Origin of the sequence: Synechococcus sp. HJ21-Hayes (assembly GCF_024345835.1) — a bacterium.
GTDB lineage: Bacteria > Cyanobacteriota > Cyanobacteriia > PCC-6307 > Cyanobiaceae > Vulcanococcus.
This window is the reverse complement of record NZ_JAGQBW010000021.1, coordinates 1-45,842: the sequence shown is the minus strand read 5'-3', so window position 1 is coordinate 45,842 and position 45,842 is coordinate 1. Positions and strand designations below refer to the sequence as shown.

54 protein-coding genes and 1 tRNA gene are annotated in these 45,842 nt (G+C 62.1%); 20 read left to right on the top strand and 35 right to left on the bottom strand.

All coding sequences use genetic code 11. The annotated features are described in order from the left end of the window. Window positions 1-546 precede the first annotated feature (546 nt). The gene (locus KBZ14_RS15870) at window positions 547-2,580 is read left to right on the top strand and encodes an autotransporter family protein (protein ID WP_255118954.1); all 2,034 of its coding nucleotides are present in this window, start codon (window positions 547-549) and stop codon (window positions 2,578-2,580) included. A gap of 199 nt (window positions 2,581-2,779) precedes the next feature. Here the strand turns inward: KBZ14_RS15870 and KBZ14_RS13970 are convergent, their stop codons facing one another. The 3 genes from KBZ14_RS13970 to KBZ14_RS13960 all read right to left on the bottom strand — a co-directional run bounded on the left by KBZ14_RS13970 (window position 2,780) and on the right by KBZ14_RS13960 (window position 5,118). Continuing rightward, window positions 2,780-3,598: a hypothetical protein gene (locus tag KBZ14_RS13970; RefSeq protein ID WP_255118953.1), complete on the bottom strand. Its 819-nt coding sequence runs from the start codon at window positions 3,596-3,598 to the stop codon at window positions 2,780-2,782. A gap of 19 nt (window positions 3,599-3,617) precedes the next feature. After that, window positions 3,618-4,025 carry a hypothetical protein gene (locus KBZ14_RS13965; protein ID WP_255118952.1) on the bottom strand — a complete coding sequence of 136 codons (408 nt, stop codon included), beginning with the start codon at window positions 4,023-4,025 and terminating at the stop codon, window positions 3,618-3,620. A 484-nt stretch (window positions 4,026-4,509) separates the two neighbouring features. Then, window positions 4,510-5,118: a hypothetical protein gene (locus tag KBZ14_RS13960; RefSeq protein WP_255118951.1), complete on the bottom strand. Its 609-nt coding sequence runs from the start codon at window positions 5,116-5,118 to the stop codon at window positions 4,510-4,512. A gap of 194 nt (window positions 5,119-5,312) precedes the next feature. Here KBZ14_RS13960 and KBZ14_RS13955 point away from each other — a divergent pair, with 194 nt between their 5' ends. Continuing rightward, complete coding sequence (locus tag KBZ14_RS13955; protein ID WP_255118950.1) at window positions 5,313-5,492, top strand: hypothetical protein; 180 nt, start codon at window positions 5,313-5,315, stop codon at window positions 5,490-5,492. 367 nt (window positions 5,493-5,859) lie between these two features. On the opposite strand, the gene KBZ14_RS13950 is transcribed toward KBZ14_RS13955, so the two are convergent. The 3 genes from KBZ14_RS13950 to KBZ14_RS13940 form a co-directional block, all read right to left on the bottom strand. Continuing rightward, window positions 5,860-6,717, bottom strand: a complete 858-nt coding sequence (locus tag KBZ14_RS13950) for a hypothetical protein (RefSeq protein ID WP_255118949.1) — start codon at window positions 6,715-6,717, stop codon at window positions 5,860-5,862. Window positions 6,718-8,181: 1,464 nt separating this feature from the next. After that, on the bottom strand, window positions 8,182-9,162 hold the full coding sequence (locus KBZ14_RS13945) for a tyrosine-type recombinase/integrase (RefSeq protein ID WP_255118948.1): 981 nt from the start codon (window positions 9,160-9,162) through the stop codon (window positions 8,182-8,184). Window positions 9,163-9,589: 427 nt separating this feature from the next. Beyond that, a complete protein-coding gene (locus KBZ14_RS13940) occupies window positions 9,590-9,751 on the bottom strand; it encodes a hypothetical protein (protein ID WP_255118947.1) in 162 nt (53 codons plus the stop codon). A 132-nt stretch (window positions 9,752-9,883) separates the two neighbouring features. On the opposite strand from KBZ14_RS13940, the gene KBZ14_RS13935 reads away from it, so the two are divergent. The 3 genes from KBZ14_RS13935 to KBZ14_RS13925 all read left to right on the top strand — a co-directional run bounded on the left by KBZ14_RS13935 (window position 9,884) and on the right by KBZ14_RS13925 (window position 10,852). Further along, a tRNA-Ser gene (locus tag KBZ14_RS13935) sits at window positions 9,884-9,968 on the top strand. Between the two features lie 171 nt (window positions 9,969-10,139). Further along, complete coding sequence (locus KBZ14_RS13930; RefSeq protein ID WP_255118946.1) at window positions 10,140-10,334, top strand: hypothetical protein; 195 nt, start codon at window positions 10,140-10,142, stop codon at window positions 10,332-10,334. 68 nt (window positions 10,335-10,402) lie between these two features. Continuing rightward, entirely contained in the window at window positions 10,403-10,852 is a 450-nt protein-coding gene (locus KBZ14_RS13925; protein ID WP_255118945.1) for a hypothetical protein, read from the top strand. 216 nt (window positions 10,853-11,068) lie between these two features. On the opposite strand, the gene ppk2 is transcribed toward KBZ14_RS13925, so the two are convergent. The 5 genes from ppk2 to KBZ14_RS13900 are packed head-to-tail and all read right to left on the bottom strand — an operon-like array spanning window position 11,069 to window position 13,809. Further along, window positions 11,069-11,953, bottom strand: coding sequence for a polyphosphate kinase 2 (gene ppk2, locus KBZ14_RS13920; RefSeq protein WP_255118944.1), 885 nt, complete (start codon window positions 11,951-11,953; stop codon window positions 11,069-11,071). Window positions 11,954-11,983: 30 nt separating this feature from the next. Next, window positions 11,984-12,376, bottom strand: coding sequence for a hypothetical protein (locus KBZ14_RS13915; protein ID WP_255118943.1), 393 nt, complete (start codon window positions 12,374-12,376; stop codon window positions 11,984-11,986). After that, on the bottom strand, window positions 12,373-12,612 hold the full coding sequence (locus KBZ14_RS13910; RefSeq protein WP_255118942.1) for a hypothetical protein: 240 nt from the start codon (window positions 12,610-12,612) through the stop codon (window positions 12,373-12,375). The genes KBZ14_RS13915 and KBZ14_RS13910 overlap by 4 nt, the downstream gene beginning before the upstream one ends. A 45-nt stretch (window positions 12,613-12,657) precedes the next feature. Next, window positions 12,658-13,254 carry a DUF4335 domain-containing protein gene (locus tag KBZ14_RS13905; RefSeq protein WP_255118941.1) on the bottom strand — a complete coding sequence of 199 codons (597 nt, stop codon included), beginning with the start codon at window positions 13,252-13,254 and terminating at the stop codon, window positions 12,658-12,660. Window positions 13,255-13,272: 18 nt separating this feature from the next. Then, window positions 13,273-13,809 carry a DUF3038 domain-containing protein gene (locus KBZ14_RS13900; protein ID WP_255118940.1) on the bottom strand — a complete coding sequence of 179 codons (537 nt, stop codon included), beginning with the start codon at window positions 13,807-13,809 and terminating at the stop codon, window positions 13,273-13,275. Window positions 13,810-13,848: 39 nt separating this feature from the next. Here KBZ14_RS13900 and KBZ14_RS13895 point away from each other — a divergent pair, with 39 nt between their 5' ends. Then, window positions 13,849-14,373, top strand: a complete 525-nt coding sequence (locus KBZ14_RS13895) for an adenine phosphoribosyltransferase (RefSeq protein ID WP_255118939.1) — start codon at window positions 13,849-13,851, stop codon at window positions 14,371-14,373. 7 nt (window positions 14,374-14,380) lie between these two features. Here KBZ14_RS13895 and KBZ14_RS13890 read toward each other — a convergent pair whose 3' ends face one another. From KBZ14_RS13890 to dapB, 5 genes are all read right to left on the bottom strand, one after another. Further along, entirely contained in the window at window positions 14,381-14,596 is a 216-nt protein-coding gene (locus tag KBZ14_RS13890; protein ID WP_255118938.1) for a DUF2949 domain-containing protein, read from the bottom strand. Window positions 14,597-14,619: 23 nt separating this feature from the next. After that, window positions 14,620-15,774 (bottom strand): FAD-dependent monooxygenase, encoded by a 1,155-nt coding sequence (locus KBZ14_RS13885; protein ID WP_255118937.1) that lies wholly within the window; start codon window positions 15,772-15,774, stop codon window positions 14,620-14,622. A 97-nt stretch (window positions 15,775-15,871) separates the two neighbouring features. Continuing rightward, the gene (locus tag KBZ14_RS13880; RefSeq protein WP_255118936.1) at window positions 15,872-16,126 is read right to left on the bottom strand and encodes a high light inducible protein; all 255 of its coding nucleotides are present in this window, start codon (window positions 16,124-16,126) and stop codon (window positions 15,872-15,874) included. 82 nt (window positions 16,127-16,208) lie between these two features. Further along, window positions 16,209-16,856, bottom strand: a complete 648-nt coding sequence (locus KBZ14_RS13875; protein WP_255118935.1) for a DUF8619 family protein — start codon at window positions 16,854-16,856, stop codon at window positions 16,209-16,211. A gap of 64 nt (window positions 16,857-16,920) precedes the next feature. Further along, a complete protein-coding gene (gene dapB / locus KBZ14_RS13870; protein WP_255118934.1) occupies window positions 16,921-17,781 on the bottom strand; it encodes a 4-hydroxy-tetrahydrodipicolinate reductase in 861 nt (286 codons plus the stop codon). Window positions 17,782-17,907: 126 nt separating this feature from the next. Between dapB and KBZ14_RS13865 the strand changes: the two genes are divergently transcribed. Further along, a complete protein-coding gene (locus KBZ14_RS13865) occupies window positions 17,908-21,909 on the top strand; it encodes a magnesium chelatase subunit H (protein ID WP_255118933.1) in 4,002 nt (1,333 codons plus the stop codon). Here KBZ14_RS13865 and folP read toward each other — a convergent pair. From folP to KBZ14_RS13850, 3 genes are read right to left on the bottom strand one after another with little or no spacing between them, the layout of a single operon-like run. Next, window positions 21,906-22,784, bottom strand: a complete 879-nt coding sequence (folP, locus tag KBZ14_RS13860) for a dihydropteroate synthase (RefSeq protein ID WP_255118932.1) — start codon at window positions 22,782-22,784, stop codon at window positions 21,906-21,908. The two genes, KBZ14_RS13865 and folP, sit on opposite strands and share 4 nt — an antisense overlap. Beyond that, window positions 22,784-23,524, bottom strand: a complete 741-nt coding sequence (gene tpiA / locus KBZ14_RS13855) for a triose-phosphate isomerase (protein WP_255118931.1) — start codon at window positions 23,522-23,524, stop codon at window positions 22,784-22,786. The genes folP and tpiA overlap by 1 nt, the downstream gene beginning before the upstream one ends. Window positions 23,525-23,571: 47 nt before the next feature. Continuing rightward, entirely contained in the window at window positions 23,572-23,766 is a 195-nt protein-coding gene (locus tag KBZ14_RS13850; RefSeq protein WP_255118957.1) for an RNA-binding S4 domain-containing protein, read from the bottom strand. A gap of 44 nt (window positions 23,767-23,810) precedes the next feature. On the opposite strand from KBZ14_RS13850, the gene KBZ14_RS13845 reads away from it, so the two are divergent. Genes KBZ14_RS13845 through KBZ14_RS13835 form a run of 3 tightly spaced genes read left to right on the top strand, consistent with a single transcriptional unit; the run spans window position 23,811 to window position 26,180 of the window. Next, on the top strand, window positions 23,811-25,547 hold the full coding sequence (locus KBZ14_RS13845) for an ABC transporter ATP-binding protein (protein ID WP_255118930.1): 1,737 nt from the start codon (window positions 23,811-23,813) through the stop codon (window positions 25,545-25,547). A gap of 37 nt (window positions 25,548-25,584) precedes the next feature. Then, window positions 25,585-25,926 (top strand): hypothetical protein, encoded by a 342-nt coding sequence (locus KBZ14_RS13840; RefSeq protein WP_255118929.1) that lies wholly within the window; start codon window positions 25,585-25,587, stop codon window positions 25,924-25,926. Window positions 25,927-25,952: 26 nt separating this feature from the next. Beyond that, window positions 25,953-26,180, top strand: coding sequence for a DUF6447 family protein (locus KBZ14_RS13835; RefSeq protein WP_255118928.1), 228 nt, complete (start codon window positions 25,953-25,955; stop codon window positions 26,178-26,180). 11 nt (window positions 26,181-26,191) lie between these two features. Here the strand turns inward: KBZ14_RS13835 and cysK are convergent, their stop codons facing one another. After that, window positions 26,192-27,172 carry a cysteine synthase A gene (gene cysK / locus KBZ14_RS13830; protein WP_255118927.1) on the bottom strand — a complete coding sequence of 327 codons (981 nt, stop codon included), beginning with the start codon at window positions 27,170-27,172 and terminating at the stop codon, window positions 26,192-26,194. 100 nt (window positions 27,173-27,272) lie between these two features. Between cysK and KBZ14_RS13825 the strand changes: the two genes are divergently transcribed. Then, on the top strand, window positions 27,273-27,776 hold the full coding sequence (locus KBZ14_RS13825) for an HdeD family acid-resistance protein (RefSeq protein WP_255118926.1): 504 nt from the start codon (window positions 27,273-27,275) through the stop codon (window positions 27,774-27,776). A 2-nt stretch (window positions 27,777-27,778) separates the two neighbouring features. Here KBZ14_RS13825 and KBZ14_RS13820 read toward each other — a convergent pair whose 3' ends face one another. Next, the gene (locus tag KBZ14_RS13820) at window positions 27,779-28,057 is read right to left on the bottom strand and encodes a hypothetical protein (RefSeq protein ID WP_255118925.1); all 279 of its coding nucleotides are present in this window, start codon (window positions 28,055-28,057) and stop codon (window positions 27,779-27,781) included. Window positions 28,058-28,116: 59 nt separating this feature from the next. Here KBZ14_RS13820 and KBZ14_RS13815 point away from each other — a divergent pair, with 59 nt between their 5' ends. Next, window positions 28,117-29,346: an FAD-dependent oxidoreductase gene (locus KBZ14_RS13815; RefSeq protein WP_255118924.1), complete on the top strand. Its 1,230-nt coding sequence runs from the start codon at window positions 28,117-28,119 to the stop codon at window positions 29,344-29,346. On the opposite strand, the gene KBZ14_RS13810 is transcribed toward KBZ14_RS13815, so the two are convergent. The 8 genes from KBZ14_RS13810 to KBZ14_RS13775 all read right to left on the bottom strand — a co-directional run bounded on the left by KBZ14_RS13810 (window position 29,329) and on the right by KBZ14_RS13775 (window position 35,548). Beyond that, window positions 29,329-29,502: a hypothetical protein gene (locus KBZ14_RS13810; protein ID WP_255118923.1), complete on the bottom strand. Its 174-nt coding sequence runs from the start codon at window positions 29,500-29,502 to the stop codon at window positions 29,329-29,331. The two genes, KBZ14_RS13815 and KBZ14_RS13810, sit on opposite strands and share 18 nt — an antisense overlap. A 48-nt stretch (window positions 29,503-29,550) precedes the next feature. Beyond that, window positions 29,551-29,715, bottom strand: coding sequence for a hypothetical protein (locus tag KBZ14_RS13805; RefSeq protein WP_255118922.1), 165 nt, complete (start codon window positions 29,713-29,715; stop codon window positions 29,551-29,553). A 224-nt stretch (window positions 29,716-29,939) separates the two neighbouring features. Next, window positions 29,940-32,108 (bottom strand): glutamine synthetase III family protein, encoded by a 2,169-nt coding sequence (locus tag KBZ14_RS13800; RefSeq protein ID WP_255118921.1) that lies wholly within the window; start codon window positions 32,106-32,108, stop codon window positions 29,940-29,942. 81 nt (window positions 32,109-32,189) lie between these two features. Continuing rightward, a complete protein-coding gene (locus KBZ14_RS13795) occupies window positions 32,190-32,402 on the bottom strand; it encodes a hypothetical protein (RefSeq protein WP_255118920.1) in 213 nt (70 codons plus the stop codon). A 165-nt stretch (window positions 32,403-32,567) separates the two neighbouring features. Beyond that, window positions 32,568-32,849, bottom strand: a complete 282-nt coding sequence (locus tag KBZ14_RS13790) for a hypothetical protein (RefSeq protein WP_255118919.1) — start codon at window positions 32,847-32,849, stop codon at window positions 32,568-32,570. 71 nt (window positions 32,850-32,920) lie between these two features. Continuing rightward, the gene (locus tag KBZ14_RS13785) at window positions 32,921-33,664 is read right to left on the bottom strand and encodes a pirin family protein (protein WP_255118918.1); all 744 of its coding nucleotides are present in this window, start codon (window positions 33,662-33,664) and stop codon (window positions 32,921-32,923) included. Next, complete coding sequence (locus tag KBZ14_RS13780; protein WP_255118917.1) at window positions 33,661-34,188, bottom strand: NADPH-dependent FMN reductase; 528 nt, start codon at window positions 34,186-34,188, stop codon at window positions 33,661-33,663. Before KBZ14_RS13780 ends, KBZ14_RS13785 begins: the two co-directional genes overlap by 4 nt. A gap of 124 nt (window positions 34,189-34,312) precedes the next feature. Then, entirely contained in the window at window positions 34,313-35,548 is a 1,236-nt protein-coding gene (locus KBZ14_RS13775) for an NAD(P)/FAD-dependent oxidoreductase (RefSeq protein ID WP_255118916.1), read from the bottom strand. 171 nt (window positions 35,549-35,719) lie between these two features. Between KBZ14_RS13775 and KBZ14_RS15770 the strand changes: the two genes are divergently transcribed. The 5 genes from KBZ14_RS15770 to KBZ14_RS13745 all read left to right on the top strand — a co-directional run bounded on the left by KBZ14_RS15770 (window position 35,720) and on the right by KBZ14_RS13745 (window position 39,206). Beyond that, entirely contained in the window at window positions 35,720-36,433 is a 714-nt protein-coding gene (locus KBZ14_RS15770) for a rubrerythrin family protein (protein WP_261349139.1), read from the top strand. Between the two features lie 73 nt (window positions 36,434-36,506). Continuing rightward, window positions 36,507-36,680: a hypothetical protein gene (locus tag KBZ14_RS13760; RefSeq protein ID WP_255118915.1), complete on the top strand. Its 174-nt coding sequence runs from the start codon at window positions 36,507-36,509 to the stop codon at window positions 36,678-36,680. An 82-nt stretch (window positions 36,681-36,762) separates the two neighbouring features. Further along, the gene (locus KBZ14_RS13755; protein WP_255118914.1) at window positions 36,763-37,242 is read left to right on the top strand and encodes a hypothetical protein; all 480 of its coding nucleotides are present in this window, start codon (window positions 36,763-36,765) and stop codon (window positions 37,240-37,242) included. Window positions 37,243-37,330: 88 nt separating this feature from the next. Beyond that, window positions 37,331-38,050, top strand: coding sequence for a response regulator transcription factor (locus tag KBZ14_RS13750; protein ID WP_255118913.1), 720 nt, complete (start codon window positions 37,331-37,333; stop codon window positions 38,048-38,050). A gap of 4 nt (window positions 38,051-38,054) precedes the next feature. Further along, window positions 38,055-39,206, top strand: coding sequence for a sensor histidine kinase (locus tag KBZ14_RS13745; protein WP_255118912.1), 1,152 nt, complete (start codon window positions 38,055-38,057; stop codon window positions 39,204-39,206). On the opposite strand, the gene ptrA is transcribed toward KBZ14_RS13745, so the two are convergent. The 6 genes from ptrA to KBZ14_RS13715 form a co-directional block, all read right to left on the bottom strand. Further along, on the bottom strand, window positions 39,203-39,823 hold the full coding sequence (gene ptrA / locus KBZ14_RS13740; protein ID WP_255118911.1) for a Crp/Fnr family transcriptional regulator PtrA: 621 nt from the start codon (window positions 39,821-39,823) through the stop codon (window positions 39,203-39,205). The genes KBZ14_RS13745 and ptrA overlap by 4 nt on opposite strands. Window positions 39,824-39,913: 90 nt before the next feature. Continuing rightward, window positions 39,914-40,591 carry a hypothetical protein gene (locus tag KBZ14_RS13735; protein WP_255118910.1) on the bottom strand — a complete coding sequence of 226 codons (678 nt, stop codon included), beginning with the start codon at window positions 40,589-40,591 and terminating at the stop codon, window positions 39,914-39,916. Beyond that, window positions 40,566-40,910, bottom strand: coding sequence for an ExbD/TolR family protein (locus tag KBZ14_RS13730; RefSeq protein WP_255118909.1), 345 nt, complete (start codon window positions 40,908-40,910; stop codon window positions 40,566-40,568). Before KBZ14_RS13730 ends, KBZ14_RS13735 begins: the two co-directional genes overlap by 26 nt. Further along, window positions 40,907-41,269, bottom strand: coding sequence for a hypothetical protein (locus KBZ14_RS13725; protein WP_255118908.1), 363 nt, complete (start codon window positions 41,267-41,269; stop codon window positions 40,907-40,909). The genes KBZ14_RS13730 and KBZ14_RS13725 overlap by 4 nt, the downstream gene beginning before the upstream one ends. Then, on the bottom strand, window positions 41,266-41,760 hold the full coding sequence (locus KBZ14_RS13720) for a MotA/TolQ/ExbB proton channel family protein (protein ID WP_255118907.1): 495 nt from the start codon (window positions 41,758-41,760) through the stop codon (window positions 41,266-41,268). The genes KBZ14_RS13725 and KBZ14_RS13720 overlap by 4 nt, the downstream gene beginning before the upstream one ends. 91 nt (window positions 41,761-41,851) lie before the next feature. After that, a complete protein-coding gene (locus KBZ14_RS13715) occupies window positions 41,852-42,745 on the bottom strand; it encodes a CHAD domain-containing protein (RefSeq protein WP_255118906.1) in 894 nt (297 codons plus the stop codon). Window positions 42,746-42,874: 129 nt separating this feature from the next. Here KBZ14_RS13715 and KBZ14_RS13710 point away from each other — a divergent pair, with 129 nt between their 5' ends. The 3 genes from KBZ14_RS13710 to KBZ14_RS13700 all read left to right on the top strand — a co-directional run. Then, the gene (locus KBZ14_RS13710; RefSeq protein WP_255118905.1) at window positions 42,875-43,093 is read left to right on the top strand and encodes a hypothetical protein; all 219 of its coding nucleotides are present in this window, start codon (window positions 42,875-42,877) and stop codon (window positions 43,091-43,093) included. A 554-nt stretch (window positions 43,094-43,647) separates the two neighbouring features. After that, a complete protein-coding gene (gene corA, locus KBZ14_RS13705; RefSeq protein ID WP_399219661.1) occupies window positions 43,648-44,517 on the top strand; it encodes a magnesium/cobalt transporter CorA in 870 nt (289 codons plus the stop codon). Further along, a partial coding sequence (locus KBZ14_RS13700; RefSeq protein WP_315856153.1) for a polyphosphate kinase occupies window positions 44,480-45,842 on the top strand: 1,363 nt, incomplete at its 3' end. The genes corA and KBZ14_RS13700, both read left to right, overlap by 38 nt.

Below are 45,842 nucleotides of genomic sequence, written 5' to 3'. Positions count from 1 at the left end.
GCGCCTGGCCGGTTTCGACTCGATCCGCGAGGGCCTGCAAGCGGTGATGCATGACATCAAGGCACTGCTGGCGATGGCGCGACGACAACCAGAGCTCAACCCGTGACCACACTTTGAATCAGCCCTGGCGGGCATGGGGGTAATTGCAGCTAACCGGCGATGATTATGGGTATTCGGAGATTTGGGTCACAGAATATGAACGCCCCATAAAAGACCTGCTCAAGGCCAAGGATGGGACACTGGCTCTGGAATGGCACCAACTAGATTGCTTGCGAACTGCAGACCACTCCTTCGTCATCAAGATGTGGATCGCGATTAACGAAACGGGTTGCCTGATCAATACGCCCGCGAGATACCGCTGATCCTCGAACCAAAAGCAGCAGAATGCCTATAGATGTTTGCGGGGTCAAGCGGGTGGCCGCTAGGGGCAGTTGAACCACTGATGCTGGCTCAGGCCAACGAAACAACAATAGGGTCAGTTCGAAGAGTGGCTTAGTAGACCACGCATATTCTGAACGGCAAAATTAGCGGGATTGAGAAAGCTTCGTGTACCAGGGGAAAAAAGTCCACACAAGCAGAAACAAGACAAGCAAAATCCAGGTTCTCGGCAAGGCAATCAAATCAGCCGCGTTGTGCGGCCTTGTGATTTCAATCCCAAAATTGGCACTTGCGGATACAACAATAATTAACAACTCTGTCACCGGGACTCAGGGGCCGACGACCCCTCCACTGAACGGTGACGACACATTAACCATTACGAGCTCTGGATCGGTAAGCACGAGCGGGACAAGCGCGAACGGGATTAACGCCACCAATGGCAACAACAGAATTACCAACATTGGATCGATAAACACTTCAGGGAACAACTCGATTGGGGCAAATGCCCAAGGCAATTCCAACATCATCATTAACTCAGGCTTGATTAGCACAAGCGGCTCTATAGCCCCAGGCACAACAGGGTCGGACGGAATCAATGCTATAGGCTCCTTCAATACAATCCTCAACCAGGGAACGATCAGAACAAACGGCGAACAAAGCTACGGGATCTCCTCATTAGGCAGTTTCAATATCATCAACAATTCCGGGGTCATCAGCACCTATGGGAGAAACAGCGCGGGTATAGGCGGCGAAGGCAACTCAAACACGATTGCAAATACAGGTACGATAAGCACCTACGGCTTCGCCTCAGATGGTATCTCACTTGCTGGACCGTCCAACGCGAACACCATTAATAACTCTGGAACAATCACAACCACGGGAGACTCCGCGGCAGGCATCTTTGTGACAGGAGTTTCGAATACGGTTGCAAACTCGGGTTCGATCTCCTCATCCGGCAACTTAGCTGCTGGCGTCGCTGTCGTCGGCAGTTCAAATACCGTGACGACTTCAGGCAGCATTGTTAGCAAGCAGTCATACGCAGTGCTCTTCAATGGCTCTGGAAATACGCTGAATGTGGTCAATGGCTTCTTAGGCGGCAGAATCAATATGGGTACCGGAGGGACTGTCAATATCTCGCCGAGCGCAAACTTTTCACAGCTGCTGACATTTGAAGGCAGCGTGAGCAGCATTAACAGTTCCGGTTCTGTGCCTGTCTTCATCAATAGGGCCGCACAACAGGCAGCTACATACGATCCCACTATCTTCGCGAGCTCATCGGATGCTCTGGCTGACGTAACGAACACCGTTTCGTCATTGATTCCGGGGCGCTTCAATGGTATAGACGGCAAGCATCCCTTGTGGGCCAGAGGCTTTGGGATGACGTCGTCTTACTCAGGCACTACCGACACACTTGAACGGCACCATATTCTCTCTGGTATTGCGATGGGATACGACGCCAAACGCAGCAAAGATCTGACACTTGGCCTACTCGGTGGATACAGTCAAACGAATCTGACTGCTGACGGCATCACAATACAATCTTACAACAACAGCAGTGATGGCGGATTCCTGGGATTGTACGGTCAAAAACGCTGGGGAGATACATCGGTTGATTTTGCTCTCTATGGAGGTGTTCAGAGTTTTCAGCAGCAGAGATTTGTCAATGACAACCTCGCTTATCTCGGAAACTCCAGCACCAATTCCACCTATCAAGGCTGGTGGTTCGCACCAGAGGCAGGAATCACAGTCAACGCAGGTGACATTCAAGGCTGGAGCGTTCTGCCCACCGCTCGGCTGCGTTACGCCCAACAATGGATGGGAGCCTATACAGAATCTGGTGGGGGGTCTGCCAATGCAACGGTGAATGGACGGAATGTTGCCATCGGCCAAAGCTTTGTTGGTGTCGGCACCCGGAGAACGCTGAAAACAACGCTTGGCAAAAACACCAAGATGGTTCTCGAGGGTCAGGTTGGCTACATGTATCGAGGAGTCGTTGGTGACGATACCGTTGGAGTCACGTTGATTGGGCAGTCACTGTCCGTACCAACAGAGGCAGTAAGCCGTAATGCCATTGCAGTATCAGCAGGTGTCACGATTGACCTGTCTAATGCAGTTGCCTTGAAAATCAGAGGAGACGCAGCAGCTGGCAACGGTATTAATTATGTCGGTGGTGGCTGGGCTGGGCTTAGTGTGAAGTTTTAAGCATCCAGCAGTCGTTAGTACGTCACACATGTAGGTGTGAGAACTTGACGCCCCAACGCCAGCAGTTCATCCCGAGGAGTTGAGGCCACCGAAGGATCCTATGTCCATATCGTCACTAGCAGGTCTTCGACGCCGACCCGTAGCCCCTTTCGGTCGGAGCACAGACCCGTCAGTACTTTATTCTGACATTAAACCTAAGCTATGGACAATTGTTGACTCTTACCGATCTGGCATATGACCTGATCGCATCAACAACATCTCCATCTCCTTTCCTGAGCATAGGTCTATTGAGCTCACACATCTCTATGACGCGAATTTTCAGTGTTTGAAGCTGGACATCCTTCGCGCTTTCAATCGCAGCTTCTGATCCTTTCTCCAGGTATTCATCGTACACCTGCTCTGCAATAGAAGTAGGACTTGCCTTTGACAAGACTCGCCCAAAGCCAGTCCCCCTGACAACTGCTGCCGGATTCTTTAGGCTATCTCGAGTCTTTAATGTTGCGTTGACAGTAGCTTCAAGCCTGTCAAAACCTGTTGAGACTTTAGCACTTGCTTTGAATAGCGCTACAAACTCTCTCTGCTCGTTATTCATCCTTTCTTCGATCGACTTCTTTTCTCCCTCTTCGGTTTGCTCGTCAACCTTAGGGTTTCTGATGGCTTCAGGCGCCGAGAACGGAGTGAGATTGGAACTCCGCCGCATATAGGGCGTTAAACTGCCGTAGTCCAATCGACACAAGGCTAAAGAGGGCACATTCCTCCTAATTAACTCAATAGCTTCTTGTGACCATCGAGGTATATTTGCAATGCACTGCGCTTTCCACCTTGGATGACTGTGGTACATCTGGTTACATTTCTCTGGCGCTGTTCTGATGTCCTCTGAAAGTTGAGCAATCTGCTTTTGGGCAACCGTGCAGTAGGCATTTACTCCTTCATTGTATTCGTTACCACTTGCTGCTCCTGGATGCAGGATGGCAAATGGCAAGAGTGCAATTCGCGACAGCAGCAATAGCACTTTCATTGACTTCTGAATACAGTATTTAATGGAATATGGAATCCAGAATCACGTGAATTAATGGCTCACGAGATCTGTCTTTTGTCGAGTCATCAGCCCCCTTGCTATCCTTAGTGTCTGGTTCTGAAAAGCCTCCGCCAAGCCCACCACTTGAGATTCCCTTGCGACATACAACTGACAGAGCTTCGTTTTCTGCTGATTCAGGGGCATACTCCTTGTAGACATCCTCACCGGAAATCCTGAGCATCCACTCTTTACAATCAGCCGATGCTTTCGCTGATTCTTCGTCAATTCGTATTTTAAATGATCGATACCGACCTGAATCCTCAAGGGGCAGGATTAATATCGTCTTTCCATTGTGTTTGCGTTCAAGTTCGCACCATCCAGAGTCGCTGCAGGTGTAGACAGCAAGTGCTGCTGGTGCAGAAGCCATGAGTAAGGATGCAAATGCTAAGGCTATGCCTAAAGGCTTCATTACCGTGTCCCGTGAAGAGCTGTATCCCCAACGTATTCATCGAGTTCTGCATCAGTGGGCTGGCTTAATAGGCTGTAATCTACTAAATAATGTCAGTTTATTGATTTGGGTTTTGAGGCTGCATGTCTGCCTGAAAGACGCTTGCAAGTGAGGTATTCTTGCTTCGTATACGGGGATCTTGGTTGACTTCACTGGCTAGCCGGTTTATCCCTAAGTCTCAGGAGCTGCTGACCAACTTGATCTGCTGGCTACGGTGATCCTCCAGCTCTCCCTCAGCCGTCGCGTCAGCCGGTGCTGCTGAGGTCTAGCTTGCAAAGACCTCAGCGTCGCCATGCCGCGAAGGCTGATAGTAGCCACCCCGAGAGCCCAGGATTATCCAATCACCGTGAAGGTCTGGGCAGCCCTTCAGACTAGAAGGCAAGGAGCACTAATGACCTACTGATTAATTCGGCTGACTAAGAGTAGAACAGCTTGTGTACTTCTTGTCCAAGTCAGAAACGAGTTCGAGTGGTTGGCATCCTATGTAGCCACCCCATGCAGAATCCGTAATAGGCAATTGGCCTAGGGCGCAGCACTCCTTCTTTGAAACGCCAGCAAGAGTTGCGAAAACTCGGCCCATGGTCGGGCAGACATCAGAACAGAAATATTTAAGTTGAACCTCCTTATTGGTTTTCGCATGGATGGCAACGGTGAATGGAAGCCCCACTACCCATGCATTGCGCAAGCCTGTTCTTTCAACGCATTTGAGCATCAAGTCCCTGATGACCTGCTTAAGCGAATCGTCTTCACTGCGCAGCGGCGTTTGGACTTCCTGTTCGAGGCACTTTCGAACATTGACAATGTCCATCCCATCATCCTCGAGAACACGCTCTGCTTTTGTGCCATTAAGGGGCTTCTGACTTAATAAACCCAAAGGGGAGAAAATCCTGCCGGGGAAAGGAAGAACGGATTGCAATGGAATGTGAGACGTGACATTGAAAGCAGCTACGACTGTAGCTCTCATGGCAATAGCCTGTATGCCAAAAAGTGGCCAGAAGCGTGAGTACTTCATCGTTTCTCCCTGTCACCTTTTGCATCCTAAGTGTGTCTCATGAGATCATTGTCAAGTGCGCTAGATAAACGGCGGATCAGCTGTTGGCCGCCGAGTGAGGTTTGGTGGCTGGTGGTGGGGGCATCTGGTCTTATGGACTGGGCCCATCGTTAACATCTGAGGCGGGGTACTGCCCCTGAAAGGGGCTCCTACCCATGAGCAAGCGCCACACGCAAAGCCCTGAGTTCAAGGCCAGAGTCGCCATGGACGCGATCAGTGACCGCAAGACGATCCAGGAAATCGCCGCGGACAACAGCATTCAGCAGATCCTGATCCAATTTGCCAGACAACTTGAGGCCTCTTCATCCCCACGAACACTTCGAATAGGGGACTAGAGAACATGAGCAATCCCTTGCTACAGCAAGCCCGCCAAAGCAGATGTCAGAAGCCTGATTAGACTTCCCTTTTGGCAGAGCGTGGCTGCCTGATGAGGATAATGGAAAGCAATGACGTACTCCAGATTGGTTCAGCCATGGTTACTTGGATGAAGCAGATGCAAAGCGAGGAAAAAGTCTCAACTCAGTACCCATTCGTCAATCATCGCTTGAGCATCAGACCTATTTGACAATCCAAGCAGGAATTCAATACGCGCCTTTGCAGTAATCGCAATCAGGCCTGGACTCCAATGGCGGATGTGAGGAACATAGTCGTGACGAGCTTGGTGATTTCTCATAACTGATTGTTGACTTGGTGGACTGGTCCTCAAATGGTTTGAAAATACGGCGATTCGTGAGCGAGGTCCGATATGAAGCTCAGAGTCGGCCCGATGGAGGCGAGCAGCTGGCGAGCTTCTGTGTGAGTTCCAACGGCAGACCAATTAATCGATTGAGCAAGCAGTACGAACTGATCGAGCATTTCATCAGTACTGAGTTGGTAAGTGTCCACAGCTGGTTCAAGCTGTCCTAGTTGCTGTTGAAGTGGGTATTGGTCAGTGTTGTGTTGCCTTTTCCCAGCTCGATGGTCAGCTGACCATCGGGGGTACTGCTGCTTCAATACCTCAAGCTCCCTCGTGTTGTAACGATCATTCGTCTCGTTGTAGTGCTGCCTAGCTTCAATCCTGCCGCGGTAGTCCATCTGGGATAGTAGGTACAGAGAGCCAACACCATATCCCTTTAGATAGCGAAGATAGAAGTCATGCTCTTGCTTGTACAACTCCTCGCTTGGTCCATCGAAGTCTGGGTTGTAATCTCCAAGAGGAAGCTCACCAGCCACAAACTCACCTGCAGCTATTAGCTTTGTTGTCATAGATGGCTTGAAGCCACATTCCTGCAGCAGATATCGGAGCTGCTTCTTGAAAGCTTTACGCTGCCAGTCCTCCATCTCAACCTGGAAGACACCGATGACGAATCTCAGTCCTGCCCTTGAAAACTGAGTCTGAATAGCATTTGATTGATGAAATAGCTCATTCAGATCGGAGACGGTTTCACGGCTGATAGCACCAATGATCTGCTTGGCCAGCTCGGTGTATCGGCCGTCAAGACCGCCATCCTCACGCCTTGGATTTAGTTGTTCTACTAGGTTCATTTGGGATAAGTTTTCCACGTGGAAAATCCACACCACCTACTGGTCGCTGGTCCTGGTAGATGGTGAAGTGTTTATGTAAGTTGTTGTCCACAAGCAACGCAGACCAGAGGACCAGTGCTAGCTCCTGTCTTGGAGTGCACTTCTACTCACCCCCTACACAGCTGATGCTGTATATCTATTCAACTTGGATGGTGCAAAGAGAAACTTCCACGCACAGCGTGGCTCCGCCTGTAACTCAGCCCCTTTGAAACACAACTCTCGACCCTCAGCCGTGTCGAGGGGACGACGGATGCATCGAAGAGCTACTGCCACCATCGCTGGTGACCGGTTCAAATGAACTGACTACAGTTGGTAGATTCCTCTTTGAACCATCAAAGTTGATTTCAGTATCCCGTCGTAACGCAGTCATGCGTCAGTTCGGGCTTCAACTTTGGAGTGGGTCATTCGCCGGTTCTCCAACCGTCAAATGCGAGCGTTGATTCAGCTGCTGCCAAGGGTGCCTGATGTCCTTGGTGCTTGGGTTCAATGAAACCGTCTGACGAGCTACTCCCAAATGGGCATTCGCAGCCAGACCTTTCTTTAACCACGTTTCCAGGCGTGGAGTTTTAACGTCTTTTCTTTGACGAAGCAGCAGAGCCCCAAGTGGAGCCGGTCAACCCGACGAGCACTGTTCCCAGTGTGTACAAGACTCTTGGGGGGCCTATTCCCCCGTTATAGTCGGTTGTCACCCAGAACCACTGCCACAGCAAGGGTTGGAGCTGTTCTCGCCGTTATAGTGAGCCATCGGTCACAGCCTCTGCCACAGCAGGGATTTGAGCTTTCCCCCCTGTAATAGTCCGTCATCGATCAGAACCACTGCAAGAACTAGGGTATTGAGCTAGGAGATGGAGCGGCTGATTGACAGCATCCAGCACCAAAGACCTCGCGTGGCGTACCGATCCAAAAGACGCACACTTTCACGTCAGCAGCCGCCAGTTGTCCCTCAGTGGTTCAATTTCTGAGAGCCTTTGCCAATCACTGACGTCTATTTGTTAGAGGCCCCAGGGAGCCACTGCAAGAGGTTCTAATGACGTTTCGAATAGAAGAGGGCTGGACGGCGCATTAAGGGCCCTAGAGAGCCTCCTGGGCGGCAATGGTGAGCATCTGCTGCTTGAGGCGAGCCCTGAAAGCAATAACCGCTCGTAACGCTATTCAAAGAACAGATCTAGCGCTGTCAACTCGAATGCAGGCAGGACTAGAGCTATTCCTCGGGCATTCTGCGGTGATGAGTCTTTCTAACTATGGTCTCAACCGATCTGACCAAGAACAGCTCCGCGGGAATTCTTAAGCACGTAGGGGCTGTCGGCAGCTAGAATTGGAGTCAGAGCTGTGGGTCAGAGGGTCAAGAAGTCAGTTAGGTGTGAGTAGTCATTGAGATACGGGAAGGGGACGTGGCCAACGGTCGCGATGAGCCGGTAGAGGGATAGTTGCATGAAAGATAGGCCATTACGAGAAACTACTTTATTGGGGCCTTGATCCGTACACAAGTGACCGAACTTCCTTGGACACGACATCAACCCACTTGATCAGAACCTCATCTGGGTAGTCACCATAGTGATCGCTGATAGTAGAAACATCTTTCTTCTTGTGCCCATCAATCTCGTCCGAAACATCAGATGGCATCCCCACCTTGCGGGAGAGACTTTTGAAGGTATGACGGCAGCTATGGACCACAAGCTGCTTGTCGTCAAACAAATTTCTGATCTGAGGCCTTAGACGCTGCTCCCATGCACCAGGCGACGCGACGGGAATCAGATCCTTCATATGGCCTAGCAGGTGCAAGGGGATTGGGACCCTGCGGTAACTAGATTTGGTCTTTGGTTTCCAATCAGGTGTTCTGCCAATCACCAGCATCTGGCCCTGAATATCACCTTGTCGTCGGTTCAACAGCTCCCCGATCCGCAGTCCAGTAGTGCAGAGCAACTCAAAAACCCAAGCGTGTTCCGTCTCAGTGAGCAGCAATGGCAACTGAATCTTCAAGTCAAACGGCAGATAGCGGTCCTGTTCCTTGGTGCTGGCGGAAAAGCGGACACTGCGGAACGGGTTGGTAGCAAGCGTCAGACTGTCTTCCTCAATCCCAGTTTGGATGAGCGATTGGAGAATGCCTAACTGAGTAGAGACAGTCTTATCACTTAAACCTTTGGTTCTAAGCTGCTCCATCAATGACCGAATTTGCTCCTTCGTGATGGTGTCGGGCAATTCATTTACCTCAATGACACGGCTCACCGCTTGCCTGGCTGCCTTGAACCAGGACTGGGAAAGTGATTCTCCTCGCCGTCTGGCGATGGCCTCAGCGTGAAGGTTGACCAACTCCGGCCAGTTGAGACTGAGGGGCCGCTTTGCATCAAGGGCTGCCCAGGTCTCCTCGAAGAGCGGAGAGGCGTCATCTGGATGGTCCAGCCGCTCACCAGTCAGGTTTTCGGTCCATTCGACGGAGGTCAAGCCCTGAGGGCAATCCCATACGAGTGGAAGCATTGCCCGTATCGAGGCCCTGCGGCGCTGGGTATCGGCGTTTGTCTGCTGGATCCGTAGCTGCAGTTCCTGCTCCAGAGCCTTGTAAGCCTCTGGCCAGCGTTGGAGGGCGATCGAATGGTCGGTGGTACCCAGGCTCCGGAGAAGACGCGTACAGCCAGCTATAGGCCTCAGCGACGGCTTGACGGTCAGACGGGCGTACCAATTCGGACCACTGTTTTGGAGTCGGACCGGGCCCGCCAAACGACGACCCATGCTGAGCACAAACCAAGGGGCTCAGAAGGATAAGTCACTTCATAAGTCATGTTGGAGGGTCTAAAAACCCAAGACAGGCTTTGCTTTCTGGGTTGCATGAACAAGTGCCTGATGCCGCTGGCCAAACCGGAGAACTGAAGCTTCAGCTGGCCGACAACAGATCGAGGGCAATCGCCACCTGCTCCAGTAGTTCGCAACAGCGGTCGTACTGGCGGTCGGGGGCGACGCTCACGGGCAGCGTCTCGATCATGTCGGCCAACTCTCGGGTGCGAACGGCCAGCAGGTTGGCGGAGAGGACGGGCATGGATCCGGCGGCCCACCAGGCCGCAGCGTTCTACCCGAAGCATGGCCACAGGTCTCACGAGTCTCAGTCGCAAGCCTCTCCAGGCTTCAATCCCCGTGGAAGAATGAGTGTGCCCCTATGGGGTCAACCCCTGGAGGGGTGGTCGAGTGGTTGATGGCTCTGGTCTTGAAAACCAGCGAGGTGAAAGCCTCCGTGGGTTCGAATCCCACCCCCTCCGTTTTCCAACCGTTAGCTCTTGCAGCCGCGCCGGCGAGATCAGGAAAGCTGCAGATTTGCCCGCTTGTGCGGCTGCAGCAGCAAGCCAGCCAAAACAAACCCAAAACGGCCATAACCGCCACACCCCGCCGGCCATGCTGGCGATTGGATGGGCAGGTCACCAATCCCGTGCATGGCCTACGAACCCGGAACCAGCGAGTGCCGCATACTGATCGACTGCAAGGCACAGATTGAGCTGATGCTGCTCAACCTCGCCAAGCTGGAGAACACCGACCATATCCGCCAGCAGCTGGTGGCCGTTCACAACCAGCTCGAGGGGCTCCACGATCTACGCCGCGCCAAGCGCCAGGGCCTGATGGCCGTGTAGGCACGCCCACAGCAGTACCCGGCGGGCCCAAACATTGCTCTAATCGGGGAGCCCCCTTCAACCCTCCGATGGCAGCGCCCCGGTGCCGACCGCTGGCCATCGCTGCAGCAGCCGTGGGAATCGCCGCCGCAGGTGGGCTGCCTGCCCTGCTGGCTTCTTCGGGCCAGGCCCAGGCCCCGGCCACCCTACTCACGGTGCGCGAACCCATCGAAGCGGCCGATCAACGGCTACAGCAGCAGGGCTGGCGTCCGATCAGCACCCCCCCGGCCGAGAGCTTTGATCGCGAACTCTCCGGCAACGGGCTGATCAGCTTGCGGGCCTGCTCCGGCACCGGGATGGGCTACTGCCGTTACGACTACCGTCGCGGCGATCACCAGCTGGAGGTGATCACCGTTCCCAGCAGCGATGGCGACGGCCAGGTGGTGCGCTGGAGCCTGGGATCTGGCGGTGGACCCTGGGGCCTCTGCCAGATCGCACCCCTCGCGCCCTTGCTACCCTGCTCGGCCACGCCCAACTGAGGCACCTGACCGCCACCTCGCCTGGGGAAGGGCCCTTAGCCTGGGCAGTGCAAGAGACCATCGGCCATGTTGTTTGACAACGACAACCGCCCCGCCTGGCTGAACTGGCTGTTCCTGGCCATCTTCCTGTGGAGCTCCTGGCAGCTGGCCGGGATGTGGTTCTCCCAGATGCACGGTGGCTGAACCAGCAAGCCGGTGGATGAATCAGCCGCCTGATCAGGGATAACAGTTCGGCACAAAGAACTGCTCATTGATCGGTGGGCGCTCGTAGCCCTTGCCACTCTTGCGCGGTGGCAGCTTCAGGGCCGGTGGCGTCATATCCCGGTAGGGGATCTTGCTGAGCAGATGCCGGATGCAGTTGAGCCGCGCCCGCCGCTTGTCGTCCGCCAGCACGGTAAACCAGGGGGCCTCGGGGATATTGGTGTGGGCAAACATCTCATCCTTGGCACGGGAGAAGTCCACCCAGCGATCCCGGGATTCCAGGTCCATCGGGCTGAGCTTCCAACGGCGCGTGGGGTCGTCGATGCGGGCCTGAAAGCGGGCCTCCTGTTCCTCATCACTCACGGAAAACCAGTATTTGAGCAACACAATTCCAGAGCGCACCAGCATGCGCTCAAACTCCGGACACGACTGCTGAAATTCCCGCAACTCCGCAGCGGTGCAAAAGCCCATCACCCGCTCCACGCCGGCGCGGTTGTACCAGCTGCGATCGAAGATCACGATCTCGCCAGCACTGGGGAAATGCTCCACGTAGCGCTGGAAATACCACTGGCTGCGCTGCTGATCTGAGGGCGTGCCCAGGGCCACCACCCGGCAGCCGCGGGGGTTAAGCGGCTCGGTGATGCGCTTGATCGTGCCACCCTTGCCAGCAGCATCGCGCCCTTCAAACAGCACCATCAGGCGGAACCCCTCCGCCTTCGTCCAGTACTGCATCTTCACCAGCTCTTCCTGCAGCCGCGAAAGCTCCTGTTCGTAGCGCTTGCGATCGAACTTGCTCTTGGCGAATGACTCGCCGGTGCTCAGGTCATCCAGCTGGGCGGAGGGGGCATAGCGATCAGTGCTGTCCGCCGCAGGCGGCCCCTGCTTCTGCTTCTTGCCCATGCCCGCACCCCCCGCCTGGCTACCGGCAAGTTAGGAACGCTGCTTCTTGCTGGTCTGATCGCGCCCAGGAGCCACCAGGACCCTCACCAGCCGCATCAGGCCGGCCACCAGCAACACGAGAGCCAACAGCGCCAACCCCACCAGCAGGAGCACCCCCAGCAGCTGCAGCACCCCCATCAACAGCCGCGAGAGCCCCGCAATCAAGTTGCCGATGGCGGTGCTCACCAACAGCAAACTGTCGAGATCAATCAACTCCGGGAGCTGGAGCAGGAGCACCAACAAGCCGGTCCCCGCCGCGAGCAACAACAGGCCACCCAGCACCTGTCGGAGCCGCGAAGGCGCCCGGCGCTTACGAAACACCGTGCGCGTGGCACCGGCTGCGCGGCCCGATCGCACCAGCTGCAGGCGCCGGGAGCGGGTCATGGTTCCAGCGTGTAGCCGGCGCAGCGCATCCAGCGCTCGAATTCGATCAGCACCAGTTCATTGGGGCAGTCCACCAGGCTGAGATCGCCAACGGTGCAATCCCCCTGGCCGCCATGGTGCAGCGAGAGATGGAAGGTGTCGCCGCTGAGGCCGCACACCTCGGGATCACTGCGCACCAGTACATCCAGAGAGGCCCCCAGCCGGGTCACGCGACGTCGCAGTTCAGACCAGGTCATCGGCGCCAGCACCAGAACACAAGTGTGCTGAGCATGGCAGCCGCGTCAACCGGGTTTTGCCGGAGTGGCCACAGGGGCGGGCGAAGCAGGCGGCGCCTTGGGCAACGGCACCATCCAGGCCGCCACGCCAGCGAGCAGCAACGCGGCTACACCCACCAGCGGTGCCGCCAGCCGACGGCGCAGGGGTTCCCGGTTGAGCACCTCGCGCCGGCGCAGAGGCTGGAGTTGGGGTAGGTCGAAGGGCACCAGCACCCGGGCGTCGTTGCGCAGGAGGTCGAGGCAGCGCACCAGATCTGCCAGCTCGGCGTCATCCAGCTGAAGGGTGAGCGGCTCGGTATTGGGCTGGCTGCTGCGCAGCATTAACTGATGGCCCTGGTCATGGGGGGCGATCAGCACGGGGGAAGCCTCATCCCCAAACGGGCGTGCCACGCCACTGAGCAGATACCGGGCGTAGGGCATCACCACCTGCAGCAGGGCCTGAAGGTGCTCGCGCTTGCCCTCGAGTTCGGTGTGGCCTGCCAGGGCCAGGGTGAAGCCGGTGAGGATGCCGAGGCTCTGGTCTCCCTGGCCGGCAGACACGTCGGGCAGTCCCTCCAGCTCAAGGCGGCAGCTGGTTTGTTCGTAGCGGGTGGTGAGTTTCATGGCAGTGGCTACGGGGGATCAGGCTGCCGCGTCTTGAAGGCTGGCCTTGAGGCGCTCGAAGCCACCGGGGCCGGCGCTGAAGGCGAGGGCCTGCACCAGTTGGCGGCTGAGGGCGCGGCCTTCCACGGGATCAAGCAGGCGCTGGACGCCGCCACGCCGCAGGTTGAAGCGCTCCTTGATCAATTCCGCCAGGCGGCTGCGGAACAAGCCCCAGCGCTGCTCGGTAATCTCCGGGGGCTCAGCGCTGGAGAGAAGGCTGCGCAGCATGGGGTAGAGGCGATCGGCCAGGGCGTTGAGGATCCGAATCAAGGCATCGGTTTCCTGCTCCACCAGGGCCCCTCGGCGGGTGGTGCGGCGCAGGGGGTTGTAGCAGCGCCGCTTCCACAGCTCCACGCGATTGGGGAACAGGCTGGTGTAGCCCATCTCTTCGCTCAGCCACACCATCGCCTCGCCACCGTTGAGATCGAGGGCTTCGGTGCAGAGCAGCAGTAAGTCGAGACGCTCAAGGCCTCGCCGGGAAAGCGGGGAGGGGCGCTGCTCTGGGGCTTGGGTCATGGCTGCGATACTGCCAGCTGTGGCGCCTCTTCGTCGACCATGGCCGCGATCGATCTGCGCGGGATGGTGCGGGACATCCCCGACTTCCCCAAACCTGGCATCCTCTTTCGGGATATCACGCCGCTGATGCGCCACGCCGCAGCCTGGCAGGAAGTGATGCGGCAGCTGGGCGACGTGTGTGATCGGCTGCAGCCCGATCTGATCGTGGGGATTGAGTCGCGGGGCTTCATCGTGGGCACGGCCCTGGCCACGGCCCAGCAGATCGGCTTCAGCCCGGTACGCAAACCCGGCAAGCTGCCCGGCAACGTGATCGGCGTGGATTACAGCCTGGAATACGGCACAGATCGCCTGGAGATCATTCCCGATGGCTTTGAGCACAAGCCCCGGGTGCTGATCGTGGACGACCTACTGGCCACCGGCGGCACCGCCGGCGCCTGCGCGGAACTGGTCACACGCGTGGGAGGAAGCCTTTGCGGTTTTGCCTTTGTGGTGGAGCTGGCCGACCTGGGCGGCCAAGCCAAACTCCCGGCCGACGTGCCGGTGGACTCGCTGATCGTCTACTGAGGCCACATCACAGATCGGTGCTAGTCAGCCACACCAGCACCTGATCCAGCTGCTCCAGGCTGATCAACCCGAAACGCCACAGCACCACGGGCAAGGGGGCCTGCTCCAGCTGGGCCTGCTTGAGGCCCAGGCCGAGGGCACTATCACTCATGGCCAACTCCTGGCGTAGGTAGCGCAGCAGCGCTGGGCTGGGGGGTGGCTGGGGTGAGGTGCTGATCACCATGGAGGCATGCTGCCCGCGGTGGGTCAGGCCCGCAAGGAGCCACCGGGGCCATCGGTCATGGCCGCCAGGCTGAGGCGCCGCAACCAGGGCAGCCGGCCCAACAGCGTCAGCGCCAACCGCCGCACTGGCAGCAGCCACCGATTGCGGTTGGAGAACAGGCGCACCAACGCGTCGGTGGCCAGCAGGATCAGCAGCAAATCGGGCCAGCGGCGCCAGGCGTAGGCCGCCGGCAGCCGCGATGGCCTGAGGCGCCCTGCGGCGGCACGTCCAGCCAGGCTGTGCAGCACCGCCACGTCACGCCAGCAAAGATTGAGCCCCTGCCCGCCGACCGGATGGCAACGGTGGGCCGCCTCGCCCACGAGCACCAGGGATCCGCGACGCAGGGGCCAGGCCAGTTCCAGGCCCACGGGGAAGACGCGGGGCTGATCCAGCAACACCTCGGGCTGCAGCGCGGCGGGCAGGGCCGCGCTGAGGGCCTCGAGAAACGCCACCGGATCTAGGGCCTCCAGGCGCCGCAGCCTGTCGGCAGGCGCACTCCAGACCAGCTGGAAGGCATCCCCCCCCAGGGGCAGCACCGCAAACGGACCCTCTGGACGGAACAGCTCCCAGGCCTGATCCTCAGCCGAGCCGCGCAGCCGAACCTGCACCGTGAGGCAGCCTTGCCGGTAGGGCCGCGCCAACAAGTACAGCCCAGCGCTGCGGCGGGTGGGCGAAGCACTGCCATCGGCCGCCACCACCAGCTCTACGGGCCCGACCTCAGGCAACGGAGCGCCCAGGGCCAGGGCGATAGCAGGCTCCCCAGCCGCCCGATCCAGCAGCAGGGTCATCAGCGGGGTGTGCTGCAGGATCCAGCCCACCGCCTGGGCCGAGGGATGATCGTCCCGAGGGCCCAGATCCTCCAGGGTGAAGGGCACCTGCAGGTGTGTGGCCTGATCACACAGTTCCAGGCGTCGAAATGGCGCCAGATGGGGCAGCAGCGGCTGCCAGAGATCCAGGCGCTCCAGCAACTCCCGGCTGGAATGGGTGAGGGCATAGGCCCGGCTGCGCTGGCGCAGGACCGCGGGCGAGAGGGGATCCAGCAGCTGCACCCGCCAACCGGCCTGGGCCAGGGCCAGGGCCGCCAACAAGCCCGTGGGGCCAGCCCCATGCACCCGTGCCCGCAAACTCTGCTGGTTCATGGCCAATGCCAACACGGTGCAGTCCATAAAAAACCGCAGCACGGAAGTGTGCTGCGGCCGTGGATGATCCCGCTGGGATCAGAAGGGAGCTGGAAGATCAGCCGATGCCGAGCAGGCCACGGGTGAAGGCTTCGCCGCCGAGGGCGAGTTCCGTGGCGATCAGGGCAATGAAGCCCAGCATGGCCATGCGGCCATTCAGCTTTTCGGCCCGCTCGTGGAAGCCCCAGCCGCTTTCCACGTCCACCACCTGCATGCGGGGCTCGGTGGCGAAGGCATTCAGACGGCCACCATCTTCTTCAGTCACGGTGGCGCCGCGGATCACGGCAGGGGAAGAAGGATTGGCTTGGACCATGGGAGGGATACAGAGGAATACCTGAATTGTAACGCAATATTGCGCGGTGTAACGCAGCATGACTGCGGCATTCCGGCACCCGTCAGCGCAGGCGCTTCAGGCAGAGCTCCTCAAAGGCAGGTCGCAGCAGAAACGGATACTCCCCCACCCAGAGCTTCAGCTGCGGCAGCCAGGCATCACTGAGCGCTCCGATGCGCGAAAAGTCCTTGCGCTCGCTCAGCACCAGGCAGCGCACCACCATGCCGCGGCGAATCGTCTTGTGCTTTTTGTCGTAGGGAAACCGAATGCTGCCCAGGTAACCCTCCTCGTCTTCCAGCTCGAGGCACAACCAGGTGCGGCGGTTCTCTACCAGCTCCAAGTGCCCCTGCTTGTCGGTGGTTTCCTGGCGACCCTCCACCAGCTCCCGGGTGTAGAAGTCCGCCACCTCACCTTCAAAAATGGCGGCCGCGGGATAGCGCCGCAGGGTGGCGTTCTTACGACCGGCCTCGACGATCGGGCCCCACAGCACGTAGAGCAGAAACACAAAGCCCGCCACCAGGGCGATCGGCGCCGCCTGGCTGGACATGGCCACCCCCTGGCTGATCAACAGGGTGATCACCCCCCCGATCACCGAGATGAAGATGCGCTGCAGCAGCTTCTGGGGGCTGCCGCTGCAGGCGTTGAACTGGGGCCCGGTGGCCACCGCCGGGATCAGCCGCAGCAGCTCGCCTGGCTTGAGGGGGATCAGCATGGCGCCATGCCTGGCAACCACGGGACAATACGAACCATGGCCGTGAACGGCAGCCGGGGCTGGCTCAGAGCAACCGCTCCAGGCCGTACACGAGTCCGGCCAGCTGGCGCACCTTGCGCACCGTGAGCAAGACGCCCGGCATGTAGGCGGAACGATCGATGGTGTCGTGGCGCAGGGTGTAGGTCTCACCCGGGGCACCGAACATCACCTCCTGGTGGGCCACCAGGCCCGGCAGGCGGATCGAATGGAGCCGCAGGCCGCTCTCCCGCTGCCCACCACGGCAGCCGGCCAGGGTTTCGTGCTCCTCCACCTGGAGGGGGTTGAAGCTCTTGCCCAGCTCCTCCATGAGTTCGGCGGTCTTGATGCAGGTGCCGCTGGGGGCATCGGCCTTGCGGTTGTGGTGCAGTTCCGTGAGTTCGGCGAAGTCGTAGAAGCGAGCGGCGGCGGCGGCGGCCTGCTGCAGCAACACCATGCCCACCGAGAAATTGGGGATCACGGCCCCTCCCACGGAGGCCTTCTCCGAGAAGCTGGCCAGCTCCTGCAACTGCTGGGGACTCAGCCCCGTGGTGCCGATCACCGGGTGCACGCCATAGGCGATGGCGGCACGGGTGTGCTCGTACACCACCGAGGGGTGGGTGAAATCCACCAGAACCGCCCCGGCGCCGGGTCCGTCGTTGCGCACGGCCTGACTCGCCTGGCACAGACACCCCTCGAAATCGCTGGTGATCGCTACATCCAGCTCACCGAGGCCAAGCTCCAGGCCCAGATCCGCACCCTCTTTGCCCAACGTGGTGTCGATGGCCCCGATCAGGCGGCAGTCGCCAGCGGCGGTGACCGCCTTCACCACCTCGGCGCCCATCCGACCAAGGGCGCCAGCCACCACCACAGCAATGGGGGCTGAACTGGGGGCTGAAGCAGTGGTCATGGGGCGGCACGCAGAGGAGCTGAGCCTATGGGCCGGCCCAGGCGATCCCTTGTAAATCCTTGCCGTTTCCCCTCGCACAGGCGCCCCGGGCTTCGTAGGCTCCTTCACATTGCTCAATCAGCGCGCATGTTCACGCAGGTCCGCTCCTCCTCCCGCCGCATCAGCCCCGCGGAGGTGAACGGACGGGCCGTGATGAGGGCGGTGTATGTGGTGCTGGAGCCCCAGTACCAGAACGCCCTCACCCAGGCCGCCACCTCCCTCAACGACCAGAACGGCCCCCTGGCAGTTGACCTCAGCGGCTATCTGATCGAGGAGCTGCGGGACCCCCAGAACTACGCCGACTTCTGCGCCGATGTGGCCGAAGCCGATGTATTCATCGCCTCGCTGATCTTCATCGAGGACCTAGCCCAGAAGGTAGTGGAGGCTGTGGCCCCCCACCGCGACCGGCTCAAGGCTGCCGTGGTGTTCCCCTCCATGCCGGAGGTGATGCGCCTCAACAAGCTCGGCACCTTCTCCATGGCCCAGCTAGGCCAGAGCAAGAGTGCCATCGCCGGCTTCATGAAGAAGCGGAAGGAAGCCGGCGGCGCCGGTTTCCAAGACGCGATGCTCAAGCTGCTCAACACCCTGCCCACGGTGTTGAAGTACCTGCCAGTGGAGAAGGCCCAGGACGCCCGCTCCTTCATGGTGTCGTTCCAGTACTGGCTGGGCGGGACCCCGGACAACCTGCGGAACTTCCTGCTGATGCTGGCAGATAAGTACGTGTTCCCCAGGGGAGACAGCGACCGCCCCGAGCTGCAGGTGGCCGACCCCGAAGTGTTCCCCGATCTGGGCATCTGGCATCCCTTGGCGCCAGGGATGTTCGAAGACCTCAAGGAATACCTCAACTGGACCGCCAGCCGCAGCGATCTCTCCGATGCCGCGCGCAAGGGCCCAGTGATCGGCCTGGTGCTGCAGCGCAGCCACATCGTGACCGGCGATGAAGCCCACTACGTGGCGGTGATTCAGGAACTCGAATACCGCGGCGCCACCGTGATTCCGGTGTTCTGCGGCGGGCTCGACTTCACCAAGCCGGTGAATGCCTTCTTCTATGACCCGATCAATCCCGACGTTCCCCTGGTGGATGGGGTGGTGTCGCTCACCGGTTTCGCCCTGGTGGGGGGCCCGGCCCGCCAGGACCACCCCAAGGCCATTGAGGTACTGAAGAAGCTCAACCGGCCCTACATGGTGGCCCTGCCCCTGGTGTTCCAGACCACCCAGGAATGGGAAGACAGTGATCTGGGGCTGCACCCCGTGCAGGTGGCCCTGCAGATCGCCATCCCGGAACTGGATGGGGCCATTGAACCGATCGTGCTCTCCGGCCGTGACGATGCCACGGGCAAAGCTCACACCCTGCAGGACCGGGTGGATGCCATCGCTGAACGGGCCATCCGCTGGGCCTCCCTGCGGGTGAAGCCCCGGGCCGACAAGAAGCTGGCGATCACCGTGTTCAGCTTCCCGCCCGACAAGGGCAACGTGGGCACCGCCGCCTACCTCGATGTGTTCGGCTCGATCTACCGGGTACTCGAGGAGATGAAGGCCAAGGGCTATGACGTGCGCGATCTGCCCCGCGATTCCAAGGCCCTAATGGAGGCGGTGATCAACGACCCGGAAGCCCTTCAGGGTGCACCGGAGCTGTCGATCGCCCATCGCATGAGCGTGGAGGAATACGAGCGCCTCACCCCCTATTCCGAGCGCCTCGAGGAGAACTGGGGCAAGCCCCCCGGCAACCTGAACAGCGACGGCACCAACCTCCTGATCTACGGCCGCCACTTCGGCAACGTGTTCGTTGGCGTGCAGCCCACCTTCGGCTACGAGGGTGACCCCATGCGCCTGCTCTACTCCCGCAGCGCCAGCCCCCACCACGGCTTTGCGGCCTACTACACCTATCTGGAGAAAGTGTGGCAGGCCGATGCGGTGCTGCACTTCGGCACCCACGGCTCGCTGGAGTTCATGCCGGGCAAGCAGATGGGTATGAGCGAAACCTGCTACCCCGATTCACTGATCGGTGCCCTGCCCAACCTCTATTACTACGCCGCCAACAATCCCAGCGAAGCCACCATCGCCAAGCGGCGTGGCTACGCCTCCACCATCAGCTACCTCACCCCGCCGGCCGAGAACGCCGGGCTCTATCGCGGCCTCAAAGAGCTGGGCGAACTGGTGGGCTCCTACCAGCAGCTGCGTGAGGGCTCCAGAGGCGTGCAAATCGTGAACGCGATCGTGGAAACAGCGCGCCAGTGCAACCTCGACAAGGACGTGGTGCTGCCTGAGGTTGACGCCTCTGAGATCGATCTCGATGCCCGCGACGGCGTGGTGGGTGCGGTGTACCGCCAGCTCATGGAGATCGAGAGCCGGCTGCTGCCCTGCGGCCTGCACACCATCGGCAAGCCCCCAACCGCTGAGGAGGCGATCGCCACCCTGGTGAACATCGCCGCCCTAGAGCGCGATGAAGATGGCCTGCGCTCCCTGCCTGCCCTGCTGGCCGAGAGCCGTGGGCGCACGATTGCCGATGTGTACAAGGGCAACGACGACGGCGTGCTCGCCGACGTGGAGCTCAACCGCACCATCACCGAGGTGTGCCGCGCCGCCGTGGGTTCCATGGTGAAGGCCGTCACCGGAGCCGATGGCCGGGTGACCCTGCGGGACAACTTCGGCTGGTTCTTCAACCTCCTGGAGCGCTTCGGCTTCAAACTTCCCAGCCCCTGGCTGAGCGCCTGCCGCTCCGCAGGGTTCGGCGAGGTGGACCAGGTCGAGCTCGACAAACTGTTCGGCTACCTGCGCTTCTGCCTGGAGCAGATCTGCGCCGACATGGAAATGGAGAGCCTGCTCAAGGCCCTCGATGGCGAATACGTGCTGCCCGGCCCCGGCGGCGACCCAATCCGCAACCCGGGCGTGCTGCCCAGCGGCAAGAACATCCACGCCCTGGATCCCCAATCGATCCCCACCCGCGCCGCGATTGCAGCGGCCAAGGTGGTGGTGGACCGGCTAATCGAACGCCAGAAGGCCGAACAGGGCACCTGGCCTGAAACCATCGCCTGCGTTCTCTGGGGCACTGACAACATCAAGACCTACGGCGAATCCCTGGCCCAGATCCTCTGGTTCATCGGCGTGCGGCCCGTGCCCGACTCCCTGGGCAGGGTGAACAAGCTCGAACTGATCCCGCTGGAGGAGCTGGGCCGCCCCCGCATCGATGTGGTGGTGAATTGCAGCGGCGTGTTCCGCGATCTGTTCATCAACCAGATGGCCCTAATCGACCAGGGCGTGAAGATGGCCGCCGAGGCGGACGAGCCCCTGGAGATGAACTTCGTGCGTCGTCACGCCCAGGAACAGGCGGAGGCACAGGGGGTTTCCCTGCGGGATGCCGCCACCCGGGTGTTCTCCAACGCCAGCGGCAGCTACAGCTCCAACGTGAACCTGGCGGTGGAGAACAGCACCTGGGAGGAGGAGAACGAACTGCAGGAGATGTATCTCTCCCGCAAAACCTTCGCCTTCAACGCCGACAACCCCGGTGAGATGAACCAGAACCGCGAAGTGTTCGAATCGGCGATGAAAACCGCCGACGTGACCTTCCAGAACCTGGATTCAGCGGAGATTTCGCTCACCGATGTGAGCCACTACTTCGATTCCGACCCCACCAAACTCATCCAGGGCCTGCGGGACGACGGCAAGGCGCCATCCAGCTACATCGCGGACACCACCACCGCCAATGCCCAGGTGCGCTCCCTGAGCGAGACCATCCGCCTGGATTCGCGCACCAAGCTGCTCAACCCCAAGTGGTACGAGGGCATGCTCAACTCCGGCTACGAGGGCGTGCGGGAAGTGGCTAAGCGGCTCAACTTCACCCTGGGTTGGAGTGCCACCAGCGGTGCCGTGGACAACTTCGTGTACGAAGAGGCCAACGACACCTTCATCAACGACCCGGAGATGCGCCAGCGGCTGATGGATCTCAACCCCCACAGCTTCCGCCGCATCGTGGGCACCCTGCTGGAGGTGAACGGCCGCGGTTACTGGGAAACCTCCGACGAGAACATCCAACAACTGCAGGAGATCTACCAGGAGATCGAAGACAGGATCGAGGGCGTCACCACCTAAGGCCGGCGCCACAGGGCGTCAGCCATCCGTGCGGTGTCCACCATCGGCTTGCCGTCGTGGACCCGCACCACATCAGCCCCTCCTGCCACGCACTTGGCCACCACAGCCGCCGTGCCCCAAATGCGTGCCTTGGCCTTGGGCTGCTCAAGCACCGCGCCGATGAAGCGCTTGCGGGAGGGGCCCACCAATAGCGGGACCCCTTCAGCCCGCAGAAGCGGCAAGCCATCCAGGAGCTCCAGATTCTGCTCGTTGGTCTTGGCGAAGCCGAGGCCGGGATCCCAGATCAGTTGGCCAGGGCTCACGCCGGCTGCCACAGCCCGGTCGCTGGCGGCCAGCAGCGCCTCGCGCACACCAGCCACCACCCCAGCGCGGCCGTAGTCGGTGAGGCCATCCATGCTGGAACTGTCGCCGCGGGAGTGCATCAGCACGTAGGGGCAAGCCGCAGCCGCCACGAGGGCGAGCATGGCGTGATCCCGCTGGCCACCGCTCACATCGTTGATCCAGTCGGCCCCGGCTTCCAGGGCAGCCGCCGCCACAGGGGCGCGAAAGGTGTCCACGGAGATCAGCGGCGGGCGGCGGGCGGCGGGGTCGTCGCCGCGGGCAGGGCAGCACAGCGCACCGGCGGCGATGGCCTCCCGGATCAGCCTGAGTGCCGGTAATACCCGCCCTAGTTCCTGCTCGGCGCCCACATCCTCGGCCCCAGGCCGGGTGCTCTGCCCCCCCAGGTCCAGGATGTCTACCCCTTCGGCCACCAGCCGCCGCGCCTGGGCTAGGGCCCGCTGGGGTTGATCGAACTGGCCGCCGTCGCTGAAGGAATCGGGGGTGAGATTGATCACCCCCATCACGTAGGTGCGCCGGCCCCAGGGCAAGGCCATCAGGCCGCCACGGGCACCTGGTAATTGGCGATGCGCGCAAAGCCCTCAGGATCGAGGGAAGCACCGCCCACCAGCACGCCGTCGATGTCGCTCTGGGCCATCAGTTGATCGATGTTGCCGGGGTTCACCGAACCCCCGTACTGGATCACCACCTCGGGGTAGCCCACCCACTGCCGCACCAGGCCGCAGATGCGGTTGGCCTCAGCGGCCTCGCAGGTTTTACCCGTGCCGATGGCCCAGATGGGCTCGTAGGCCACGATCAGGCGGGCGGCATCGAGGCCATCAATACCCTGCTCCACCTGGCGACGGATCACCCGCTCCGCCTCGCCGGCCTCCCGCTGGGAATCACTCTCGCCAACGCAGAGGATCGGAATCATCCCCGCCTTCTGGGCCGCCCGGGCCCTCAGGTTGATCTGCTCGTCGGATTCGCTGTAGTACTTGCGGGGCTCGCTGTGACCCACGATCGCGTGGCTCACCCCATGCTCGAGCAACATCGGCGCCGAGATCATGCCAGTGAAGGCGCCTTTGCCCTCCCAGTGAATGTTCTGGGCACTCACATGGATACCGGTGCCGGCCAAGGCAGCCCCCAGGGTGGCGATGGCCGTGAAGGGGGGCGCCAGCACCACTTCGCGATCAGGAGGCAGGGCAGCCACCAGAGGCTTGAAGGCGTCGGCAAAGGCCTGCGCTTCGGCACAGGTCATGTGCATCTTCCAGTTGCCTGCGATGACGGCCTTGCCCACAGCGTCCAAGGGGGTCTAAGAGCCCCCCAACCTAGAGGCTGACCCGATCAGGGCTGATCGAGGCGCTCCGGCACGACAAAGGTGCCGCCGAAGAGCTCCACCCGATCACCTGGCTTGAGCTTGCGGCCCCGGCGGGTTTCCTGGAAGCCGTTCACCCGCACCTCACCGATCTGGATGCGTTGCTTGGCCTCGCCGCCAGTGCCCACAAGGCCCTGCCATTTGAGGAATTGATCGAGGCGGATGGGCTCAGGAGCGTCGGCCAAAAAAGCGCTGATAGCTTGCCCCGATGCTCGCACCCCCCTCGGCCGGCTTCCGGCGTTTGCTGCCACTGCTGCAGCCCCACCGCCGCACACTGCTGGCGGGCGGCCTGTGCATGCTCGTGTTTGTGGTCTGCTGGCCGTTGCTGGCCTGGCTAGCGGGTCAGCTGATCCCCGCCATCGGGGCCGGTGATTTCGGCCAGGTGCTGCGGGTGATCGGCCTGGCCCTCGCGGTGTTCATGCTGCAAAAACTGGCCCAATTCGGCCAGGACACGCTGCTGGCGGATCCCGCCCTGCAGGTGAGCCAGGAACTGCGACGCCGGCTGTTTGCCCGGCTGCAGCGCCTGGAGTTCGGGGCCCTCGAGAAACTCTCCGCCGGCGATCTCACCTACCGCCTCACCGAGGACGCCGACCGCGTGGGCGAGGTGATCTACAAGACCATTCAGGACACCACACCCTCCGCCCTGCAGCTGGTGGTGGTGTTCGGCTACATGGTGTGGCTGGACTGGAAGCTGTCGCTGGGGACGCTGCTACTGGCCCCCTTGGTGGCGGTGTTGGTGAGTGTGTTCGGCGCCAAGGTGATGGGCGCGGCTGAACGCAGCCAGAAGCAGGTGAGTGAGTTGGCCTCGCTGCTGGGGGAAGCCATTGGCGGCCTGCCCCTGGTGCGCGCCTTTGCGGCGGAACCCTGGCTGCAGCAGCGCTTTGAAACCGAGATCGACCTGCACCGCAGGGCCCGCTATCGCACCCAGCGCCTGCTGGCCCTGCAGTATCCGGTGGTGGGATTCCTGGAAGCGGCAGGCATCCTGGCGGTGCTGCTCATGGGCGCCGCCCGCATCCAGAGCGGCGACCTCAACGGCCAGGGCTTCAGCAGCTATGTGGCCGCTCTGCTGATGCTGATTGACCCCATCAGCCACCTCACGACCAACTTCAATGAGTTCCAGCAGGGCCAGGCCTCGCTGCGGCGCTTGCGGGAGATCGAACAGGAGGCCGTCGAACCACCGGACCGCGCCGGAGCCCATTCCCTCGGCCAGGTGCAGGGTGAGCTGGTGCTGGAGGATGTGAGCTTCGGCTACGACCCCGCCCAGCCGGTGTTGAAGCAGCTCAGACTGCGGGTGGCGCCGGGCCAGGTGGTGGCCCTCGTGGGGCCATCCGGAGCTGGCAAAAGCACCCTGTTCTCCCTGCTGCTGCGCTTCAACAGTGCCCAGAGCGGCCGGGTCTTGTTGGACGGCCAGGATCTGGCCGACCTCAAGGCCGCGGAATTGCGCAAGGCCGTGGCCCTGGTTCCCCAGCAGAGCAATGTGTTTTCCGGCACGGTGGCCGAGGCGATCGCCTTTGGCCGGCCCGCCAGCCTCGAGCAGATCAAGGAGGCGGCACGGCTGGCCAATGCCGATGGTTTCATCGAGGCCCTGCCGGGTGGATACCACGCACGGGTGGAAGAGCGGGGCAGCAACTTCTCCGGCGGCCAGCTCCAGCGCCTGGCCATCGCCCGGGCCGTGCTGGGCGATCCAGCGGTGATGCTGCTGGATGAAGCCACCAGCGCCCTGGATGCGGAGGCCGAAGCTGCGGTGCAACGGGGCCTGGATCAGGCCATGGCTGGCCGCACGGTGCTGGTGATCGCCCACCGCCTGGCCACCGTTCAGGAGGCCGATTCGATTGTTGTGCTCGAGAACGGCATGGTGGTGGACCAGGGCAACCACGACCTCCTGATCGGCAGACCCGGCCGCTACCGCGATCTGTGCGAGCGGCAACTGATCCGCGGCGCCTAGCATTGACCAATGTGATAGGCAGGGAGCGGTTGAGCCCATGACCCAGTGGGAATACCGAGTGATCCACATCAACGTGGAGAGCAAGAACCCGCCACAGCCCCCGGATGCCCAAGTGGCCAGTGAACATCTCGGCGGTGCCCTTAGCCCGGAGTTCATTGCCAGAGAATTTCCGGAGCTCTATGGCTCCGGCCAAGCTCAGCGGACGTTCACGCATCCTGCCGAACAGCTTCAATACTTTCTCAACCTGCTGGGCAAGGAGGGCTGGGAGATGACGGAGTCTTCCCAGGTGGGGCGGCTGCTGATGTTCTTCTTCAAACGGCCGCTACGGCCTCTGCCCAAGTTGATCGCCGCCGGAGACGAGGCCACCAAGGCGCCTTAACCTGAAGCTGAAACACGTTTGTCGTCGTGACCGACTCCGCAGCCCAGCAACCCCCCGTGCTCACCTTCGAAGGCAAGCGCTACGACCTCAACACCCTGCCCGACGAGCTCAAAGAACTGGTTCGTGGCATGCAGGTGGCCGATGCCCAACTGCGCATGCACGAAGACACCCTGAAAGTGCTGGCCGTCGGCCGCCAGTCCATGGCCATGCAACTCAATGATCGGCTCCAGAGCATCACCCCTCTGCCGGACTGAGCCCCTGCGGCTCAGCCCATGGGCAGGCCCCGCTCGTTGAACATGCCCTCAAACAGCACCGAGCTGAGATAGCGCTCGCCGGAATCCGGCAGCACCACCACGATGGTCTTGCCGGCCATGGCCTCTTCCTGGGCCAGGCGCAGGGCCGCCACCGTGGCTGCACCGCAGCTGATGCCGGCCAAGATTCCCTCCTCCTTCATCAGCCGGCGGGCCATGGCCACGGCCTCCTCATCACTCACCTGCTCCACCCGATCCAGCAGACCAAGATCGAGGTTGCCCGGCACGAAACCAGCGCCGATGCCCTGGATCTTGTGGGGCCCTGGCTGAATCGCCTGCCCGCCCTTGGTCTGGCTGATCACGGGGCTGTTGTTGGGCTCTACTGCCACGGACAGCAGCGGCTTGCCCAGGGTGGTCTTGATGTAACGGCTCACCCCGGTGATGGTGCCGCCGGTGCCCACACCCGCCACCAGCACATCCACCTGGCCATCGGTGTCATTCCAGATTTCCGGGCCGGTGGTGTCGTGGTGAATCTGGGGATTGGCAGGATTCACGAATTGCTGCAGCAGCACATAACGATCGCGATCACTGGCCGCAATCTCCTTGGCCCGGTTCACGGCACCGGTCATCCCCAGCCGGCCCTCGGTGAGCTCAAGCCTGGCGCCGTAGGCCGTGAGCAACTTGCGCCGCTCCAGGCTCATGGTTTCCGGCATGGTGAGCGTGAGGGGGATGCCCTTGGCGGCAGCCACAAAGGCCAGCGCAATGCCGGTGTTGCCGCTGGTGGGCTCGATGATTTCCTTGCCAGGGCCCAGCAGGCCATCCCGTTCGGCGGCCGCGATCATGGCTGCACCAATGCGGCACTTCACCGAATAGGCCGGGTTACGACCCTCGATCTTGGCCAGCACCCGCGCTTTGGCTCCCTCGGTGACCCGATGGAGTTCCACCAGCGGAGTGCGGCCAATCGTGAGGCTGTTGTCGCTGAAGATCGCGGCCATCGAGCTGGGGGCAACGGAATCAGAACTGCAGGCACCCTAGGGAGGGCACAGCCCAGGAGCCAACAACCCCCCTAATCTGTGGGCCAATTGTGTTCTCGGCATGAACCCCAACACGCTGCGCTGGATCACTGCCGTTCTGCTGTTCCTGGCGGCGGCCACCTCCATCGCCCTGCCGTTCCTCTCCGCCACAGCCCTCACCCTCAGCATCGGCGTGATCGCTGCCGTGGCTGGTGTGAGCCAACTGCTGCGCATCGGCCAGGCAGAGGGCAGCAAGGGCAAGGTGTTCCGTGCCCTCTCCGGCCTCTTCTATCTGGTGGCCGGCATCTGGGTGGTGGCCTACCCGGTGGAGAGTGAAGTAAGCCTCACCCTGTTCGTGGGTCTGCTGCTGATCTTCGAAGGGGTGATGGAACTGGCCGCAGCAGCAGCCAGCCAGGCAGAAGCCCGGGGCTTGGTGCTGGCCGATGGCGTGGTCACCGCGGTGTTGGGTGGCTTGCTCGTGGCCGAGTGGCCCAGCGACAGCCTCTGGGCCGTGGGCACCTTGTTCGGGATCTCCCTGTTCTTCTCCGGCGTGCGGCTGGTGAGCACCCCAACCCCCGAAGCTTGAGCTCAGAGCAGCTTCACCACATCCACGGGCTGGCCATACACCGCTGTGATCTGCCTAGCGGCCGCCACGGCCCGCTCGTGGGTGCGAAAAGTCCAGGCCTGCTGGGCATCGGCCACCTGTTCGATGTGCTCATCGCCTCCGGCCACGCCCAGGAACACCCGGTCACCCGGAGAACACAGGGCATAGCGCTCGGGCTGGGCACCCCCGCCACCGTGGTGGGCGTCGATCCAGGGACGCCAGAGGTTCATCGTCATGGCCAACCGTTCACGGGTCGTTCCCATGGAGTAGCGACGAAAAGGGCGCTGCGGGAACGAAACCTTCCAGCACCACAGGCAACTTCATGAACCGGCTGATCGTGGTGGGAGCCGGCCCGGCAGGCCTGAGCCTGGCCCTGCAACTGGCAGAAGCGGGCCTACCGGTGAGTCTGGTGGAAGCCAGCACCTCCTTCAGCCGTCAATTCCGGGGCGACGGCCTGATGCCCTCAGGCCTCGAAGCCCTGGCCCAGATGGGGCTGTGGACTCTGCTGCAGGAGTTGCCCCAACGCCCCCTGGAGAGCTGGAGCATCTGGCTGGAGGGCCGGGAACTGTTCCAGGCTGAGGAGCCCATGGGGGCTCTGCAGCCCTGCCGCCTGGTCTCCCAGGCGGCCCTGCTGGAGGCCATGCTGCAGCGGGCCGTGGCGTTGCCGAATCTCCGCTGGTACCCCGGCCAGGCCGTGCGCGATCTGCTGCACAGCGGCGATCGCATCAGCGGCGTGACCCTGGCCAACGGCCAGACCTTGGCGGGGTCCCTAGTGGTGGGGGCCGATGGGCGCCAGTCGTTGGTGCGCCAACGGGCCGGACTGCACCTGCAAACCTCGAGCCCCGAAATCGATGTGCTGTGGTTTCGGATGCCTGCCCCACCCCGCCTGCTGCTCCACAACTGTTTCCTGACCCTGGTGGCCGGCGGCCACATCGCCAGCGCGTTTGTGGCCCCCAACGGTGAGCTGCAACTGGGCTGGGTGCAGCAACACCCCGGTGAGCCGCTGGCACCGGGTGAATCCTGGGTGGAGGCCTTCGCCGCCCTCGCGCCCGCCTGGCTGGCGGAGCACCTCCGCGCCCAGGCACCCGCGCTGCAGGGCCCCATCCGCCTGGGTGTCCAGGTGGGATTGGCCCCCCGGTGGCACCGGCCGGGCCTGTTGCTGTTGGGCGATGCGGCCCATCCGATGAGCCCGATACGGGCCCAGGGGATCAACATGGCCCTACGCGACAGCTGCGTAGCCGCCCGTGAGTTGATCAGCCTGTGGCGGGCGAACACCGCAGCAGGCGCTCATGCCGCACCCGGAGCTGCGGCCCTGGATCGCACCTTGGAGCGGATTCAGGCCCTGCGCCAACCGGAGATCAGGGCGATGCAACGGCTCCAACGGGCGGAAGCACGCCAGGGCCACCTGATTGCCAGCCAGCCCCTGCTGCGCCACGCCCTGGCCTCCATGGCTTTTGCGGCCGGGCCGCTGGCCTGCTGGAGCTGGATACGCCGCCAACAGCCCCTGCGCCTGGGCCTGAGCGGAAGCCTGCCTTCAGCGGTGCTCCGCTGATCCCTCAGGGGGATCAAGCTGGGCCGAGAGCAGCTCCACCAGCACTTCTGCCAGACAACGACCCGAACGATCAGCCCGCTGCTCCAACTGCTCGATCATCTCAACCGGCAACTCCAGCTCGAGCCGCCGAGGGAACAGGCTGGAATCAAACTCCATCATGAGCTGGAACAACCACCAAGCAAGACCTTCAGGCAGCGATCAAGATCAGCTCTTTTTCGAGGTGACATCTAGGTCGTAAGCACCTTTATGCCTCAGGTAAAAACGAACAGCTTCGGCAAGAATGGAACCAAGACTCTTGCCCTCGAGGATGCCCAAGAGCTTCAGCGCCCGATGATCTTCATCGGGCACCGCAATGGTAATGCGGGGCATTGAGGGGCAATAACTCGTATTGCCATGATATCCCTTCATCGCCAAACACTGAAAGAATGCACTGCATTTGCACTAATGCATAAAAGCAGCATTTCTATCTCGTCAACTCATCATGACCTGCGGGGCTTTCAATGGCAAAGGCATTGGAATGCAGGCAATAAAAAAGCACCAGCCAAAGCTGGTGCCCTATGCAGCTGCAGCGCAGCCTTTCTCCTGAAGGGCGATCAGCGCACGAAGAGCATCTCCTGGTAGGTGGGGAAGGGCCAGGCGGTGTCATCCACCAGCACCTCGAGGCCATCCACGGCGGCGCGCAGCTCACCCATCAACGGCATCAGCTGGTCGGCGCAGTGGCGCATGTGGGCGCTGGCACCGTGGGGAGCTGAACCAAGGGCGGTTTCCAGGGCAGTGGCGCGATCCAGAACTTGCCGGTTGAGGGCGGCAATCTGCTGGGCCACGTCGCGGGAGGGCGACAGGCCAATCGACTCCTGCTCCTGCAGGGATCCGGCCAGCTCGCCGAGGTAGGTGGTGACAGCGGGATACACCTGAGTGCGGGCCATGCGCAGGGCTAACTTGGCCTCCACTTCAATCGCCAGGCAGTACTGCTCGGCGTACACCTCGAAGCGGCTTTCCAGCTCCACCGGGCTCAGCACGCTGTGGCGGGCGAACAGATCCCGCACCTCCGGGCGCTGGAGCACGGGCAGGGCGTCAGCACTGGTGCGCAGGTTCTCAAGGCCACGCTCGTGCACAGCCTTGTGGTGCCACTCGCTGGAATAGCCATCACCGCCGAAGATCACGTTGCCGTGGTCTTGGGTGATCTTCTGCAACACGGCGAAGGCCGCCGATTCCACGCTTTCACCGGCCGCCAGACGGCCCTCCAGCTGATCAGCCATCCAGCCCAGAGAGTCCGCCAGGATCGTGTTCAGAGCCACCAGCGGACCAGCCACCGACTGACCAGAGCCCACGGCACGGAACTCAAAACGATTGCCGGTGAAGGCGAAGGGGGAGGTGCGGTTGCGATCGCCGGCGTCCTTGGGGAATTCCGGCAGGCTGTCTACGCCAAGGCGCATCACGCCGCCGCTGGCGGAGCTCTTCAGCTCACCGGCCTTGATCTGGTTGAACACGTCCTCGAGCTGGCTGCCGAGGTACATGGAAATAATCGCCGGAGGGGCCTCGTTGGCACCCAAGCGATGGTCGTTGCTGGCGGTGGCGATCACAGCCCGCAGCAGGGGGCCGTATTGATGCACACCCCGGATCACACCGCCGCAGAACAGCAGGAACTGCATGTTCTCGTGGGGAGTATTGCCGGGATCCAGCAGGTTGCCCTGGGTGCTGTTGCCGATCGACCAGTTCACATGCTTACCGCTGCCGTTCACGCCGGCGAAGGGCTTCTCGTGCAGCAGGCAGGTGAAGCCGTGGCGCTTGGCGGTGCTCTTCAGCACCGTCATGATCAATTGCTGGTGATCGGTGGCCACATTGGCGGCCTCGTACACCGGCGCAATCTCGAACTGGCCTGGAGCCACCTCGTTGTGGCGGGTCTTGGCCGGCACCCCCAGGCGGTAGAGCTGATCCTCCACGTCCTGCATGAACACCTGGACGCGCTCGGGGATGGCGCCGAAGTAGTGGTCATCGAACTGCTGGCCCTTGGCCGGAGGGGCACCAAAGAGGCTGCGACCGGCGAGCTGAAGGTCGGGCCGGAGGGACATGAAGGCGTTGTCCACCAGGAAGTATTCCTGCTCGGCACCGCAACTGGAGTTGATGGGTGCCACCTCCTGGTTGCCCAGGAGCTTGAGCAGGCGCTGGGCCTGGGCATTCACCGCCGCGTTGGAGCGCAGCAGCGGTGTCTTCTTGTCGAGGGCCTCACCGGTCCAGGACACGAACACGGTGGGGATGCAGAGGGTCACCCCATTCGGGGTGCGCATCAGCCAGGCAGGGCTGGTGACATCCCAGGCCGTATAACCACGGGCCTCAAAGGTGGAGCGCAAGCCACCGTTGGGGAAGGAGGAGCCATCGGGCTCGCCCTGCACCAGCAACTTGCCGGTGAACTCGGTGATGGCCCGACCATCGCCCTTGGGCACGATGAAGCCGTCGTGCTTCTCGGCCGTGAGGTTGGTGAGCGGGTAGAAAACGTGGGCGTAATAGAGGGCACCACGGCTGGTGGCCCACTCCTTCATCGCCATGGCCACGGAGTCGGCCACCGAGGGATCGAGCTTGCCGCCCTCGCGGATCGTCTTCTGGATCGACTTGAACACGCTGCGGGGCAGCGCCTCCTTCATCTTGTCGAGGGTGAAGACATCACTGGCCCAGATCTCACTGAGGGCCGGGGCCGGCTGGACGGCCGCAGGCTTGCGACGCTGAATGGTCTGAAGGGCAGCGAAGCGCTCAGGGCTGGGCATTGTGATCAGGATCCAATGGAACTATGGAAGGGCGCCATGGCGCCCTTTTTGGTATCAGCGGATACCAATTTAGAGGCTGACTCAGCCTGGGGGCCGCAGGGTGCGCCAGCAGCCGCTAGCGGTGCTCACCTCCACCCCGATGCCCACGGGTTCAGCGCTCACGTTGGTCAGCCACCAGCTCTGGGCCTCGGCCCAGGCTGCGTCAAGAGAGTCATAGAGATCGTCCAGCACGGGGTGGGGCACCCCCTGCTGATCCACCAGCCGGTACCACCGGGGTGATGAGGCCATCACCATCGCCAACACCTACGAACAGAACAAGGGGTTGAACCTGATCGAAGCCAGGGCCAGGCGCTGTCACAGCGGCTGCCGTTTCGGCATAGACCAATCGATCAGGGCCTGCACCAGCCAGAGCACGCCGTAGCCCTGTCACCGCCGGGGTGGCCAGGGCGAGGGGACGAATCAGGCCTGTTGCAACCGCGGCATCACCTGCCCTGCCGGGCCGGCGTGGCGCAGGGTGCGCCAATCACCCTTCAGGGTGCTCACCTCCACGCCGAACTGCTGGGCCACCACGGTTTGGATGACGCGGGCATCGGCCAGCTGGGGAATCAGACCCTTTGCCTCACACCAACGATGGGCGGCCTCCTGGGCCGCTTCCAACGACTCGAACAGGTCATCGAGCTCAGGGTGGGGCAAGCCCTGGCCATCCAGCAACCGATAGACGCGGGAAGAGCAGTGAGCCATGGGTCAAGGCTGATGCAGGCGAAGGCGTAGGGGCGTCGCCTTCACAACATCTGCAGGTGGGCTGGAGCGCCTCAGCCGAACGCAAACACGAGAAGATCGGCCCCACTGCCAGCAGCGGTGAACGCAACGGGACTGGCTGTAGCGGCAGTCCAACCAAGGCCATCGCCCCGCTGCAGCTGGGCAGGCAGACCCTCGCCCCGCAACGCCCCGCCCCCATCGATCAGCTGCATCCAGGTCTGACAACCTGGTGCAATCGGCAACTCCAGCCGTTCACCGGGCTGGGGCCGGGCCCGCCAAAGGCGCACCGGCCGGTGGATCGCCATGGCGCCGCCAGCCTGATCGGGATCCAGCAGGGGTGTCCAGCCGGGGCCGATGGTGAAGGGTTTCTGCCCGTAGGCCGGGGGAATGCCGGTGCTGCTGGGCTCGATCCAGATCTGCAGGAGGCGGCAGGCCTGGTCGCCCTCGTTGATCTCGCTATGCACCACGCCGGTGCCGGCGCTCATGCGCTGCACCTCGCCGGCGCGCAACACCTCGGCATGGCCCAGCGAATCGCGGTGGTTGAGCTGGCCCTCCACCATCACCGTGATGATCTCCATGTCGCGGTGGGGGTGCATCCCGAAACCGCGGCCTGGCGCAATGGTGTCGTCGTTGATCACCCGCAGGGGGCCAAAGCCCATCCAGGCCGGGTCGAAGTGGCTGGAAAAGGAAAAGCTGTGCCAGCTGTCGAGCCAGTCCAGCTGGCTATGGAAGCGATCGGCAGCTGGGCGGAACACCAGGCCAGAGGCGGTGGCGGATGCGGGGGTGGCGGTGCTCATGGTTGCGGGGTTAGGAGCTGGTGCAGCCGGGTGATCAGATCGGCGATGGAGTCGTCCTTGGCAGGATGGGTGCCGTTGCTCACCAGCTGGCGGCCCACCACGTGGGCACCGAGATGGGCCAGCTGCAGCCGCAGAGAAGCCATCAAAAGGTGGCCGCCGCCGCCGGAGTGGGTGGCAATCGCTACGGGTCGGCCGTTGAACAGGGCACGGAAGTCATCCCCCTGAACCGACAGCCAGGCGATGGCACTGGTGAGTACCGGTGGAATCGAGCCGTTGTATTCCGGCGCGCAGATCACCCAGCGGGGGGCAGCGGCCAGCCGGGTCTGCAACCCCGCCAGCGCCGGCGGTATGCCAGCGGCCTGGGCCAGCGGCGTGAACAGCGGCAGCGGGATGGCGGTGAGATCCAACACCGCAGCGCTCTGGCCCTGCTGGCGGGCAGCGGCGGCGAAGCGCTCCGCCAGCTGCAGGTTCTGGCCGTTGCTGGCGGCGATCACCAGCACATCGGTGGAGGGGGAAGCACTCATGGCCGTGGATTCAAGCTGGGGTAATCCGGTGTAGCCCGGCAGCGCAAGGGTGATCCCCAGATCCCGCCCCGGGTGGATGACAGCCTCACCGGTCGGGGGCAGAACAGCTGCAGGTGCTGGGGCCCTAGCGGGCCGCCGGCAAGCCGGGGATAAAGCGGCGCTCATGGTCAGCGCCCTTGAGCATGCGGTTCCAGTAGAGCCAGGGCAGCAGATTCACCTTCACCCACCACATGCTCCAGCGCTCCACCGTGGGATCGAGCGGGAAGGAGGGGGTGGGTTCCTGCTTGTAGTTGAACTCGGCCATGATCGTTTTGCCGTAGCCGGTGATCAGCGGGCAGCAGCTGTAGCCGTCGTAGGAGCCACTCCCCTTGCCGCCATCGAGCTGAGCCAGCAGGTTGCTCACCAGCACCGGCGCCTGGCCGCGCACGGCGGCGGCCGTCTTCGAGTTGGGCATGCCACTCACATCGCCAATGGCGAACACGTTGGGGAAGCGCGCGTGCTGCAACGAATACTGATCCACCTCCACAAAGCCTGAGGCAGCCGCCAGGGGGCTCTGGGCCACCACCTCGGGAGCGGCCATGGGCGGCGTCACGTGCAGCAACGCATAGGGGATCACCTCCTCGCGGGGCCCCTCCCCTTCCTTCTTCACGCTGAACACCGCCTCCTTACTGGCGGCGCGCACCTCGGTGAGCACATGGCTGTAGCGGGCATCGATGCCCTTGCGAGCCACCACCTCCCGCAGGGGCGCGGCATAGGTGGGCACCCCAAAAATGCCAGGGGTCGCCGTGGCATAGATCACCGTGCTGCGGGTGGCCAGAGCAGGGTCCCGCTTGATGGCGTCATCGGCCAGATAGGCGATCTTCTGGGGGGCACCCGGGCATTTGATGGGCATGGGCGGGCAGGTGAACACCGCATTGCCGCCCTGAAAATTCTGGATCGCCTCCCAGGTGTAGGCCGCGTGATCCTTGGAGTAGTTGCTGCACACGCCACCCTGACCCAGGGCTTCAGGCAAACCCTTAATGGCGTCCCAGCAGAGCTTCATGCCGGTGGCCACCACCAAGGCGTCGTAGCTGAGCACCTGGCCAGCCGTGGTGGTGACCCTGTTCTGAGCCGGGTCAAAACCGGCAGCGCCCTCGCGAATCCAGGTGACGCCATCGGGAACCAGGCTGGCCTCAGGGCGGCGGGTCTGCTCGAGGCTGAACACCCCGGCACCCACCAGGGTCCAGCCGGGTTGGTAATAGTGATCGGTGGAGGGCTCCAGCAGGGCCAGATCCAGGCCAGGGCGCAAGCGCTTGAGCCGGGCGGCCACGGTGATACCCGCGGCTCCGCCGCCAACGACTAACACCTGGTGATGGCCCATGGCCTACTGCTGCGGCGGTCCTCATCCCTGATTTAGCAACCAGAGCAAGAGAAGACATCCCCATCGCGACTCAGGCCCCGACCGGTCGCAACCCAGCCGCCCGGACCCCACCATCTAACTCATACTCACTCCGACTTGAGTTAGTCTGGCTGCATTGCCACCGCAGGCCCCATGGATCTGTCCAAGCCCAGCACCAGCGCCAACCTCGAGGCCGCCTTCGGCGGCGAGAGCATGGCCAATCGCAAATACCTCTTCTTTGCGGATGTGGCCAAGCAGCTCGGCAACCCCGAGCTGGCGCGGCTGTTCCGCGACACCGCCAACCAGGAAACCGAGCACGCCTTTGCCCACTTCCGCCTCCTGCACCCTGAGTTGGTGATCGCGGATCCCGCCGGCCTCAGCGAGGCCGAGAAGCAAGCGGTGCTGGCCCGCTGCCTGGAGCTGGCCATCGAGGGCGAAACCTACGAGTACACAACGATGTACCCAGAGTTCGCCGCCCAGGCCCAGGCCGATCGCGACAGCGACGCCGCCGCCGAGTTCCACGGCCAGATCGAGGAATCCAAGGAACACGCTGGCATCTTCCGCACCGCCGCCAAAAACTTCGGACTGCTCACCCCGATTGAGCACCATCACGCCGATCGCTACACCGTTGCCCTGCAGGCCCTCCATGGCAACGGCGTTGCCGGCGAGGCCCCGGAGCCCGTGCCTGGCCAGTGGATCTGCAAGGTGTGCTCAATGATCTACGACCCTGCAGCCGGCGACCCGGACTCCGGCATCGCGGCGGGCACCCCGTTTGAGGCCATTCCGGACGATTGGAGCTGCCCGATTTGCGGCACCCGCAAAGCCAACTTCATTCCCTACCGGGAGCCAGAACTGCTGGCGGCCTGACCTCTGATCCCCTAACAACCGGCAGGCACCCAGCGCTGCTTTAGTGTTGGAATCAGGACATGCAGCCATCGGCATGAGCCCAGACACCAACCTCTCGCTCCATCCAGGCCCAGACCAGGCTGGGGCCTCCAGCACCAGCCTCAAGTGGGGCCACGACGGCGAGCTCTCGCCCGTGGATCTCCAGCGGGTGCTGGAGCGCCTCACGGACCCCAGCCTGATCCAATGCCAGCTGGACAACGAGGGGTGAACCGCCAGCCCAGGTCACAACTCCGGAGGGCGAAGCACCCCGTCGGGCCTAACCTGCAAGCTCTGCTGCCTTCGATCCTGCGATGCGTCGTGTTGTTGCCCTAGCCGCCAGCTGTGCCGGCCTGATCGTGGCCCCTGGAGCGAGCTGGGCCGCCCAGCAGTGCACCTTCCTGCAGCCCATCGGCGGTAACGGAAGCACGCCGATCGTGGCCAAATCGGTGGGTGCCGGCAAGGTCATGCCATTCTCCAAGACCAACTGGAACACGGACTTCATCGTGAACCAGCCCTACAGCACCTACAAGTTTTTCTTCACCGCCAACAGTTCCGATCCCAACGCCCAGTACCCGGTGCAGGCGTACATGAAATTCAGCGATGGCAGCAACCTGCAGGTGGTGAACGAGCTGATGAATCCCCCCATCGGCACCGGCAGGATGTTTGGCCCCTTCCCTGCCGTGGCCGGCAAGCAGGCCAGCCAGATGAACTTCAAGGTGGGCGCCAGCAACGATCCGAATGCCCTGGGTTTCAGCTACCGCATCTCGGTGCAGGGCTGCAACGGCTACTGAACCCGGGACGGGGCCAGCTCCGCACCAAAGCGGGCTGGCCTTGCACCACGTATCCCGCGCTACCAGTTAGCCCCTCCAGAATCACCGCATGAGCAAGGTGCCTTCTCCCCCCTCCGGCGCGCGCTTGTTGGTGGTGGAAGACGACGACACCATTCGCGACACCGTGAGCGAGGCCATGGAGCTGGAGGGCTTCACCGTGACGGCTGCCACCAATGGCCAGAGCGCCTGGGATCTGCTCAGGCGTGAACGCTTCGATCTGGTGGTTATGGACCTGATGTTGCCGGGCATGAATGGCCTGGATCTGTGCCGCCAGCTGCGCCAGGAGCCCAACCCACCGCTGATCCTGGTGGTGAGTGCTCGGGACACCGAAACCGATCGGGTGCTCGGCCTCGAGGTGGGCGCCGACGACTACCTGATCAAGCCTTTTGGCATGCGGGAACTGGTGGCTCGCTGCCGTGCGCTGCTGCGCCGCAACCGCAGCCAGGAGCAGGCCCAGGCCGAACAGCGCCACCAAGTGCTTCGCCACGCCGACCTTGAGCTGTTCAGCGGTGAATGCCGCGTCACCCGAGGCGATCAGGAGCTCAAACTCTCGCCCAAGGAGTACAAGCTGCTGGAGCTGTTCCTGCAACAGCCCAAACGGGTGTGGAGTCGCGAGCAGCTGATCGAGGCGGTTTGGGGCATCGACTACATCGGCGACAGCAAAACCGTGGACGTGCACATTCGCTGGTTGCGGGAGAAGATCGAGCTCGACCCCTCCAATCCGGTGCACCTCGTGACGGTGCGTGGCTTCGGCTACCGGTTTGGCTGAGGCCATGGCAGGTAGCGCCCCCCTATCCGTGCTGCTGGCCATGGCCACTGGTGGCTTGCTGGGCTGGCTGGGGCACAGCCGGCATCAACAGCGAACCGAGAGGCAACGTCGCCGAGCGCTGGCCAGAGCGGCACCCGCGACGTTGCCACCGGAGCAGTTACGCCGCTGGATGGAGGATGCACCCCAGGGCTGGCTGGTGATCGCACCGGATCAGACCATCGCCAGCATCAACCCCAGGGCCGAGAAACTGCTTGGGGTGAATCAGGGCCTGGCCCTTCAGGGACAGCCCATCGCACTGCTGCAGCCCTGCGATGAGGTGGAGCACCTGATCGATCTGGCCCGGGATAAAGGCAAGCCCCAGCGGGGCTACTGGCCGGTGGGTGGCGACACCCTGGAGTTGCGGGTGCTGGCTGGCGGCGATGGCTGGGTGGGGGTGTTGCTCCAGGGCGTCGATCCTCTGCAGACCCTGCTCGAGCGGCAGGAGCAATGGGTGAGCGATGTGGCCCACGAATTGAAAACCCCGATCACCGCCCTGATGCTGGTGAGTGAAAGCCTGGCGGACCGATCCGAGGGACAGCAAATGGTGCTGGTGGGACGGCTCCAGAAGGAATTGGGGCGACTGCAGCTGCTCGTGAGTGACCTACTGGATCTCTCGCGGCTGGAGAACACACCGATGGGGGAGGGTCGTGGCAACGGGGCGATCGACCCCCGCGACGTGATCGGCAACGTGTGGACCACGCTGGAACCCCTGGCCAAGGTGCGCAGCGTGGGCTTACAGGTAAGCCCGGGCCGCGAGGCTTCTCGCCTTGCGGCGGTGGATGCGGCGCGGTTGCACCAGGCACTGCTCAACCTGCTCGACAATGCCCTGCGCTACAGCCCAGATGGCACCAACATCGCGGTGAGCATCCACTACCGCGACCGCTGGTGCCAGATCAGTGTGCGGGATCAGGGCCCTGGCCTCAGTGCTACCGATCAGGAACGCCTGTTCCAACGCTTCTATCGCGGCGATCCAGCCCGGGCAAAAGGACCCCGCACCGGCAGTGGGCTAGGGCTCTCGATCGTGCAGCAGATCGCCTTGTGCCACGGGGGCATGGTGCGGGCCAGCAACCATCCCGAAGGCGGGGCGGTGCTGGACCTCCTGCTGCCGCGGGCCTAGACCCGGGGCAGATGGCTCACCACCAGTTGGCGCTGGTCGTCCAGCTGCAGCCAGCCCTCATCCCGCAGCGCCCCCAGGACCCGCGTCACGGTGACCCGGGTGGTGCTCAGGGCACTGGCAATCTCCTGGTGGGTGAAGCGCAGATTCAGGCGCAGCCCCTGGTCACAGGGCTGTCCGTACTCCTCAGCCAGCAACTCCAGAAATCCCCGAACCCGCTCCTCCACCCGGCGCAGACCCAACAGGGAAATCAGGGCCTCCGACTGGCGCATGCGGCTGGCCATGGCCCGCACCAGCGCCATCGCCAGGTGCGGCGTGGACTCCACCTCATCCATCGACAGACAAAGCAGGTCCGTGTCGCACAGGGTGGTGGCCTCATAGAGGTCCACATTGGTGAGGGGCTCGCCAAAGGGCTCGTTGGCACCAGCCAGACCCAGCACCAGGTCGTCGCCGTGTTCAGTGATGCACGTGAGCTTCACCATGCCGCGCACCACCAACCACAGGTGATTGCGGAGCAGGGGCACGGCGCTGCCGGCACCGAGATGAACCAGATCGCGCTTCTGGTAAGTGTCCTCGAGAACAACCCGACAAGACCCTTCACGGGAGGGCGTGAACACCATGGAAGCCACTGTGCGGCGGATGCCCCGGAACTGTATGGAGCACGACTAGACACCAGGCAAAGCGCTGGTAGTCGTCTCATTAAGGTTCGGTTAGGCCGTACCAGCAGGGCGGTTGAGGGGGCTGCGCAACAGCCACACCTGCGGGCCCTGGCGCCAGAACAGCACCACCGCATCGGGCAGCACCAGGGAAAAACCGTGGGGCCTGGCCAAGCCCAGGGGGGCTCGGCCAGGGGCAGGCAGGCGCCGGGCACTGGTGCCAGCTGGCAAGCCCTCAAACGGTGCAGGCAGCGAAGAACTGCGCTGCCACAGGGCCTGGAGCTGCTGCGCTTGGCCAGGGGTGAGCCACAGCTGGCGCCGGCGGATTTCCAAGGAAGCGGCACTCGCCTCAGGCACTGCCGAGCCACTGCCGGGAATCCAGGCCTGGGACATCTCCAGGGCCTGAGCCGGCTCGGTGGGAAGGTCGTTGTCCGCCGTCGACCAGACCCAGCCAGGGGCAGGGGCACCATCGGTGCGCGGGGAGGGGCTAAGCAGCTCAGGCGGGGGCGGCGGGGGCAAGGCATCCAGTGCCGCGATCGTTGGCAGGGCGGAGCGCTGGACGTCGCCCTGGGCCGCGAGCTTGCGACTCAACCTCAACAACTGCGGCGCATCGGCAGCGGTGATGGTGGGGCGAGGCTGCACGGGACGGGGAGGCAATCCCACAAATGCCAACCAGGCGCCGTTCAGAGCCAGGGCGAGCAGCAACTCAGGCCGAAGGAAGTTGAAGCTCAAGCGAAAGACCTCGGTCGTCGAGTTGGTCGATCAGGCGCAGCACCTGCCCCCAGGGGGCCCCGGGGTCGGGAACAAGCCGCAGCCGCTGCCAGCCCGGGCGTGCTGAAGCCCTCCGGACCAGAGCCTGCAGCTGGCTCTCGCTGATGGGCTGGTTCCAGAGGCGCAGGCTGCCATCGGCCTGAACCTGCAGCTGGAGCACGCCCTGCTGCATCGGCCGCAGGGCTAACTGCTGGGGCAACAGCAGGAGGGCCAGCGCCAGGCCAGCAACCGTGACGCCGCAGCCGCCATAAGCAAAGGAAGACCACCATGACGTTCTCATCCCTGATGGGCCAGCTCCAACTGCACGGCGGTGCGGCTGTGGCGGCGTAGCCAGGCCATAGCCTCACTCACCTGGGCCGTGGTGAGGCCAGGAGAGGGCAGAAAGCGGATGCGAAGGGTTGGGCCCTGCTGGCGCAGACGGCGGGCCAACTGAAGCTGGGGCACCGGGGTGCCATTGGCATACCAGACACCGCTGTTGCTTTTGGCCAACACCAGCACAAGGGCCGTGGCCGGGGCCACGGGAAGGCGCAGCGTGGGCTCGGGAGCACCGACCAGCAGCCCAGGCAGAGCCGCCACCGCGGTGAGCACGCTAAGCGCCGCTGCAAGGCTGGGAACCAGAGCAAGCGTGCCGTCGGTCATGGGCGCAGATCCAACTCCTGCACAAGGAACTCAAGGTTCTGCAGCTGCCATTGACGCAGACCGCGGTTCACCTGCCCGGCCACCAGGGCCACCAGCGCAAGCTGCAGACCTAGAACCATGCTCACCAGCACATCTCCGTAGCCCACCAGGGGGGTGGAGGAGGGCAACAGCAGCTGGGGGCCGAGGGCGCGCAGCACGTTCATCAGGCCGAGCACCGTACCCAAAAGGCCCAACATGGGCGCCACCAGCAGGGCGGCTTGAAGGAACGTCTCGCCCTGGGCCATGGCACGCTTGAGGCGGCGAAGCTGGAGGTGGCGCTCAGAGCTCGTAGGGCAGTCCCTCAGGGACTGGCAAGTGCCGCGGAGGCGCTGCTGCGGCTGGCGCCACCACTGCCACCAGAACAGGCAGCGATCGAAGAGCACCGTGGCCACAACAATCGAGACGAGCAACAGGGGCAGGGCAACGGGCCCACAGGCCTGGACAATCGACAACGCTGTTGCTGCGCCACTGGAGCAACCAGACTATGGGCCATTGGCGCGGCCGAACGGTGTTGGCGGCACTTGACAGCAGCCGCACCCGGCTTCAAACCAACCCGCTGACCAACATGGAATACCAGTGGCTGCGGCCCTGGGGGGTTCGCAGATCGGCGGAGAGCTCAAGCCAGTGGCCCCAGGCTTTGGCTTGGGATTCGGCCATCAGGCTGCAGAGGGTGGGCACCACCGCATCGACCTCGGCCTCCAGCTGGTGGGCAAGGGCAACCTGCAGCACCTGCAGATCGTTGAGATCGCCCAGGTGCTCCTGCATGGCCTTGAGACGAACCAGCCAGGGATCCAGGGTGTGCGGAGAAAGTGGTTGCAGGTTGGCCAGGCCATAACGGAGGTTCTTCAGCCGTTTGCGCAGGTCATGCACGGCTTGCAGGCCTTGAGGGTCGCTGGGATCGAGCACGCGCCATCCGGGATGGGCCAGGAGATCAGAAGCCAACGCCAACTTCCAATGGGGCCACCAATCGAGGAGCAACTCGTCCCCCAAGGAGGTGAACTGGGGCTGCCTCAGCCATCCCTGTAGATCAGCCAGCAGGCGGAGATAGCGGCGACCCTGCAGCGTGTCCCGCAGATCAGAAAAGGCGAGCTTGCGCTCGCGGCGCAACTGCTTGAGAACCGGCTTGAGCACAAGGGTTTCCCGCGCGGGCAGCAGGGGCAGGAGCACGTCCTGCAGGCGCGAGCGCAGAACATCCAGGTCTCTGGCCATGCCAAGCCGACGCCCGATCTTGGCAATGTGGCCATCGTCGAGCCGCTCTGGCAGCACGAGGGCCGGGGCGAATTGGCTAAGGGTGCTGCGCACACGACGGAAACGGACCCGCATCTGGTGCAGGGGTTCCGGATCCCGATCGGCGAGCACATCCGCCTGGAGGCCAACGAGCGAACGCACATGCCGCTGTAGCTGCTCCGCCGCAAAATGTCCGCAGGTGGGCAACATGGCCATGGCGCAGGGAGGAAGGACCCTTCACCCACTGTGAACGATCAGAGTCGCGAAGAGTTAACAGCAGGTTATGGGGATCAAGGGAGCATGTGTGCTGCTAGGTTGCAGCGAAGTCTTGAAGTTTGCGTGAAGCTCACCCAGATCAAGGGGGATCATCTGATCTGCCTATCGCAACGGGAAGCCTTAATGCTGTTTGGCGTATTCCAGGCCGGTCTGCTACATGAACCCATGCAAGCCTGCCTGATGAGCAAGCACGAATACAGCAGTTTTTACCATACAATGATGGCAGCACTCGCCCAGGCGGTAGCAGCACCAGACCTGGAAGCAACAAGCCTTCAGGACTGATCAACAGTGAATCTCCAGGGGCGCCGATCAATGGGTCGCCGCTGGTGCAAACCCAGGAGATTGGGTTGGCGAGGGTGGCACCGGCAACCAGTGAAGGCAAGCCATCAACAACGACTGAATCGCCAGGCAAGAGGCAACAGGCGCGAACCAGCTGCGAAACGAGGCCACCACATCTGCTGCGAACACAACCGCAGTCCACACCAGTCCGTGAAGCAACGCTGTCGGGCACAACACAGCAAACCGGTGGTTTGGCCCACCGCAGCCTGGGGATACCCCGTGGCTACGGTTCTCGGGGGATGGTGCAGGTGGAAGAACTCACGATGCTGAGGCCAACGCCAGGATCCCTTGAATCCAGGCGCCTAGAAGAGCGACCCGGAACCATGCCAACAGCCCTCTACCTGGCTGGCGGCCGCGCAGCAAGCGAATGCAGGGTGGTGCTGTTATCACCCAGTGGGGTCGAAGAAAAGCGCGTCAGCACGTTGGCGGAACTGGAAACACTCAAAGCCATGGGCCTACCCCTCTGGGTGCGGCTGACAGGCATGGGCCAACCCCACGTGACCCATGCCCTGTTGAACACACTGGAGGTTCCTGAAGCCTTTCAACCCCTGTTGCTGGAGACCCCCCAGGCCACACGGGTTGATTCCTTGGGGGACGTGATTGCCGTGGTGCTCCACAGGCTTCGATTCTCGCGGGACCCCCTGGAGCTGGAAAGCGACCAGGTGAGCATGGTGCTGATGCGAAACCTGCTGATCTCCATCGAGGAAGCGCCTGGCCAAACCTCTTTTGACTCGTTGCTGGAGTGGCTACAAAACAAAAAACCTGCCGCAGCAGGAGAGGATCTCGATGATCTCCTGCATTACATGGTGGACAACCTGCTGGATGGAATTTTTCCCATGCTGGAGCAGATGGCCAACCGCTTGGACGACCTTGAGGAAGCCGCCCTGCGGGATCCAAAACCAAGAATCCTGGGAAAGGCCTACCAACTACGCAACAATCTGCGGCGGATACGCCAGCAACTGTGGCCATTACGCCATCAAACCCTGCTCTTCCTTCGCCAGAACCAACCGGTGATGGGTCCCGAGGGTCTGCAGGGCTTTAGGGAAATGGCCCAGAATGTGGAGCAGATCTTTGAAAGTTGCGAAATTCTGCGCCATCAGTGCGATGCGGTAACAGAGGCCCACATGGCGAGCACTGGGAACCGGATGAATCAGGTGATGAAAACACTCACCATCGTGTCAACAATTTTTGCGCCACTAACATTCATTGCCGGCATTTACGGCATGAACTTCAAAAACATGCCGGAGCTGGACTGGCATTATGGCTACCTGGCAGCCCTTCTATTGATGGGAATGATCGCCACAATCCAAACCATCTGGTTACGGAAGCGTGGTTGGTTTGAAGACTGGACAGCCACACGACGCTGATGCGGCATTGCAGGCGAGGACAGCAGCCATGAATAATCCAACGGTCCATCGGGAACTGAGCTGGCTCAGGTTCAACCAAAGGGTTCTGGAACTGGCGCGCGACTCCGCAACCAAACTGCTGGAGCAAGCTAAGTTCAGCGCCATCTTCAGCAATAACCTCGATGAGTTTTTCATGGTGCGTGTCGCCTCCTTGAAGTCTCAAGCCGAGGCTGAGCTGGAGCTCCAGAGTGAAAGTGGGCGCAAGGCACTCGCGCGGCTCAATGCGATCCACGAACAGCTCCTGCCCTTACTAGAGGAACAACAGAACCATCTCCAGGAGCAGCTAAAGCCTCAGCTCGCGAAGCAGGGGGTGTTACTCCTCAACTACCAGGATCTGACGCGCCGACAAAAAGACTGGGTGCAGAGCTACTTTCTGACACACATCAGTCCAACCCTACGGCCAAGGGTGGTTGGGCCAAACACACCATGGCCGTTTATCAGCAGTCTCAGCCTCAATATTGTCGCCCTGATCAGCAAACCGGGAAGCCATTGCCAGCAGCTGGCGCGGGTCAAGGTGCCAACGAGAAGTTGTCCACGATTCATACAGATTCCCGCTGAGTTACACGGGGGACGCCAACCAGAACCTGTCGCAATGCTGATTCCACAAGAACAGCTGATCGCGATCAACCTTGGTAGGCTGATTCCAGGGGTAAGGATCCACGCCTGTCACCTGTTCCGCGTGACAAGGGATGCCGACCTGGAATTGGAAGAGCAGGATGGCGATGATCTACTGGAAGCCCTAAAGGAGGGGTTAAGGAAAAGGAGCACAGGGGGCGAGGTGGTTCGGCTGGAAATAGATCAGAGCATGCCCCAGGGCATGGCGTTGGATCTGATGCACAAGATGCACCTGAAACCAACAGACCTGTATGCAGTGAAGGGCCTGCTAGCGGCGGGAGATTTACTGGAACTGATGCGGCTGCCTGTCCCAGATCTGAAAGACAAACCATGGCACGGTGTGACGCCTAAGCCACTCAGACGAGCGCAAAAGAGCCAGCTGGAGGACGGCTCTTTGAATCCCAACACGTTCGAGAGCATCTTCTCGGTGCTGCGCAGGGGCGACGTGCTGCTGCATCACCCCTTCGATCTGTTCGCCACCTCCGTGGAGGAGTTCATCAACCAGGCCGCCGACGACGCCTCGGTACTGGCCATCAAGATGACTCTCTACCGCGTCTCCAAGGACTCTCCGATCATCAAGGCCCTGATCCGCGCTGCCGAAAACGGCAAGCAGGTGATGGCCCTGGTGGAACTCAAGGCCCGCTTCGACGAGGACAACAACATCCAGTGGG

Bases quoted from the DNA above. Each gene is read 5' to 3' on its own strand.
- KBZ14_RS13970 (WP_255118953.1), bottom strand. From the start codon at position 3,598: ATGAAAGTGCTATTGCTGCTGTCGCGAATTGCACTCTTGCCATTTGCC.
- KBZ14_RS13965 (WP_255118952.1), bottom strand. From the start codon at position 4,025: ATGGCTTCTGCACCAGCAGCACTTGCTGTCTACACCTGCAGCGACTCT.
- KBZ14_RS13960 (WP_255118951.1), bottom strand. From the start codon at position 5,118: ATGAAGTACTCACGCTTCTGGCCACTTTTTGGCATACAGGCTATTGCC.
- KBZ14_RS13955 (WP_255118950.1), top strand. From the start codon at position 5,313: ATGAGCAAGCGCCACACGCAAAGCCCTGAGTTCAAGGCCAGAGTCGCC.
- KBZ14_RS13940 (WP_255118947.1), bottom strand. From the start codon at position 9,751: ATGCCCGTCCTCTCCGCCAACCTGCTGGCCGTTCGCACCCGAGAGTTG.
- KBZ14_RS13930 (WP_255118946.1), top strand. From the start codon at position 10,140: ATGGCCTACGAACCCGGAACCAGCGAGTGCCGCATACTGATCGACTGC.
- KBZ14_RS13925 (WP_255118945.1), top strand. From the start codon at position 10,403: ATGGCAGCGCCCCGGTGCCGACCGCTGGCCATCGCTGCAGCAGCCGTG.
- ppk2 (WP_255118944.1), bottom strand. From the start codon at position 11,953: ATGGGCAAGAAGCAGAAGCAGGGGCCGCCTGCGGCGGACAGCACTGAT.
- KBZ14_RS13915 (WP_255118943.1), bottom strand. From the start codon at position 12,376: ATGACCCGCTCCCGGCGCCTGCAGCTGGTGCGATCGGGCCGCGCAGCC.
- KBZ14_RS13910 (WP_255118942.1), bottom strand. From the start codon at position 12,612: ATGACCTGGTCTGAACTGCGACGTCGCGTGACCCGGCTGGGGGCCTCT.
- KBZ14_RS13905 (WP_255118941.1), bottom strand. From the start codon at position 13,254: ATGAAACTCACCACCCGCTACGAACAAACCAGCTGCCGCCTTGAGCTG.
- KBZ14_RS13900 (WP_255118940.1), bottom strand. From the start codon at position 13,809: ATGACCCAAGCCCCAGAGCAGCGCCCCTCCCCGCTTTCCCGGCGAGGC.
- KBZ14_RS13895 (WP_255118939.1), top strand. From the start codon at position 13,849: ATGGCCGCGATCGATCTGCGCGGGATGGTGCGGGACATCCCCGACTTC.
- KBZ14_RS13890 (WP_255118938.1), bottom strand. From the start codon at position 14,596: ATGGTGATCAGCACCTCACCCCAGCCACCCCCCAGCCCAGCGCTGCTG.
- KBZ14_RS13885 (WP_255118937.1), bottom strand. From the start codon at position 15,774: ATGAACCAGCAGAGTTTGCGGGCACGGGTGCATGGGGCTGGCCCCACG.
- KBZ14_RS13880 (WP_255118936.1), bottom strand. From the start codon at position 16,126: ATGGTCCAAGCCAATCCTTCTTCCCCTGCCGTGATCCGCGGCGCCACC.
- KBZ14_RS13875 (WP_255118935.1), bottom strand. From the start codon at position 16,856: ATGCTGATCCCCCTCAAGCCAGGCGAGCTGCTGCGGCTGATCCCGGCG.
- dapB (WP_255118934.1), bottom strand. From the start codon at position 17,781: ATGACCACTGCTTCAGCCCCCAGTTCAGCCCCCATTGCTGTGGTGGTG.
- KBZ14_RS13865 (WP_255118933.1), top strand. From the start codon at position 17,908: ATGTTCACGCAGGTCCGCTCCTCCTCCCGCCGCATCAGCCCCGCGGAG.
- folP (WP_255118932.1), bottom strand. From the start codon at position 22,784: ATGGCCTTGCCCTGGGGCCGGCGCACCTACGTGATGGGGGTGATCAAT.
- KBZ14_RS13845 (WP_255118930.1), top strand. From the start codon at position 23,811: ATGCTCGCACCCCCCTCGGCCGGCTTCCGGCGTTTGCTGCCACTGCTG.
- KBZ14_RS13840 (WP_255118929.1), top strand. From the start codon at position 25,585: ATGACCCAGTGGGAATACCGAGTGATCCACATCAACGTGGAGAGCAAG.
- cysK (WP_255118927.1), bottom strand. From the start codon at position 27,172: ATGGCCGCGATCTTCAGCGACAACAGCCTCACGATTGGCCGCACTCCG.
- KBZ14_RS13825 (WP_255118926.1), top strand. From the start codon at position 27,273: ATGAACCCCAACACGCTGCGCTGGATCACTGCCGTTCTGCTGTTCCTG.
- KBZ14_RS13820 (WP_255118925.1), bottom strand. From the start codon at position 28,057: ATGGGAACGACCCGTGAACGGTTGGCCATGACGATGAACCTCTGGCGT.
- KBZ14_RS13815 (WP_255118924.1), top strand. From the start codon at position 28,117: ATGAACCGGCTGATCGTGGTGGGAGCCGGCCCGGCAGGCCTGAGCCTG.
- KBZ14_RS13810 (WP_255118923.1), bottom strand. From the start codon at position 29,502: ATGGAGTTTGATTCCAGCCTGTTCCCTCGGCGGCTCGAGCTGGAGTTG.
- KBZ14_RS13805 (WP_255118922.1), bottom strand. From the start codon at position 29,715: ATGCCCCGCATTACCATTGCGGTGCCCGATGAAGATCATCGGGCGCTG.
- KBZ14_RS13800 (WP_255118921.1), bottom strand. From the start codon at position 32,108: ATGCCCAGCCCTGAGCGCTTCGCTGCCCTTCAGACCATTCAGCGTCGC.
- KBZ14_RS13795 (WP_255118920.1), bottom strand. From the start codon at position 32,402: ATGGTGATGGCCTCATCACCCCGGTGGTACCGGCTGGTGGATCAGCAG.
- KBZ14_RS13790 (WP_255118919.1), bottom strand. From the start codon at position 32,849: ATGGCTCACTGCTCTTCCCGCGTCTATCGGTTGCTGGATGGCCAGGGC.
- KBZ14_RS13785 (WP_255118918.1), bottom strand. From the start codon at position 33,664: ATGAGCACCGCCACCCCCGCATCCGCCACCGCCTCTGGCCTGGTGTTC.
- KBZ14_RS13780 (WP_255118917.1), bottom strand. From the start codon at position 34,188: ATGAGTGCTTCCCCCTCCACCGATGTGCTGGTGATCGCCGCCAGCAAC.
- KBZ14_RS13775 (WP_255118916.1), bottom strand. From the start codon at position 35,548: ATGGGCCATCACCAGGTGTTAGTCGTTGGCGGCGGAGCCGCGGGTATC.
- KBZ14_RS15770 (WP_261349139.1), top strand. From the start codon at position 35,720: ATGGATCTGTCCAAGCCCAGCACCAGCGCCAACCTCGAGGCCGCCTTC.
- KBZ14_RS13760 (WP_255118915.1), top strand. From the start codon at position 36,507: ATGAGCCCAGACACCAACCTCTCGCTCCATCCAGGCCCAGACCAGGCT.
- KBZ14_RS13755 (WP_255118914.1), top strand. From the start codon at position 36,763: ATGCGTCGTGTTGTTGCCCTAGCCGCCAGCTGTGCCGGCCTGATCGTG.
- KBZ14_RS13750 (WP_255118913.1), top strand. From the start codon at position 37,331: ATGAGCAAGGTGCCTTCTCCCCCCTCCGGCGCGCGCTTGTTGGTGGTG.
- KBZ14_RS13745 (WP_255118912.1), top strand. From the start codon at position 38,055: ATGGCAGGTAGCGCCCCCCTATCCGTGCTGCTGGCCATGGCCACTGGT.
- ptrA (WP_255118911.1), bottom strand. From the start codon at position 39,823: ATGGTGTTCACGCCCTCCCGTGAAGGGTCTTGTCGGGTTGTTCTCGAG.
- KBZ14_RS13730 (WP_255118909.1), bottom strand. From the start codon at position 40,910: ATGAGAACGTCATGGTGGTCTTCCTTTGCTTATGGCGGCTGCGGCGTC.
- KBZ14_RS13725 (WP_255118908.1), bottom strand. From the start codon at position 41,269: ATGACCGACGGCACGCTTGCTCTGGTTCCCAGCCTTGCAGCGGCGCTT.
- KBZ14_RS13715 (WP_255118906.1), bottom strand. From the start codon at position 42,745: ATGTTGCCCACCTGCGGACATTTTGCGGCGGAGCAGCTACAGCGGCAT.